The sequence below is a fragment of the Curtobacterium sp. MMLR14_010 genome (genome assembly GCF_001865015.1).
GTDB lineage: Bacteria > Actinomycetota > Actinomycetes > Actinomycetales > Microbacteriaceae > Curtobacterium.
The window spans coordinates 1-56,739 of the sequence record NZ_MJGV01000026.1 but is presented as its reverse complement, the minus strand read 5'-3'; the positions used below and the strand labels follow the sequence as shown (position 1 = coordinate 56,739).

Below are 56,739 nucleotides of genomic sequence, written 5' to 3'. Positions count from 1 at the left end.
CGGGCTTCCTGGTGTTCGCGACGCTGTTCCTCTGGAGCTTCAAGCGGTGAACCCGGTGTGGGGGCTGCTCGCAGTCGGCCTGCTGTTCGCGTTCCTCGGGCTGGCGCTCGCGGCTGAGCCAGGGGAAGGGCGCGATTTCATGTCCCGAGCACACCGGCAGGTCTTCGGGGAGGGCGTCAGGAACCGCTTCGACGACCTACCCGACGTCGTGTTCCGGGCGCTGGGCGTGCTCTTCATGTTCGGCGGCGCGCTGATGTCGATCGCCTCGCTCGGGTTCCTCTGAAGCGGACGGGCAGCATGACGGCCACGATCGCGGATCGTCATCCCCGCGACGGAGGTGGCAGCACCACGACCTCCGCTAGCGTCGGCCCATGCGACAGCGGGTGGGCGTGAACGTGGCGGGTGTGGCCGTGGTGGCGGTGTACTCGGGGCTGATGGCGTTGCAGGCGCTCGTGCTCGATCCGTTGGCCGCGGTCCCCGGGCGCTCGCTGGCTGCGATCCTCGGGCACCTCGAGCGTCAGGGCTTCGATGTCGCGGCTGACGTCTGGACCGTGCTCGTCACCGCGGCCGTCGGGGTCGTCCTCGCCGTGGGCGTCGCCGTGTGGGGCATCGTCGACCGGCTCGACCCCGTCATCTCGGCGGTGCTGTTCCTCGCGCTGCTGGCGTTCGGAGCTCCGGTGACGTTCGGAACCGGCTTCGCGCTCGGGATGGACGTGGCCGACGGCTTCGGGACGAGCGGGGCAGCGCACACGATCTGGGCGGGCGTGCTCTACGGGACGAGCCTGCTGGCGCTCATCGGCATCCCGGTCGTGGGCGGTGCGACGTGGCTGCGCCGGAACGGCCGACGGGGGCGTGCCGTGGTCGTCTGACCACTGCACACCCCCGTCGGGCTCTGATCTGGTGCGATCAGCGGCGCGAGCCCTTGCCCGCGAAGCGGGTGTAGAGGAACAGCACGATGATCGCGCCGATGATCGAGCCGATGATGCCGGCCGGCTGGAAGAAGCCGTCCATCGGGTCGTGCTGGAAGATCAGGAACCCGAGGAACCCGCCGACGAAGGAACCGACGATGCCGAGGACGATCGTCATGAGGATCGACAGGTTCTGCTTGCCGGGGATGATCAGGCGCGCGAGCGCACCGGCGATCAGTCCGACGATGATCAAGCTGATGATGAGACCGAGCACGGTGTCCTCCTGGTGGAACGAACGAATCGGCACTGACGGGTTCGTCAGTGCCGAGGTCAACCCCAGAGTCAACACGGCGGACCACATCCACGCCGGTTTTCGCGTCTTCTGGCTGTTTGGCCCCGGCGAGCGTCAGTTGAGCGGGCGTCAGCCGGGCGTCCGTCAGTCGAGCGACCGTCGGAGCCAGCGCTCCACGCCCTCCACGTGCGACACGACGAGCGCCTGCACGAGCTGCGGGTCCCGCCGCCGCATCGCGTCGACGATCGCGGCGTGCTCGTCGAGCGTGCGCTGCACCGACCCGTTCTGCGTGAGGCCGCGCCACACCCGCACGCGGACCGTCTTGCTCGACAGCGCGTCGAGGAGCCCCGACAGGTACTGGTTGCCGCCGATGCCGGCGATGGTCGAGTGGAAGTGCAGGTCGTGGGCGACGAGGTCCTCGACTCCGGTGGTGTCGTCGACGGCCTCCATGAGCGTGGCCAGCTCGTCGATCTGCTGCTCGGAGGCTCGGGCCGTCGCGAGCACGGCGGACGCGGGTTCGAGGATGCGCCGGACCTCGAGCAGGTCCACGAGCGACCGGTCGTGGTGCATGTCGACGACGAAGGACACGGCCTCGAGCAGCACGGACGGCTCGAGCGACGTGACGTAGGTGCCGTCACCGCGACGGACGTCGAGCACACGGATGAGCTCGAGGGCCTTCACCGCTTCGCGCAGGCTGTTCCGCGACAGCCCGAGGGACTCGCTCAGCTCCTTCTCCGGCGGCAGGCGCTGCCCGGGCAGGAGCTCGCCGGTGACGATCATCTGCTGGATGCGCGCGATCGCGTCGTCGGTCAGCGACGCCATGGGGTGCTCTCTTCCTGAGCCAGCTGGGACGGAACGCTCCGACGATACCGGCACCGAGCCTCCCGTCCGGTGCCGGACCCGGCCATCAGGCGGGCCGGAGCCGGAGTGCCTGCATGCCGCCGTCGACCGCCAGGTCGACGCCCGTCGTGGACCGGGCGAGGGGGCTGGTGAGGTAGGCGACGGCCTCGGCGACCTCCTCCGGGGCGACGAGTCGTCCGTGCGGCTGGCGCGCTTCGAGTGCCGAGCGTTCCGCCGCCGGGTCGTCGGCGCTGGAGAGCAGGCGTGCGACCCAGGGAGTGTCGGCGGTGCCGGGGTTGACCGCGTTGACGCGGATGCCCTCACGGATGTGATCGGCGGCCATCGCCCGGGTGAGTGCGGCGATCGCACCCTTCGTCGCGGAGTAGAGCGCCCGCTGGGGCAGCCCGGCGGTGGCCGCGATGGAGCAGGTGTTGACGATGCTCGCGGCGTCGGAGCGGCGGAGGTGGGGGAGCGCTGCGCGGGAGAGCCGGACGGCGCCGAGGACGTTGACCTCGTACACACGGCGCCACTCGTCGTCGGGGTTGTCCTCGACGGTGCCCTGCGCGCCGATGCCCGCGTTGTTGACGAGGACGTCGAGCCCGCCGAGGGCCTCGACGGCGGTGGCGACCGCTGCGCGGACGGAGTCGTCGTCGCCGACGTCACAGGTGACGGCGATGGTGCCGTCCGGCACGCCGGCCGTCTGCAGGTCGAGGACGGCGACGGTCGCGCCGCGGGCCTGCAGGGCGGCCGTGATGGCCGCTCCGATGCCGGAGGCACCACCGGTGACGACGGCTCGGAGGTCCGTGTGCGTCCGCAGGTCGGCCGGCGTCGTCGGGGTGGCTGGGTTGGTCGGGGTGGCTGGTTCAGTCGGGACGGCCGGCTCGGCCGGCGTTGCGTCGGTCATCAGGCTGCTCCGACCGTCTGGCGCTGCGAGCCGAGGCCCTCGGCGGTGAGCTCGACCACGTCGCCGGGTTGCAGGTACGGCGCGTTGCCGGCGAGTGCGACGCCCGCCGGGGTCCCGGTGCTGATCACGTCGCCCGGGTAGAGGACCATGAACTGCGAGAGGTAGCGCACCACTTCGGCCGGTCGGAAGATCATGTCCGCGGTCGTGCCGTCCTGGCGCACCTCGCCGTTGACGGTCAGGCGGAGTCGGAGCGCGGTCGGGTCGAGTCCGGCGTCGGCGAGGGACTCCGGCGTCACGAGCCATGGGCCGAGCGGGTTGAACGTCTCGCAGGACTTCCCCTTGTCCCAGGTGCCGCCGCGTTCGAGCTGGAACTCCCGCTCGGAGACGTCGTTGGCGATGGCGTACCCGGCGATGTGGGTGGCGGCGTCGTCCTCGGACTCGCAGTAGCGGGCGGTGGTGCCGATCACGACGGCGAGCTCGATCTCCCAGTCGGTCTTCGTGCTCCCGCGGGGGATGAGGACCTCGTCGTCGGGGCCGATCACCGTCATCGGGTCCTTCATGAAGACGATCGGCTCGGTGGGGATCTCCGCGCCGGTCTCGGCAGCGTGGTCGCGGTAGTTCAGGCCGATGCAGACGACCTTGCCGGGGCGGGCGACCGGGGCGCCGCGGCGGAGCCCCTCGGCGTCCTCGACCAGGCGCAGGTCGCCGGCGTCGCGGGCATGGCGGACACGGCCGACTGGGTCGGACGCCAGGAACGCACCGCTGACGTCGGTCGTGATGGGCCGGAGGTCGTACACCTGGCCGTCGTGGTCGATGGCCACCGGGATCTCCTGATCGACCGGGCCGAGTCGTGCGAACTGCATCGTTCCTCGCTCTCCTGCTGCACCGCTGCAGCGCCGTGCGGACGTGGTGCCGCATCGCAGACATCCTATGTCTGGGTCGGGGTGCCAGCAAGGTAGACGCGGTCGGCGGTGCCGCGGAAGACGGCATCGCGGTCGTCGTCCGACAGGTCTCCGAGGGCGTCGGACGCGAGGTCGAACACGGTGCGCCAGTCAGCGGCGAGCGTGGAGACCGGCCAGTCGGAGCCCCACATGGACCGGTCCGAGCCGAAGGCCTCGACGGCTTCGTGGACGTAGCGGGCGACGGGGCGGTCGCGCCAGTCCGGTCCGGCCTCGGTGAGCAGCCCGGACACCTTGCACGTCGTGTTGGGCCGCGCTGCCAGGTCCTGCATCCGGGCCCGCCAGGCGATCGCCACGTCGGTGTCGTCGTGCGCGATGTCGGGCTTGCCGGCGTGGTCGAGGACGAACGTGGCCTCGGGGACGGCGTCGACCAGCGTGACCGCTGCGACGTGCTCCCGGGCGCGGACGAGCAGGTCGAAGGGCAGGCCGGCCGCGGCGAGCGCGCGGACGCCGGCGACGACGTCGGCTCGGGCGAGCCAGTCCGGGTCGGGCTCGTCGTGCGCCTGGTGCCGGATGCCGACGAGTCGGGGGCCGTCCTCGCGCTCGTGTGTCCGCAGCGCGGCGAGCTGGTCGGCGACGTCCGGGGCTGTCAGGTCGACCCAGCCGACGACCCCGACGACCGGCGCGGGCTGGGCGAGGAGCCACGGCGTCTCGGAGGGGTCGTGCACGGCCTGCACGACGATCGTCGCCGTGTCGGCGGGCATGGCCGTTGCACGGAGGTCGTCCGTGTCAAAACGCCGACGGATGGGGGCGACCGAGTCGTCCATCCAGGGGTGGTCGCGGTCAGCGGGGTCCCAGAGGTGGTGGTGAGCGTCGATGATCACGCGGCCATCATGCTCCACACGTCGGACGTTCGGTCGCGCGGCCGCTGCGCCGTCACGCAGCGCGGCCGCGTGGCGGCCGCGCTGTCACCGAGCGGCGGGCGGACTCAGACCACGCCGGAGGCCTCGAGCTCCGCCTGCAGCTCAGCGTCCGACGGCTCGACGAAGTGCTTGCCGTTCGGCAGCACCACGACGGGGATGCTCTTGCGGCCGCTGATCTCCTCGGCGCGGGCGGCGGCGGACAGGTCGGCCTCGACGTCCACGTACGTGTACTCCACGCCGAGCGTGTCGAGCAGCGCCTTCGAGCGGCGGCAGTCGCGGCACCAGTCCGCGCCGAACATGGTCACCTGGTCGTACGTCACATCGGTCATGTCCGCGAGAACCACAACCGTGGACCCACGTATTCCCGGGTCGGCGCACATCCCGGCAGCAGCCCGACCACCCGCGGAGCACGATGGGCGCATGGCCATGACCCCAGCCGTCCCCGTGGACCACCCGCACCACCGCCGAGGCTGGTGGTGGAAGACCCTGCTCGTCGGCTTCCTGCTCTGGGCGGTGACGATCGTCGTCACGGTGTACACGAGCAACACGAACCTGGTCCCGACGATCATCCTGCTCGGCAGCTTCCTGGTGCCCTTCACCGTGGTGCTCTTCGTCATCGAACGAGTCACGGGCACGGTCAGCACGATGCAGCTCGTCACGGCGTTCTTCGTCGGCGGGATCCTCGGTGTGCTCGGGGCGTCGCTGCTCGAGTCGGACCTGCGGCAGGGCGCGCTCGTCTACGTCGTGGTCGGCTTCGTGGAGGAGTTCGTCAAGGGCGTGCTGCTCGTCGTGGTGGGGTGGCGCGTCCGCCCGAAGACCGCCAGGCAGGGGGCGCTGCTCGGGGCGACCGTCGGCGCGGGCTTCGCGGCGTTCGAGTCCGCCGGGTACGCCTTCAACGCGGCGATCACCGCCCGCGGCATCGACCTGGTGTCCCTGCTGCAGACCGAGGTCATCCGCGCGATCCTGTCCCCGGTCGGCCACGTGCTCTGGACGGCGATCCTCGGCGCCGTGCTGTTCGGCGCGTCGCACGGTCGACCCCGGTTCCGCTGGACCTGGACGGTCCTGGTGACCTACGTCGTGGTGTCGCTGCTGCACGGGCTGTACGACTCGAACGGGACGATCTCGACGCTGCTGGCCTTCGTCGTCACCGGCACACCGCTGTCCGCCGCGCAGAACGGCACGGTCCCCACCGCCATCGCCGGGCTCGCGACGACGCTGTACGTGGTGGGGCTCGCGCTCGTCTCGGCGATCGGCGTCGCGGTGCTCATCGGCGTGCAGGTGCACTTCCGGAACCGGGCCCGCCGCCAGGACGCAGCAGCGGGCGTCGGGCACGGGGGCTGGTACGACGCACCTCACCCGCGCCCGCTCGACTGAACGAGACGAGAACGACGACGACAGGCCGTCCCCACCCCGCCCTACGATTGACCCATGCCGCCAGGACCCGACCTCCCGACGCGCTCCTGGGCCTCGGCGGCCGTCCGGCGCTTCGCCGCCGCCACGAACCTGCTCGTCGCCGCCCGCCGCTTCCGCCTGGTCGGCGGTGACCCCCGCGACCGCCAGGCCCTCCACGAGCTCCTGACCGCCCTCGGCGCCCGCCCGTCCGCGGACCACGAACCCGTCGACCAGCTCTGGTGCCTCGGCACCCCCGAGGAGAGCACCGCCGCCGTCGAGCGCGAGGCCGACCGCCCCCGCGGCGCCACCCTCGTCGTGGTCGACGCCGGACGGCACCTCCCCGCGGTCGACGAGGACGCCTTCGGTCCCGTCGCCCCCGCCCGACCCGGCGTGCTCGCCGTGCCGATGCTCTCCGACGACGTGTTCCTCGTCTCGACGGGCCGTGACCCCGAGGACGACCCCGCCGCCGACGCCCGTCTGCGCTGGGCACGACGGTCGATGCCGGTCTCCCGCGCGGTCGCGGCAGAACTCCGCGACGGCGGCCTGCTCCGTGGCACCCGCATCGGCGTCGCCATGGTCCTGGAACCGAAGACCGCCGTGCTGAGCCTGCTCCTCCGCGACGCCGGCGCCGAGGTCGTCGTCTACGCCCACGCCGACGAGACCGACGACGCCGTGGCCGACGCACTCCGACGAGCCGGGCTGCCCGTCTTCGCCGAGTCCACCGCGACGATCCCCAGGCAGAAGGCCCTCGCGCTCGCGATGCTCGACACCCGGCCGCACATCCTGCTCGACGACGGCGCGCACCTGATCCGCCTGGCCCACCAGGAGCGCCAGGACCTGCTGCCGACGATGCTCGGCGCGGCCGAGGAGACCACGAGTGGCCTCCGCCCCCTGCGCGTGATGGCCTCCCGCGGTGACCTCGGCATCCCCGTCGTCGCCGTCAACGACGCCCGCACCAAGACCTTCTTCGACAACCGGTACGGCACCGGGCAGTCGACGGTCTTCGCGGTCCTCGACCTGGTCGACGGGCTCACGTCCGGCGCACGTCCACAACGGTTGGGAGGCTCGGCGGTCGTCGCCGGGTTCGGTCACGTCGGCGAGGGGGTCGCCCTGGTGCTCCGCGCACTCGGCTTCACGGTGACGGTCGCCGAGACGGACCCCGTCCGCGCCCTGCAGGCACTGTTCGCCGGGTACGCCGTCGCCCCGCTCGTCGACGCCGTGCGGCAGGCCGACCTGGTGATGAGCGCGACCGGGGTCACCGACACGATCAGCCTCGACGTCCTGCGGGCCTGCGCTCCCGACGCGGTGGTCGCGGTCGCCGGCGGGGTCGACCAGGAGGTCGCGCTCGACGCCGCCCTCGCCACTGGAGCCACGATGAACACCGTCGGGCGCAAGGCAGAGCGCCTGACCTTCCCCGGGGCCGCGTCCGGGCCGGTCGTGCTCGACCGCGGCGGGTGCATCAACATCACCGCGGCCGAGGGCAACCCGGTCGAGATCATGGACCTCTCCTTCGCGGCGCAGCTCGGTGCCGTGCGGATGCTCCTCGAGCACGGCGACGAACTCGAGCGTGCCGTCGTGCCGATCGACCCCGCGGTGGACGAGGCGACCGCCCGCGCGGCGCTCGCCGCCTTCGGCAGCCGAGCCGAGCCTCTCCCCACCGGCACGGCCGGCCTGCCGCTGGCGCGTCAGCCCGGAACCGGCGGCGTGGGCCCAGTCCGGTTCGCCAGCCAACCCGCCGACCGCGAGCCGGACGTCCGGACCAGCCGCTTCGGGGACCCCGCATGAGCGAGGTCACGGCCGCCACCACGGTGCACTCGGCCCGCATCGTCGTGCCGATGACCGCGCCGCCCATCGCCGACGGTGCCGTCGCGGTCCGTGACGGCCGGATCCTGCACGTCGGCGAGCGGTCCTGGGTCGTCGACCAGCTCGACGGCTGCGCGTTCACCGAGCGGCGCTGGCGCGGGGCCCTGCTGCCCGGGCTCGTCAACGCGCACTCGCACCTGCAGTACACCGGCATGGCCAGTGTCGGCTCCGGCCAGTACGAGGGGTTCGAGGACTGGGCATCCGCGTTCAACCAGGACTACGCCGAACCGCACGACTGGCGGGCAGAAGCCGCGGAGGGCGCGCGCCGCTCGATCGTGGCGGGGGTGACAAGCATCGCCGACGTCGTGACGGACATCGAGGCCGCGACCGCGCTCGAGGACGCCGGACTCGGCGGGATCGCCTACTGGGAGGTGATGGACTGGGAGAACGCGGCCTGGCAGCAGCACGGCCGTGACCAGGTCCTCGACGAGCTCGCGCGCATCCCGACCATGCCAGGGGCCGGCCTCTCCCCGCACGCGCCGTACTCGCTCGACGTCGCACCCCTGCTGGAGCTGCCCGACATCGTGCGGCAGCGCGGGCTGCGGCTGCACCTGCACCTCGGCGAGGCCGCCTTCGAGGGGGAGCGGCTCGCGGGGGTCGACGGGACCGACCTGCACGGCACGGACTGGCACCTGGCCAACGTGCCGTCGTTCCGGGCCATGCGCGCGCTCGGGTTCGGCGCGAGCGCGACCGCCTTCGTGGACCGGCTCGGGGTGCTCGGGCCGGACTGCCACATCGCGCACGGCGTGTACATGACGGCCGCGGACCGGGCGCTGCTCCGTGCGCGCGGGACCGCCGTGGCCCTGTGCCCGCGGTCGAACGCGGTCATCGGCCTCGACCCGCCGCCCGTCGCCGACTACCTCCGCGAGGGCAGCCCGATCGCGATCGGCACCGACTCGCTGTCCTCGTCCCCGTCGCTCGACCTGATGGCCGACGTCACCGCACTGCACCGCATCGCCCGCGCCCAGGGGTACGGCGACCGCGACCTGCACGAGCGGCTGCTCGCCGCGGCCACGCTCGGCGGCGCGCACGCGATGGGGCTCGCCGTCGGGCAGGACCGCATCGGGCACCTCGCCGTCGGGGCGCGCGCGGACCTGGCCGTGTTCGACGTCGACAGCCGGACGGTGCCCGACGCGCTCGCCGAACTCGTGGAGGACGGTGCCGGCCGCGCGGTCGCCACGGTCATCCGCGGGGTGGTGCGTGCCGACGGTGGTCCGGACCGTCACGTGGAGGTTCCCCGGGGCGGGAAGATGGTGGCATGACGAACCAGATGGCACGACGCACCGTCGACGGCGAGGTCATCGAGTGGCTCGACGTGCCGCAGCGCGCCGCCGCCCTCGGGATGGAACCGCACCCGGAGGGCGGCTGGTACGTCCGCACGTGGACCTCCCCGGCGACCGTGACGACGTCCGCGGGTGACCGGCCCGCCGCGACCCTCATCCACTTCCTGCTGCCGCCGGGGGAGTCCTCCGCGTGGCACCGGGTCACGAGCGACGAGATCTGGATGTGGCACGGACCGGACTCGGTCGTGCTCGAGCTCGGCGGGTCCGGCGACCAGCCCGAACCCGGGGCGCAGATCACCCTCGGGCCGGACGCCGGCCGTGACCGCGTGAACGACGCCCAGGCGTTCGTCCGCGGCGGCGTGTGGCAGCGGACCCTGCCCGGCGACGGCGAGGTCCTGGTGAGCTGCCTCGTCTCCCCGGGCTTCTCGTTCGAGGACTTCACGCTCTCGTCCTGACGCCCCGTGACGCCGCCGGTCGCGGTGGTGTACCAGTTCCCCGTACGATTCTCCCTGCCCCCCGACGCCCCCCGCACGAAGGCCCGACCGTGACTCGTACCCTCCGCCTGTCCCTCGCCGTCGCGACCGCCGCCGTCGCCGCGCTCGCCCTGTCCTCGTGCAGCGCCGGCAGTTCGGGCGGTGCTGACGGCACCGTGTCCGACGGCAAGCTCACGATCGCGACCGGGCAGCCCGCGTACTCCCCGTGGGTGGAGGACAACAAGCCGCAGTCCGGCAAGGGCTTCGAGTCGGCCGTGGCCTACGCCGTCGCGAAGGAGATGGGCTACGCGAAGTCCGACGTCGTGTGGAAGCGCTCGACCTTCGACAGCGCGGTCGCCCCCGGCCCGAAGGACTGGGACCTCAACGTGCAGCAGTTCTCGATCTCGTCGCAGCGCAAGAAGGCCGTCGACATGTCGTCGCCGTACTACACGACGACCCAGGCCGTCGTGACGACGCAGAAGTCGAAGGCCATCGACGACACCACGGTCGCCAAGCTCAAGCAGGACACGATCGGCGTCGCTGCCGGCTCGACGAGCATCACCAGCGTGAAGGACACCCTCGGCGTCACCCCGCAGGTGTTCAACTCGAACGACGATGCCGTGCTGGCGCTGAAGTCCGGCCAGATCGACGCCATCGTCACCGACCTGCCCACGGCGTTCTACATGTCCGCCGCGCAGCTCGACGACGGCACGGTCTCGGCGCAGTTCCCCTCGGACGGCAAGGGCGACCAGTTCGGGTTCGTGCTGCCGAAGGACTCGGAGCTGACCAGCAAGGTGGACTCGGCGCTCAAGAAGCTCGACGACGACGGCACGCTGCAGGACCTGCAGACGAAGTGGCTGTCGTCGGAGACGAACACCCCCGTCCTGAAGTAGCACGTGACCCTCCCAGCAGGAGCCGGCGCGGGCACCCCGGTCGCGGCACCGGCGCCGGCACCCAGCCAGATCGAGCTCGAACGACGGCTCTGGCGCCGCCAGCGCGGCCGCCGCTCCGTCGTCATGTCCGTCGTCTCGACGCTCGTCGTGCTGGCGATCGCGTACTTCGGCGTCGTCAACACCCCGGGCTGGGCCGCCGTCCAGCAGTCGTTCTTCGACCCGGGCGTCGCCGCCTCGACGTTCCCCGACATCCTGCTCGGCCTGTGGCTGAACGTGCGGATCCTGTTCTTCGCCTCGATCGGCGTCGCGGTGTTCGGCACCGTGCTCGCCGTCGTCCGAGGCCTGCGCAGCCCGGTGTTCTTCCCACTACGGATGCTCGCGACCGCCTACACCGACCTGTTCCGCGGTCTGCCGCTCATCATCGTGCTGTACCTGGTCGGCTTCGGCCTGCCCGGTCTCGGCGTCTTCCCCCGGCTGCCCCCGGAGTTCTGGGGCACGATCGCGATCGTGCTGACGTACTCGTCCTACGTCGCCGAGGTGCTCCGCGCCGGCATGGAGGCCGTGCACCCGTCCCAGCGCCTGGCCGCGCGGTCGCTCGGCCTGTCCCACACCCAGACGCTGCGGCTGGTCGTGCTGCCGCAGGCGATCCGCAAGGTCACCCCCGCGCTGATGAACGACTTCGTCTCGATGCAGAAGGACGTCGGCCTGGTGTCGATCCTCGGCGCGGTCGACGCCGTCCGCTCGGCGCAGATCGCCCAGGCGGAGACCTACAACTTCACGCCGTACCTGGTCGCCGGCCTGCTCTTCGTCGTGATCAGCCTGCCGCTCATCCGGGTCACGGACGCGATCGCCCGTCGGCAGCAGCGGCGTGAACAGATCGGTGGCACCGTATGACCGACGCACCCGTCCTCGAGCTCCGTGGGCTCCGGAAGGCGTTCGGCGACCAAGAGGTCCTGCGCGGCATCGACCTGACCGTCGACCGGCACGAGGTCATCTGTGTCATCGGGGCGTCCGGCTCGGGCAAGTCGACGCTGCTCAAGACCGTGAACCTGCTCGAGGGCATCGACGACGGACAGGTCCTGCTGCAGGGCACGGACATCTCCGACCCGCGCGTGGACGTCGACGCCACCCGGGCGCGCATCGGCGTGGTCTTCCAGCAGTTCAACCTGTTCCCGCACATCACCGTGCTCGACAACGTGACCCTGGCGTCGCGGAAGGTCCACGGCGTCGACCGAGCGACGGCGGAGCAGACCGCCCGTCGGCTCCTCGACCGGATCGGCCTTGCCGACTTCGCGGGCTCCTACCCGGACCGGCTCTCCGGCGGGCAGCAGCAGCGCGTCGCGATCGTCCGGGCGATCGCGTCCGACCCCGAGCTCCTGCTCCTCGACGAGGTCACGAGCGCCCTCGACCCGATGCTCGTCGGGGAGGTGCTCGACCTGGTCACCGAGCTCAAGCTGCAGGGCTCCACGATCCTGATGACCACGCACGAGATGCACTTCGCGCGGAACGTCGCCGACCGCATCGTGTTCCTGCACCGCGGCGAGGTCGTCGAGCAGGGCACTCCCGCCGAGGTCCTCGACGCCCCGCAGCACCCCGCGCTCGTCGAGTTCCTCGCCCGCGTCGGCGCCTGACGCGCCGCGGTTCCGTCTGCATTCGCACAACGGAAGCGGGCTCGCGCCGCGTCCGTGCGTGGTTCGAGCGGGCACCGGTTATGCGGCGCCGCTTCGCGCCCCGGTGCGCGCTTCGCGCCCCGTCGTGCCGGGGCGCGACGTCCGCGGGCGGGCGCGACTCCCGGCCTGGAGGCCCGGCGCCAGCCCGCCGGGCGCGCGCCGGGCCTCCAGGCGGTTCCGTTCGCGTCCGCACAACGGAAGTGGGCTCGCGCCGCCTTCGTGCGTGGTGCGGGCCGGTACCGGTGGTGCGGCGCCGGTTCGCGCCCCGGTGCGCGCTTCGCGCCCCGTCGTGCCGGGGCGCGACGTCCGCGGGCGGGCGCGATCCGTCGGCCTGGAGGCCCGGCGCCAGCCCGCCGGGCGCGCGCCGGGCCTCCAGGCGGTGCCGTCCGGATCCGCACAACGGAAGCGGGCTCGCACCGCGTCCGTGCGTGGTGCGGGCCGGCACCGGTGGTGCGGCGCCGGTTCGCGCCCCGGTGCGCGCTTCGCGCCCCGTCGTGCCGGGGCGGAATGTCCGCGGTCCTCGGCGCCCCGCAACACTCCATGCTCGTCGAGTTCCTCGCCCGCGTCGGCGCCTGACGACCCTGTCCACCGGCGCACACAGCCCCGCCGGCTCCTCGGCGCAACGCACGTCGAGCGGCGGCCTGAGCGCAACCGGAGGTGTCGGCGCCCCGTGCCAGAATGTCTGGCATGTGGAACATCAAACACGCTCGGTCTCGTGGCCTGACAGCTCTGGTGTGCCTGGTCGGCGGGCTCGTCACCCCGGTCGTCGCGGCCGATGCGGCGAACGCCACGGGCCAGACCCCGGGAAGCTACGTCAACGCGTCGTTCGACGCCCCGGTGGCCGGGTTCACGCAGACGCAGCGGCTCGACGTCTCACCCGGCGATGCCAACGTCTACTGGTCGACACAGTTCGGGCTGACCAAGAGCGCCGGCGGGTACATCGGGATGCAGCGCTGGAAGAACGGGTCGGGTCAGTTCCTCATGAGCATCTGGGACTCCACCGGCGGCAGGCCGGGGCCGGACGCCAAGTGCATCACGTTCGAGGAGGACGGCAGCGGTTCGAGCTGCCGGATCGAGGGGATACGACCCGAAGCCGGCCACACGTACCGGACGCGGCTGACCGTGGCGCCCGATGGCTGGATCACCGGCGGGATCGACGACCTGACCTCGGGCGAGCGACACCTGCTCGGCAGCGTGAAGACGCCCGCCGGTGGGCGCGTCTCGCAGGACATCGGCAGCTGGACCGAGTACTTCGACTGGAACTCCGACGAAGCACGCTGCGAGGACGAGGCCTTCTCGAGCATGACGGTCAGCACTCCGGTCGGCGCCGACGGGGTCCAGGCGACTCGCACCTCGACGTCGACCAGCACCACCTGTGCAGCGGGGACCCGCCTCGTCGAACGCGCGACGGACACCGTGCAGCAGAACGGTCTCGGGAACTCCGCCGGGGGCCACGTCGTCGCCTCGGACGGTGCCTGTCTGGATCTGCAGGGCGGTACCGGGAACGGCGCGCTGGTGGACGTCTGGACCAGCTGTCACCAGGGGACCAACCAGAACTGGGTGCACGCGGCGGACGGTTCGCTCCGCACGCAGTACCGATGCCTGGACGCGAACGGGTCGTCGGTCGGGTCCGCTGTCACGATCTGGTCCTGCACGGGCGGGACGAACCAGCAGTGGGAGACCACCGCGGACGGCAGGCTCCGGGGCGCACAGAGCGGGGCGTGCCTGTCGTCGTCGAGCGTCCCGGGCTCACCGACGGCTGCGGGCCTGACGCTGCAGCCGTGCGCGAGCGCAACACGCTGGACGCTCCCGGAGACGACTGAGCCCGCAGACCCGCCGGTGCTCACCGGGGCCCCCATCCGTGACGGTGGACGGTGCCTCGATCTGCTGGACCATGCGACCTGGGCGGGTGCCCCCGTCGGTTCGTGGTCGTGCACCGGCGGCGACAACCAGCGCTGGGGCAACGGACCGCGCGGCGAGTTGACCGCACTCGACCTCTGCCTCGACGCCAACGGGACGACCCCGGGGTCGCCGGTGAACGCATGGACGTGCAACGGCGGCGACAACCAGCACTGGTCGTGGGATGCGGACGGCCACCTGGTGAACGCGCGGAGCGGCCTCTGCTTGTCGTCGACCGAACGGCGTTCGACACTCGAACCGTGCGCCGGGGCGAGCACCTGGATCTGAGTCGTCGTCACGAGCCGGTGATCGGTCCGCTGCGGAGCGGCGGTTGCGTGCACCGCAGCGGACCGACGGGCGCGTGCGGCGGACGCCGGCGCCCTACGGCGTGAGCAGCAGCTTCCCGATGACGTCGCCGGACGCGATGCGGCGGTGCGCCTCGGCGGCCTCGGCGAGCGGCAGCACGGCGTCGACGACCGGGCGCACCCGACCGTCCACGACGAACGGCCAGACGTCGGCGCGGACGGCCTCGACGATCGCGGCCTTCTCGGCGAGGGGCCGGGCGCGCAGGGTCGTGCCGCTGATCGTCGCGCGCTTGCGCATGAGCAGACCGAACGGCAGCGGGGCCTCGGTGCCACTGCCCGACGCGATCACGGCGATGTGCCCGTTCGGCGCGAGCACGTCGAGGTTCCGCTCCAGGTAGTCCGGACCGACGACGTCGAGCACGACGTCCACGCCGACGCCGTCCGTGAACTCCTTCGCGCGGGCGACGAAGTCCTCGGTGCGGTGGTCGATGACCAGGTCGGCTCCGAGCTCGCGGGCGGCTGCGACCTTCCGCTCCCCACCCGAGGTCGCGATCACCCGCGCGCCCAGGGCCTTCGCCCAGAGGACGGCGTGAGACCCCATCCCGCCCGTGCCGCCGTGCACCAGGAGCGTCTGCCCCGGGCGGAGCCCGGCGAGCATGCCGAGGTTCGAGTACACCGTGCAGGCGGCCTCGGGCAGCGCGGCCGCCTCGACGAGGTCCAGCCCGTCCGGCACGGGGAGGAGCTGCGACGCGGGGACCACCGCGAGCGAGGCGTAGCCACCGCCGGCGAGCAGGGCGCACACGCGGTCGCCGACGGCCCACCCGGTGACGTCGGCACCGAGGGCGCGGATCGTGCCGGAGACCTCGAGGCCGAGCACGTCCGAGGCGCCGGGCGGCGGCGGGTAGTTCCCCTGGCGCTGCTGGAGGTCGGCGTTGTTGACCCCGGCGGCGGCGACCTCGACGAGGACCTCGCCGGCAGCCGGCGTCGGGTCGGGGAGTTCGGAGAGGGTGAGGACGTGCTCGTCGCCCGGGGCGTCGAAGGTGATGGCCTGCATGTCCTCGACGGTACGCGTCCGTCCGCGTGGACCGTGTGTACGCTCGGCGTCGTTCCGAGGGCCGCCCTGGCCCGCGACGACCTGGGGGGACCACCACCATGAAGAAGACCGCCGCACTCACCACCGCCGTCGTCACGGCCCTGCTGCTCGCGGGCTGTGCCTCGGGCGGGTCCGGCGCCGACGCGACGCCCACACCGAAGGCGCAGTCGAAGGCGGCGGCGTGCAAGTCGCTCGAGGGCGACATGAAGTCGGTGTCGAGCGAGCTGCAGGAGCAGACCACGAACCTGCAGAGCAACCCGAAGAAAGCCGTCTCCGAGCTGCAGGAGTTCGACGCGAAGCTCAAGGCCGCGACCGACGACGTCTCGAACGAGCAGGTCCACGCTGCGGCGTCCGAGTTCGAGCAGTCGTTCTCGAAGCTCGTCGGCCAGCTCGAGACGTACGCGAAGGACCCGGCCTCGGCCGACGCCACGAAGCTCCAGTCCGCCATCACGGACGCGCAGTCCTCGACGAAGTCGCTCAGCAAGGTCTGCGGCTGAGCCGAACCAGGCCGAGCCGAGCACAGCCAGGCTGAGCCGAGCACAGCCCGGCCGAGCCGACCGCGCTCAGCCACCGGCTGACCGCAGCCCGCACGCCGGACGCGCCCCGAGCCTCCCGTCAGGAGGGTCGGGGCGCGTCGTCGTCTGCTGCGGACTAGGCGGTCGCCAGCGACCGGTCGAGCCGGTCGATGTCCTCCGGACGGAGGCGGATGGTGGCCGCGGTCACGGAGTCGAGGATCGACTGCGGGCGCGACGCACCGGGGATCGGGATGACGACGTCGCTCTTCGCCAGCTCCCACGCGAGCGCGATGACCTGCGGCGTGACCCCACGGTCCCGCGCCACGGTGGCGAAGTCCTGGTAGGTCGTGCCGAGGTCGGACGCGCCGGCGATGCCGCCGAGCGGGCTCCACGGCAGGAAGGCGATGCTCATCTCGTCGCAGAGCTCGAGTTCGGCCTCGCTCGTCCGGAACGCCGGCGAGTACTGGTTCTGCACGGAGACGAGGCGCCCGTCGAGGACCTCGTTCGCCTGCCGGATCTGGTCGACGTCGGCGTTGGAGATGCCCGCCATCCGGATGACGCCCTCGTCGAGGAGCTCCGCGAGCGCCCCGATCGAGTCCGCGTACGGCACGGCCGGGTCCGGACGATGGAACTGGTACAGGTCGATCGTCTCGACGCCGAGGCGCTTCGCCGACGCCTTCGCCGCCTCCTTGAGGTAGGCGGGGTCGCCGTTCTGCGTCCAGTTGCCGGCCTCGGGACGGAGGTGCCCGCCCTTCGTGGCGATGAGCACGCTGCCGGCGTCGCCGTGGAACTCACGGACCGCGCGGCCGATCAGCTCCTCGTTGTGGCCGACCTCGTCGTGGCCGCCCAGGTGGTAGGCGTCCGCGGTGTCGATGAGGGTCACGCCCGCTTCGAGCGCGGCGTGGATGGTGGCGATGGAACGCCGTTCGTCGGGTCGTCCCTCGATGGACATCGGCATGCCGCCGAGTCCGATCGCGCTGACGTCGGTGTCACCGATGGTTCGCTGCTTCATGGGCCCAGCATGCGCTGTGCCGCGCGACGGGGTTCAGGAACGGGGCGGCGTGCGCGCGGTGCGTGGTCCCCACCCACCGGCCTGGAGGCTCGTGGCGGCCTGGCACCGAGCCTCCCGTCCTGTGGGTGGCTGGGTCCAGGGCCCGCGGCCTGCGTCCGCATCGTGCGACGTGGCACGTGTCGTTCGACGTCCGTCGTGTCGGATCATGTCGACGGATGCAGTGCGTGCGCATGGGTCGACGTCGCAGGAGTCGTTCGACGCATGCGATGTCGGCGCGTGCGTGCGCATGGTGCGACGACGTCGAGGTCATACGACAGCGGCGTTGTCGTTCCGAGTCGGAGGGGGCGACCCCGCCCGCTCACGCGACCGTGCTGCTCGACCCCGCCGCCGCGCCGTCGGACGCCTGCACGAACACGACCCCGCCGATCGTGATGCACACGATCGCGAGCACGAAGCCGACCGCGGCGATCCACCACGACGTCCGCCGCCGCACCCACGCGCCGATCGCGAGCACGACCGTCGCGACACCGATCACGAACGCCCCACCGACCGCGATCGCGGCGCCGCCGAACCAGCCGCCGGGTGTGCAGCCCGCAGCCGCGTCACACGACGCCGTGGCCGAGGCGATCGCGACGACGGCGACGATCGTCGTGACGACCGTCAGCACCGCCCCGAACACCAGGAGCAGCACGGTGGAGATCCGGTCGGCGAGCTTGCCGGGCGGGAAGAGCGTCGAGCCTCCCCGTGCCCAGGCATCGGCTGCCGCATCGGGGCGGCGGGCGGGGTCGGGAGCTGACCAGGTCATCGTGTCCTCAGCGTGCTTCCACGCCGAAGGCCTCGGCGAGTCGTTGGATCTTCTGGGCGCGCCCGAGTCTGGGCAGGTCGGAGCCGTCGCGGATGACGCGCCCGCGGGCCTCGAAGTCGTCGAGGAAGTCCTGCGCCCAGGCCACGTCGGTCGGGGTGGGGGAGATGACCTCGTTGATGACGGGCAGCTGCTCGGTGTCCAGGCAGAGCTTGCCGGTCAGGCCGAGCGACACCGCCACCTGCGACTGCTCGCGGAGGATCGGGTGCGACGAGCCGACCGTGGGGCCGTCGATCGGGCCGGGCAGGTCGCCCACGCGGGACGCGACCACGAGCCGGGACCGCGGGTACGCCATCGCCAGCGTGTCGGACGAGGTGCCGGTGTCGCGGCGGTAGTCACCGCTGCCGAACGCCAGGCGGAACGCACCCTGCGCCTTGGCGATCGACACGGACTCCTCGATGCCCAGGGCGGACTCGACGAGGGCGATCACGGGGGTGTGGCCGCCGAGCCGGTGCCACGTGTCGGTGACCTGCGCCGGGCTCTCGGTCTTCGCGAGCATGACGCCCTGCAGCCCGGGCAGCCCGCGGAGCTCCTCGACGTCGTCCTCCCAGAAGTCCGTCGTGACGTCGTTGATCCGCACCCAGGCGTCACCGCCGCCGGTGAGCCACTCGGCCACGGTGGACCGAGCCGCGGGCTTCGCGGCGGGGTCGACGGCGTCCTCGATGTCGAGGATGACCTGGTCGGCACGGGACCGGACGGCGCCGTCGAAGCGCTCGGACGCGGTGCCGGAGACGAGCAGCCACGAGCGCGAGATCTCGGCGGGGACCGATCGACGCCGGGACGGAGCGGTGGTGGGCGGGGCGGGTCGGTCGTCGATGGCCATGCCACGTTGGTACCACAGACCGCGCCGCCGGAACCTGTCCAGGACCCCGCCGATCTTGCCGAAACCACGGTTCATTGCCGGAGTGGTGCCGCGGTTCCGCTTACAGTGGGCGTTGTGTGGCGTGCGGACAGGGTGACCGACGGCGAGGACGACGTGAACGACGTCCCCGCCACGGGTTCCGACGCGCCCGGGGGCCAGGCGAACGACGACCACCGCGACGATCAGGACGACACGACGAGCACTCCGGACGCCACCACCGGCGCAGACACCGAGCACGACGGCGACGACCTGGGCCGGTCCCTCCAGCCCGAACTCCAGGTGACGAGCCCGCACGCCATCTCCCTCGGCGACCCGCGGCTCACAGCGACGAACGCCGCCGAGCCGGTCTGGGACGCCTGGCGTGAGCAGCTCGCGGGCGTCGGCGGCACCAGCCCCCTCGTGCACTTCGCGGACCACCCCCGCGCCAGGATCGAGCTCTCGACCACCCACCCCGGTGGCCTCGCGCAGTTCATCACCGGCAAGACCACCCTGCTCTCGAGCCTGATCCGCGACGAGGTCGCCCTCCGCGCAGCCCGCATCGCCGCCGGGCACGTCGAGGCCAAGGGCACCGAGCTCGCCACCGTCCGCGGCATCGACGCCGTGAACCTCGGCATCGGCATGGCCGACTGGAAGCACGGCGACGAGCAGTTCCGCGGCCCGGTGCTCCTGCGTCCGCTGGCCATCCGCCGCCACGGCCGCGACTTCGAGGTCCGCCTGCTCGGCGAACCCGTGCTGAACCCGGCGCTCGCCGACGCCCTCCGCGAGCAGTTCGGCGTGACGCTCGACGCCCAGTCGTTCGTCGCGCTCGCGCAGCAGGACGGCTCCTTCACCCCGAACCCCGTGATCGACCGCCTCCGCGGGCTCACGGCGCACATCCCCGGCTTCTCCGTCCACGCCCGGCTCGTCGTGTCGACGTTCGCCGAGGTCGCGGTCGGCCTGGTCGAGGACACCGAGGACCTGTCCCACCCGGTGCTCGACGCCCTCGCCGGCAACCCGAGCGCCAAGTGGCAGGTCGAGCAGTCGTACCACCCGGTCGAGCAGACCCCGTCGGACGAGCGCAGCCCCGACACGGACACGCTCCTCCTCGACGCCGACGACGAGCAGGAGAACGTGATCGCGCAGATCACGGCCGGCAACTCCATCGTCGTGAAGACCCTGCCCGGCACCGGCGGCACGCAGACCATCGTGAACGCGCTCGGCGGCCTCGTCGCCGCGAACAAGCGCGTCCTCGTGGTCAGCCCGCGCCGCGCGACCCTCCGCGGGATCGCCGCCCGCTTCGGCGAGGTCCAGCTGCCCGGCGTCGCGGTCACCCCCGCGACCCTGCGCCGTGACGTCGTCCGCGCGATCGCCCGCAACGAGAAGGCCACCAGGCCGAACCTCCGCGAGGTCGACGACGCCCTCGTCCGGCTCCGCAAGGTCCTCACCGACTACCGCGGCGCACTCTCCCGCACCGATGTCGACTTCGGCGTCAGCGTGCTCGACTGCCTCGTCGAGCTGTCGCGGCTCTCGCTCCTGCCCGTGCCGCCGTCGACGACCGCCCGGCTCTCGAAGCAGTCCGTCAGCGCCATGGTCACCGGCCGGTCCCGCGTCGCGGAGACGATGGTCAGCGCCGCGAACCTCGGCGAGTTCCGCTACGGCCCGGACGATTCGCCCTGGTACGGCGCGAAGTTCTCCTCGAGCGACGGCGCCCAGCGTGCGCACCGGATCGCCAAGGAGCTGCACGGCGGGTCCCTGCCGACCCTGCTCCAGCGGGCGCACGAGCTCATCGCGACGACGCGGATGCGCCAGTTCACGACGATCAACGAGCTCGGCATCTACCTCCGCCTGCTCACCGAGATCCGCGACACGCTCGACCGCTTCCTGCCCGTCGTGTTCGACCGCTCCGTGTCCGAGCTCGTGGCCGCCACCGCCCCGCGCGGCGAGGGCGCCCCGATGTCGAGCACCAACCGTCGTCGCCTCAAGAAGCTCGCGCGCGAGTACGTCCGACCGGGCGTCCACGTGTCCGACCTGCACGAGGCCCTGACCCGCGTGCAGCAGCAGCGCGTCCTCTGGCAGCGCTACGTCGCCGCCGGTGTGGCCCCCGAGGTGCCCACGGGCATCGCCGACGTGCAGGTGCTCTACTCGAACGTCACCGAGGACCTCGCGCGCCTGGACGAGCCCCTCGGCCGCACCAGCCGCGACGAGCAGCTCGCGAACGTGCCCGTCGACCAGCTCCTGCCGTACATCGGGACCCTCGCCGAGGAGTCCGACGTCCTGCACAACCTGCAGGAGCGCACCGAGCTCATGCAGACCCTGCGCGACCTGCAGCTCGAGCCCCTCATCACCGACCTCGCGAACCGCCACGTGCCGGACACCCAGGTGCCCGCTGAGCTCGAGCTCGCGTGGTGGCAGTCCGCCCTCGAGACCATGCTCGAGTCCGACCGGGCACTGCTCGGCGCGAACACCGACATGCTCGACCGCGTCGAGGCCGACTTCCGCCTCGTCGACGACGCGCACGCCGCCGGTGTCTCACAGGGCCTCGCGTGGCAGCTCGCCGAGAACTGGAAGGTCGGTCTCGTCGACTGGCCGGAGGAAGCGGCAGCGCTGAAGTCCCAGCTCAAGGACGGCGCGATCACCTCGCGGCTCCTGCAGGACTCGGCCCCGCACCTGTCCCGGTCGATCGCGCCGGTTTGGCTCGCGTCCCCGTACGAGGTCCCGCAGATCGCCGACACGATGCCGTTCGACACGGTGATCCTGGTCGACGCCGGTGCCGTGACCATCGCCGAGACGGTCGACGCCGTCCGCCGCGCCCGCCAGACCGTCGTCTTCGGCGACCCGGTCACGCAGACGCCGTCGCCGTTCCGCATCGCCGTGGACCCAGCGCACCGCGCACTCCAGGTGGACGAGGCCACGCTCGACGCCCTGCACGCGGACTCCGCGCTCGCGAAGCTCTCGACGCTCCTGCCCACCCTCTCGCTCACGCGGTCGTACCGCGCCGGCGGCGAGGACCTGGCCGAGCTCGTCAACCGTCGCTTCTACGGCGGCCGGATCGAGTCGCTGCCCTGGGCTGGCTCGTTCCTCGGGCACGGGTCCATCGCGCTCGACTACGTCAGCGACGGCAAGGCCGTACCCGACCCCGAGTCCGGTGCCGTGGAAAGCGTCGACGCCGAGGTGGACCGCGTGGTCCGGCTCGTCATCGACCACGCCCGCACCCGTCCGACCGAGTCGCTCATGGTCATCACCGCGTCGGCGAAGCACGCCGTGCGCGTCGAGCAGGCCGTGCTCACCGCGGCACAGGGACACAAGGACCTGACCGAGTTCGTCATCGGCGACCGCGCCGAGCCGTTCATCGTCGCCACGCTCGAGCAGTCCGTGGCCCAGAGCCGCGACCGCGTCGTGTTCTCCATCGGCTACGGCCGCACGCCGCACGGCCGGGTCCTCCGCGACTTCGGTCCGCTCGGCAAGCCCGGCGGCGAGCGTCTGCTCGCGGTCGCGATGACCCGTGCCCGCCGTTCCATGGTGATCGTCACGTGCTTCCAGCCGTCCGACATCGAGGCCGAGCGCATGGGCCACGGCACCGTCGCCCTCGCCGAGATCCTGGCCGAGGTCCGCGCCCGCACCACCGCCGAGTACGTGCCGGACGACTCCGACCCGCTGCTCGTCGACCTGGCACGCCGACTCGAGATGCGCGGCATCCCGGTCGCCCTCGGACACCGCGGCAAGCTCGGCCTGGTCGCCGCGCACGGCGGGGTCTGCGTCACGATCGAGACCGACGCCTCGCTGGTCAAGGGGTCCCTCCGCGAGTCGCTGCGGCTCCGGCCCGAGGTGCTCCGCCGACTCGGCTGGCACTACGTGCGCGTGCACGCGTTCCAGCTGTTCTCCGACCCGGACCGCGTGGCGAACACCGTCGCGGCCGTGCTCGGCGTCGACCGCGGCGCGACACAGGAGATCTCCATCCCCCCGATCCCCGCCCGCCGATGAGCACGCAGGACTCCAATCCCCGCGTGCCCACGACGGGCCCCGCCCGCCGATGAGCAGGCGGGCCTCCCGGCCCACCGGTCCGGTCACGCCCGACACGGACCACCTGGTCGGGTCGTGGACGCGAGCCGACGACGCGACGGTGGTCGAGCCTCCCGTGCGCCCTGTGGTCACCACCGACCAGCCGGGAGGCTCGGCTCGGCCGAGCAGACGCGTCACCACCCAGCCGGTGCCGGGTTCCGACCCGGCTCCCGCACCGGAGCCGGAGCGGTACGACGCCGGGGAGAACGACGCCCGGCTGCTGGGGGACCGGCCTCCCCACTGGTGATGGGTACGCTGGAGATCTCAGAACCCGATCGAAAGCACCCGATGACCGACGCCGCACAGCGGACCCGCCCCGACTGGCAGACCTGGCCGAACCTCATCACGCTCCTGCGGTTCCTGCTCATCCCCGTCTTCGTGACCCTGGTCGTCCAGGACCACCCCGGGTGGGCGCTCGTCTCCCTGGTGGTGCTCGGCGTCTCCGACTGGGCCGACGGCTTCATCGCGCGGAAGTTCGACCAGACGTCGAAGCTCGGCAAGGCCCTCGACCCCGTCGCGGATCGGTTGGCCATCATCGCGATCGTGCTGTCGCTCGTGCTCGTCGGGCTGCTGCCGTGGATCGTCGTCGTGGTGATCGTGGTCGTCGACGCCGTGCTCGCACTGCTGTCGAGCGTGTGGTTCAACGGGGACCCCGACCTCGACGTGTCCTGGACGGGCAAGATCCGGTCCGCGCTGCTCTTCGTGGGGCTGCCCGTGCTGCTGTTCTCGTCGACGTCGTGGGCGTCCGAGCACTCCTGGATCCGCATCACGGCGCTCGTCTTCGTGTGGCTCGGCACCGCCGGGCACGTCATCGCCGGTACCCAGTACGTCATGGCCCTGGTCGCGAAGCGCCGCCGGACCCGCTCGCTCGCCGCGTAGCTCGTCGCCGGCTGCCGGGTGCCGTGTGCCGGGCGCGCGGCGCCGGGTGCCCGGCCCCGCGCTCGCGCCCCGCCGTGGTTCGCGTCGTCGCCGCACAACGGAAACCGGCTCGCACCACGGAATCCGTGGCGCGGGCCGGTCTCGGTTGTGCGATGTCGATCGGCGCCGGGGACCCAGCGCCAGCCGCCGGGCTACAGCTTCGTGGAGCCGCCGATGCCGGGGCCCTGGGGTGCGGTGCTCGGGGCGACGTGGGCGCCCGAACCCGTGGCCGTCGGCTCGCCGTTCTGGGAGCGGAGCAGGTCGCGGATCTCGAGCAGCACCTCGACGTCGGTCGGCGGGACGTCCTGCGGCGTCTGCTCGGTGTCGTTCTTGACCCGCTCGAACGCGACCTTCTTGAGGTGGTTCACGGGGACGACGAGGGCGAAGTAGACGACCCCCGCCACGATGAGGAAGTTGATCACGGCGCCGATGATCGCGCCGAAGAGGATCTTCGCGTCACCGCCGGAGACGGTCGGGATCGTCCACACGAGGGCCTTGTCCAGGCTCGAGGCGTTGAACACCGCACCGATCAGCGGGTTGATCAGGGCGTTGACGATGGTGGTGACGATGGCGGTGAACGCGGCACCGATCACGACGGCGACGGCCAGGTCGATCACGTTTCCGCGGAGCAGGAACTCCTTGAAGCCCTTCACGTGGGTCTCCTTCCGGGTCGAGGACGGCCGCCGGTCGGCGACACCCCAACCTATCGGCGAGGAGCAACGCGGGTCAGGACCCGGACGACCCGGACGACGACGAGGACGATCCGGACGAGGACGACGACCCGGACGACGACGAACCGGACGACGACGACGACCCCGACGAGCCAGAGCCGGACCCCGACGACGACTTCGTGTCGGACTTCGCGGCGGCCGGCTTGGCGTCGGACGACCCCGACGAGCCCGACCCCGACGGCCCCTCGCCCTTCGGCGTCGGCCGCGAGTCGGTCCGGTAGAAGCCGCCACCGTTGAACGTCACACCCACGGGGGAGAACACCTTGCGGAGCACACCGCCGCACGTGGGGCACTCGGTGAGCGTGGCGTCGGAGAAGGACTGCTTGATGTCGAACGCGGTGCCGCACTCGGTGCAGCGGTACGAGTAGGTGGGCACGTCTAACTCCGGAACGTGATGATGCGTGACGGCGTGATGATGCCGTCGACGGGTTCGTCGTGGGGTTCGCGCGGGACCTCGTCGAGGTACTCCGCGTCGAAGATCACAGCATAGACGGGCGGGCGGTTCGCCATGGACCCGAGGGTCTTGTCGTAGTAGCCGCGGCCCCACCCCATCCGGACGCCGTCGTGCCCGACCGCCGCGGCCGGCGTGAGGATGGCGTCGACGTCGTTGATCGCGAGCGGGGAGAGCACCTCGCCGACGACCTCCGGCATGCCGAACAGCCCCTCGGTCTCGGAGGACCCGTCGCCGACCGCCCAGTCGAGCAGGCCGTCCTCGCGGGTGACGGGGAGGAGCACCCGGATGTCGTGCTCGAACGCCCAGTTCAGGAACGGCCGGACGTTCGGTTCGTCCGACGCCGACAGGTAGAGCGCGACGGACCGGACCTGCCGCTCCTCGGCGAACCGCTGCAGGATCGCGGTGAGTGCTGCGGTGTCGGTCTCCCGCTCGGTGGTGGTCCTGGTGCGTCGCCGCTGCCGGAGCTCGGCCCGCAACGCGCGCTTCTCGTTGCCGAGATCGGGGATCATGCGCAGGAGTCTAACGACCGCGATGCGAGCGGGCCGGTGCGGGAACCCGCCAGACCTCCGCGCAAAGCCCGTGTCCTCCGTTCCGGCGACATGACCCCGCAACCCCCATCGGATACGGTCAGGGACATGGGCTTCCAGATTTCCAAGGCGGTGATCCCAGCTGCAGGGCTGGGCACTCGCTTCCTCCCCGCGACCAAGGCGATGCCGAAGGAGATGCTCCCCGTCGTCGACAAGCCAGCCATCCAGTACGTGGTGGAAGAGGCAGTCGACGCCGGTCTCACCGACGTGCTGATGATCACCGGGCGCAACAAGAACGCGCTCGAGAACCACTTCGACCACGTGTCGGAGCTCGAGGAGACCCTCCGCAAGAAGGGCGACCACGAGAAGCTCCAGAAGGTGAACCAGTCGACGGACCTCGCCGACATGCACTACGTCCGACAGGGCGACCCGCTCGGCCTCGGCCACGCGGTGCTCCGCGCCAAGATGCACGTCGGTCGCGAACCCTTCGCCGTCCTCCTCGGCGACGACATCATCGACGCCCGTGACCCGCTGCTCAAGCGCATGATCGAGGTCCAGGGCCAGAAGAACGCCACCGTCGTGGCACTCCTCGAGGTCCCGGAGTCGCAGACGCACCTCTACGGCATCGCCACGGTCGAGCCGACCGACACCGAGGACGTCGTGAAGATCACCGGCCTCGTCGAGAAGCCGGCGCAGGGCGAGGCGCCCTCGAACCTGGCCATCATCGGCCGCTACGTCATCCGTCCCGAGGTCTTCGACGTCCTCGAGAAGCAGGAGCCGGGCAAGGGCGGCGAGATCCAGCTCACCGACGCGCTCATGAAGATGGCGAGCGCCGAGGAGTGGACCGGCGGCGTGTACGGCGTCGTGTTCCGTGGACGCCGGTACGACACGGGTGACAAACTCGACTACATCAAGGCGATCGTGCAGCTCGCCTCGGACCGCGCGGACCTCGGCCCCGACCTCAAGTCGTGGCTCAAGGAGTTCAACGCGGGCGAATGAGTCGACCCATCCCGAGCGGGTCCGGTGCACCCGGACCCGCTCGGGACACCCGTCCCGGTGACCGCCGGGGCACCGGAGGAACCGCCCGATGACGACCATCCCGACCCTGTCCCACGGACGGGTCACCATCCGCCCCCTCCGGCTCCGCGACTCGCGTGACCTCGACGTGGCCCTCGCGACGAACCGCTCCTGGCTCAGCACCTGGGAGGCGACCAACCCGTCCGGCCACGTCTCCACCGACGTCCGCGGCAGCATCCGTGCGCTCCAGGCCAACGCCCGCGCGGGGCTGGGACTGCCCTTCGCGATGGAGCTCGACGGCCGCTTCGTCGGCCAGCTGAACGTCTCAGGCGTCAGCTACGGCTCACTCGCCAGTGCGTCCATCGGCTACTGGGTCGTCGAGGGCGCAGCCGGCCACAACGTCACGCCGATCGCCGTCGCGCTGGCCACCGACCACTGCTTCCGCAACGTCGGCATCCACCGCCTCGAGATCTGCATCCGCCCGGAGAACGCCCCGTCGCTCCGCGTCGTCGAGAAGCTCGGGTTCCGGTACGAGGGACTCCGTCGCCGTTACATCCACATCAACGGGGACTGGCGCGACCACTTCTGCTTCGCCCTGGTCGCGGAAGAGGTCCGCGAGGGCGTCCTCGAGCGCTGGGTCGGCGGTCGTGTCCCGCCCGGCGTCGGCAGCGTCCCGCTCGCCGCCCGCGACGAGGCCGCGGCCCCGATCGACACGGGACGCCGGTACCACTGACGTCCGCCCCGTGGCGCGTGGGTCCAGCCGGGAGGCTCGCCCCGCCTCCCGTGGATCTGCTCGCGACTCGCGCAACACACGTCCCCCAATCACGGGTGCAGTGAACGGCCACCCCTAGCCTTCCCCCATGGGATTCGGGTCATGGGGCGGCGGCATCGTCCTGCTGGTCGCGGCGGTGCTGTGGCTCGTGTACCTGATGCCGTCCTGGGCCGCTCGGCGTGAGTACCTCGCCACCGAGCGGAACGCCATCCGACTGCAGCAGACCCTCCGCATCCTGGCGCAGACCGCCGAGCTGCCGGACGAGGTGCGCATCGAGATGAACGCGAAGTCCCTGGCCGAGGCGCAGAAGGTCGCCAGGTCCGAAGAGGCCAAGCGTTCCGCGATCGTCCGCGCGCACGAGGCCGCACGGCAGCGTGAGATCACCCGTCGACTGGCCGAACAGGCCCCTGCGCTCGAGAAGGCGTCCTCCGTGCCAGCACTCACCGCCATGCGCATGCGTCGCTCCCGACTCGGTGCGACCCTGCTCGGCACCCTCGGCCTCGTCGTGGCGCTCGTCGTCCTCGTCGCGGTCCCCTCGGCCTGGCTCGTCGCCGTCGCCGGCATCGTCGCCGCCGGTGGCTCCGCAGCCGTCCTCGCCCAGCTGCACCAGGTGGCCCAGGCGCGGAAGACCCGTGCCGCGGCGTCGACGCCGGACGCCACCCGAGCCTCCAGGCCGGCCAGCGCGTGGACGGACCCGGCACCGCCGCTCCGGACGGAGACCGTCGCCGAGCCCTCCGAGGCCGACCGCAGCTGGACGCCCGCGCGCGTGCCGAAGCCCCTCTACGTGGAGCGGCCTGCCGCTCCCGCCGCTGCGCCCGAGTCGTCGGCCGAGCTCGCTGCCCGGTTGAAGGAGCGCGTCGCTGCCGCCAAGGCCGAGGCGGACGCCGAGTCCGCGGCGATCCGCGCCGGGCAGGCGGACCCGTCGCTCGCCACCGTGTCGCGGATGCGGCCCGACGTCGACGAGGCAGCCACGGCGCTGTCCGCGCACGACCAGGGCACGCTCGCGGAGCGGCTCGGGCTGCGGGCGACCTCCGACCCGGCCGAACCCGCCGCTCCGACCCCGCCGAGCCGGTGGGCCGGCATGGGGGTCATCGGGGACGACGCCTACGAACAGGCCGACCTCGACGCGATCATGCGGCGCCGTCGCGCGGTCTGACGGACGGCACGCCCGACCACCGCTGACCGATTTCGGTTCCGCTCCGGGACGGTGCTAGTGTGGTCGAGCACTTGGGGCTATGGCGCAGTTGGTAGCGCGTCTCGTTCGCAATGAGAAGGTCAGGGGTTCGAATCCCCTTAGCTCCACCACGTGACAGGACGGCCCGGAACCCCACGGTTCCGGGCCGTTCTGCTGTCCGGGCCGGTTTTCCACAACCCGTTCCTGGTCCTGTGCCTGGGCGGGCCGGTCTCCTAGACTCCTGGGGCGCCCACCGGGTGCGCTCGACCCGCACCGGGGTCCTGTCCAAGGGGAGAACATGATCCGTCTCAGTCGTCTCGTCGCCACCGTCGCGGCCGCCGTCGTCGTCTCGGCGGGGATCGTCGTCGCCGGTCCGAGCGGAGCGGCCTCGGCCGCCGTGACCCCGACCGGGGTGGACGTCTCCTGGCCGCAGTGCGGCAAGTCGGTGCCCACGGGCCAGGCCTTCGCGATCGTCGGCGTCAACGGCTCGCTCGGCAACACGACGAACCCGTGCCTGGCCGAGCAACTGGGCTGGGCGGCGTCGTCCGTCGGCGGCTCGGCGCAGCCCAAGACGCAGCTCTACGTGCTCTTCGCCAACCCGGGGCTGCAGGCCTCGGTCTGGCCGAAGTCGAACACCTACAAGGGCACGGCGCCCGCCAACCGGTTCGGTCGCTGCTCCACGAAGGGCGGGGCGAAGCAGCTCACCCTGGCGTGCTCGTTCATGTACGGGTACGCCCGCGGGTACGACGACGTGACGGCCCGCGGGATCGCACGGCCGTCCGCCTACCGGTGGTGGCTCGACGTCGAGACCGGGCTGTCGTACCAGAGCGCCACCTCGCAGAACCGCGCCGCGATGGAGGGCATGATCGCCGGGCTCAAGGCCGGTGGCGTGCGGACCATCGGCATCTACTCGAACCAGTCGCAGTGGAAGACGATCGCGGGGACGGTGTCGTCGAGCAGCACGCTGTACGGCCGGTCGAACTGGATCGCCCTCGGCAAGAGCACGATCACGAAGGCGCGACAGGCCTGCTCCGGCACGCCCCTGTCCGGCGGCACGATCGCGATGACCCAGATCGAGGCCCCCTACGGCTCGACGACGATCGACCGCGACGTCTCCTGCTCCTGAACGCCGGTCGTGTCGCAGCGGAACCATCGTTGCGCACGACGTCCGCCGGTGCCACGATGGCGCTGAGCACCGGGCAGCGTCGCCCGGGCGGACACAGGAGTCCCACCATGACCTCGCACCTGACCCCGTACCTGGGTTTCCGTGACGACGCCCGCCAGGCGATGGAGTTCTACCAGTCGGTGTTCGGTGGCGAACTCACCCTCGGGACCTTCGGCGAGATGCACGCGTCCGACGACCCGGACGAGGCCGACAAGATCATGCACGCCCAGCTCGTGGCGCCGAACGGGTTCCTCCTCATGGGGTCCGACACCCCGAACGGCATGGAGCGCTCGTCGACGAGCAACATCTCGCTGTCGGTCTCCGGGGACGACGCCGAGGACCTGCGCCGGTTCTTCGCCGCGCTGTCCGAGGGCGGCACGGTCATCGAGCCGCTGACCGTCGCACCGTGGGGCGACGAGTTCGGCATGCTGACCGACCGGTTCGGCGTGACCTGGATGGTGAACGTCACCGGCGACGTGGCCCGGTCCGGTGCCGACGAGGGCGTGCACGCCTGAGCTCCGCGCGTCCCGGCGTGTGTCGGAGGGCGTCCCGTACGCTGACGGGGTCATGACTTCCTCGTTCACGCGCCGCTCCCTCCTGTCCCTCGTGGGCGTCGCCGGCGTCGGCTTCGTCGCTGCGGCCTGCTCGTCGGACGGCCCGAAGGGCTCCGGCGCGTCGTCGTCCGCGGCCGGTGGGTCGAGTGCGGCGGCGGGTTCCAGTGCGGCTCCGGGCTCCGGCTCGACTGCTGGCTCCAGCTCCGCGGGGAGCTCCGACACAGCCACCGCGAAGGCCCTCACGCCCGCGCAGGTCCCGCTCGCCGGCGGCGTCACGGTCACGGTGACCGGCGCCGGTCTCGCCGCGGTCCGCGGGGTCACCGTCGGCGGTGTCCCTGCCCGCGACGTCAAGGCCACCGCCACGAAGGTCACGTTCACGGCCCCGCACCAGGCGATGTACACGGCCGGGGACGCCGACGTCGCGCTCTTCGCCGACGCGATCGCCCCGGTGCCCTCGGCGAACCAGAGCTCCGACGGAAACGGCAGCGCCGCGAACGACGGGCAGAGCGGCGCGACCCAGAGCGACGCCGCCGCGACCACAGCCCCCGCCCCGGCACTGCCCGCCGCGTCCGCCGCCCTCGCGACGACGACCCTGGCGTACGCGACGCTCACGGCGGTCGACCGGCAGCTCGAGTACGCGATGCGGCACTGGAAGGACTACAACCTCGCCGAGTACGGCACCATGAACCCGATCGGTGGCGACTGCGCGAACTACGTCAACCAGACGCTGATCGCCCGGGGCTGGAAGCAGCGCGACGACTGGTACAACCGCTCGGGTGGCGCCGCGCACTCGGCCACGTGGACCTACTGCCCGACGATGGACCCGTGGCTCGACGCCAACGCGGCGACCTTCGGCCTCACCCGGCGCTCCCTCGACGAACGGGACAAGGTCAAAGTCGGCGACATCGTCTTCTTCGACTGGAACCACAACGACTCCCCGGACCACACCACCATCGTGTCCGAGGTCTTCACCGAGCCCGACGGCACGATCCGCATCAAGTCGGCCAGCCACAACCAGGACGGCCCCTACCGCGACCTCGACGAGATGATCACGGTGCAGCACCCGGGCGGTACCGCCTGGTTCCACACGTTCGACGCCTAGCACCGGCGGCGCCGCGCGACGCGGATCGCACTCCGCCGCTCAGGGGTACCCGAGGAACCAGAGCAGCACGACGGCCACCGGCTGCAGCCCCACCCCGATGAGCAACCACGTCACCGCCCGCCGCCGCGTCCGCACGAACACGTCCGACCCGAACAGCGGCGCCATCGGCATGAGCAACCGCGGCAGGCTCTGCTGCGGCAGGAACACCGCGACGAGGTAGAGCGCGTACGCGGCGGTGAACCCGACGACCTCCGGCCCGAGTGCCCGGACGTCCCGGCGCCGGGAGAACCAGAGCGCCCCGGCTAGCACCGCCACGACGAGCACGATGCCGAGCGGCCCGAGCCACCGTCCCGCCATCACGAACCACGGCGTCAGCGGCGCGAAGTGCTGCCGCCCGACGAACCCCACCCACCACGACAGCTCCGTCGCCAGGTAGGCGTCCGGCCGGCCGGTCACCGCCCCGGCGACCACCGGCCACGCGAGTCCGGCGGCAGCGACGACGAGTCCCGCGACGACGATCGCCACCCGGTCACGCCAGGGGAAGCCCCCGGGCTCCCGACCGGAGCGCGCCCAGCCGATCCACCGCACGACGAGGTGCACCGCGAGCGCGACCGCCAGCGCGAGGACCCCGGGCTTCGTGAACGCCGCCACCGTCCCGAGCACCGCGACGAGCCAGTACCGCCGGCGTACCAGCGCGAGCAGCCCGCCGAACAGCAGGAGCAGGACCGTGCTCTCCGCGTAGGCGACCTGCAGCAGGAACCCCGTCGGCCCGAACGCGAACAGCGCCGTCGCCCAGCGGGCCTGGTGCGAGCTCCCGACGGCGAGCACCAGGCGGTACAGCAGCACGCAGGCCCCCGCTCCGGCGAGGCTCGCGACGACGACACCGGCGACCCAGAACGACCCACCGGTCACCGTCATCACCGCGCGGACGAGGGCCGGGAACACCGGCAGGAACGCCCACGGGTTCGGCAGGACGTGGCCGCCTCCGTCCGTCGGCAGCGTCCGCGGGTACCCGTGCTCGGCGATGGTCCGGTAGAAGGACGCATCCCACGAGCCGGAGAACGTGAAGAAGGACGGGTCGCGGCGGTACGACGCGAAGTCCCAGCCGTTCGCGGTCGCGACGACGAACATCGTCACGAGCAGCGCGGTGCTGACGACCCGGGAGCCGAGCCAGATCACGAGCGGCGCGGTCCACCGGCTGTGCCGGCCCGTCAGCAGGGTCCGGACGCCAGGACGGGAGGCTCGGCTCGTCTCCGCCACGCTCGTCACCCGGACGATCCTCGCAGACCAGGGCCGTTGTCCGGTCCGCGAACACGACCAGCGGACGTCGAGCGGGCGGGCGTTGCCTCGGACGCACCCTGGAACACCACCTCCGAGAGGAACACCCATGCCGTTCATCACCGTCGGCGCCGAGAACGGGCACGACATCGACCTCCACTACGACGACTTCGGGTCGGGCGACCCCGTCGTGCTCATCCACGGCTGGCCGCTGTCCGGTCGCTCGTGGGAGGGGCAGGTCCCGGCGCTCGTCGAGGCCGGCCACCGCGTCATCGCCTACGACCGCCGTGGCTTCGGCCAGTCGTCGCAGCCCTGGAACGGGTACGACTACGACACCTTCGCCGCCGACCTGAACACGCTCATCGACCAGCTCGGGCTGCAGAACGTGACGCTGATCGGCTTCTCGATGGGCGGCGGTGAGCTCGCGCGCTACGTCTCGACGTACGGCACGGGCAAGGTCGCCAAGCTCGTCTTCGCCAGCGCCGTCCCGCCGTACCTCTGGAAGTCGGACGAGAACCCGGACGGCGGCGTCGACCAGGACCTCGCCGACTGGTTCGCGAACGGCATCACCGGCGACCGCCCGGCGTTCCTGCACGAGTTCATCGACATGTTCTACACGGCCGGCGGCAAGCCATCGCTCGTGAAGAAGCCCCTCGTCAGCGAGGACCAGCGGGCCTACGACCTGGCGATCGCCGAACTGGCCTCGCCGAAGGGCACGCTCGACTGCACGGCCGCGTTCGCGACGACGGACTTCCGGGACGACCTGACCAAGGTCGACGTCCCGACGCTCGTCATCCACGGCGACTCCGACGGCATCGTGCCGTTCGAGGTCTCCGGACAGCGCACCGCCGCCGCGATCCCGAACGCCCAGACCCACGTCATCGAGGGCGGCCCGCACGGCGTCCTCGCGTCGCACCGCGACGAGTGGAACCAGGTCGTCCTGCGCTTCCTCGCGTCCTGACGCGCACGTCCTGACGCGCGCTGACCCGCGCGTCGAGGGAGCAGCAATGGTCGGGTCCATCTCGTGGACCCGACCATTCCTGCTCCCTGGGGACGAGCCTCCCGGCTAGTGCCCGGTGACCGCGCGCCGGATCTGTTCGATCGGGACCTTCGGGGTGCGGTCGGCGTTCAGCAGGCCGTTGGTCTCCTGCATGGTGTCGGTGAGCTGCGTGTAGCAGGACCCGGCGAGGAACGAGCTCGCGCGGATCGCGTCGTAGAGCGCGGTGATCCGCGTGATCCAGTCGTCGCCGTCGGAGGCCGAGGTGTAGCCCCAGCCGTCCTCACGCTGGGAGCCGGGCTGGTAGTTGACGCCACCGAACTCGGTCAGCATCACCGGCTGGCCGAGGTCCTCCGCCCCGCCGACGAGCACCCAGCGGTCGGCCGGCCCCATGCCGTGGAAGAGCTCGGTGCGCGCGGCGTCGTCGGCGTAGGTCGCCGCGAGTCGGGGGCCGTCGCCCTCGTAGTCGTGGACCGTGATGATGTCCGAGTCGGGGTGCTCCCACCCGTCGTTGGAGATGACCGGCCGCGTCGGGTCGATGGCGCGCGTGACGTCGGCGAGCGACCGGGCGTAGGCCTGCTGCGCCGGGTCCGTGGCGATGTGCTGCACGCCCCAGCTCTCGTTCGCGGGGACCCAGGTGACGATGGAGGGGTGTGAGGCGTCGCGCTCGACGGCGTCCATCCACTCCCGCATCAGCCGCTGGACGGCACGCGGGGAGAACTCGTAGGCGCCGGGAGCCTCGCCCCAGACGAACAGCCCGAGGCGGTCCGCCCAGTACAGGAACCGGGGGTCCTCGATCTTCTGGTGGTTCCTGGCCGCGTTGAAGCCCAGCTCCTTGATGAGCTCGACCTCGCGACGCAGGGCCGCGCGCGACGGTGCCGCGAGGTGCGAGTCCGGCCAGTAGCCCTGGTTGAGGACGCTGCGGACGTCGTGGCTCCTGCCGTTGAGCAGGAACGCGCCGCCGTCGACCCCCACCGTGCGGACGCCGAAGTACGACGCCACGGTGTCGATCGCGTCGCCGGCGCTCGAGACCAGGGTGACGGTGGCGTCGACCAGCCGTGGGTGCTCCGGAGACCAGTGCAGTTCGTCCTCGGCCTGGCCGTTCGCCTGGCGGGAGAGGGGCACGAGCACGTCGAACTCGGTGACGGTGTCGCCGACGGTTGACTCGATCGTCGCGAGGTGCTCGTCGCGCTCCTCCCACCGGGCCTCGACGCGCAGCCGTTCCCCGCCGGCACGGACCCCGGCGAAGCGGACCGTCAGCCGGAGTGTGGCGTGGTCGACGTTCGTCCAGCGGAGGTACGCGATCGACGCGGTCGGGACGGCCTCGAGCCAGACGGTCTGCCAGATGCCGGTCGTTCGGCGGTACCAGATGGTGTGCGGGTCCTCGTGCCAGTCCTGCTTGCCGCGAGGCTGTGTCAGGTCGTGCGGGTCGTCCTCGGCCCGGACGACCAGGGTGTGCTCGGCGTCGGGGTCCGTGCCGAGGGCGTCGGTGACGTCGAAGGCGAAGGGCGTGTGGCCGCCCTCGTGCTCGCCGATGAAGTGGCCGTCGATCCAGACCCGGGCGCGGTGGTCGACGGCACCGAAGTGCAGCACGAGCCGCGGTGCCGCGTCGCCGAGGCCGGCAGCGTCGAGGTCGCTGCGGGTGATCGTTCGGGCGTACCAGACGACCGGGTGGAAGCCGGGCTCGTCGATGCCCGACGCCACGGACTCGGGCGGGAACGGCACGGTGATGTCCCGGGCGTCGGGGAAGCCCGATCGCCAGGCGCTGTCGTCGCCCTCGTTCCGGAACGACCACGTCCCGTCGAGGTCGGCCCAGTGCTCGCGGAGCATCTGGGGGCGGGGGTACGACCCGTCCTGCTGAGAGGCGAGGGGGAGGCCTGCTGATGCGCTGGGGGATGCGGCGACGGTGCCGTCGAACGTGCTCATGCCTCCATGCTGGCCCATCGGTACATCGTTGTAAACCGTGTTCGGCAACCGCACACGGGCCCGACCACCGCCCGGATCCGCGTCGAGTCGTGGCAGGGTCGTGGCAGGGCCGTGTCAGCCGATCGCAGCGTCGCGCGTCAGGACCATGACGTCCATGCGCCCCTGCTGGACGACCTCGTCGTGCTGGTTCCGGAGCGTGACCAGGCGCTCGACGATGCCGGTCGTGCCGGAGCTGGTCAGACGCGTCGACAGGATCTCGACCTGGCACCTGACGGTGTCCCCGATGAAGACCGGGGCGGTGAAGCGCCACTGGTCGATCCCGAGCAGCGCGACCGCGGAGCCCTCGAACACGCCGGTCCTGGCGATGAGCCCCACGCAGAGCGAGGCGCCGAGCATCCCGTGCACGATCCGCTGGCCGTACCGGGTGCGCGCGGCGAACTCGACGTCCGTGTGCACCTGGTTGTTGTCGTTCGTCCACGAGGCGAACGACACCACGTCGGCCTCGGTGATCGTGCGACCAGGGGTCGTGAAGGTCTGTCCGGCGGCGAGGTCCTCGAGGTAGTGCGGCACGCCCTCATCCTCGCAGAGCGGCACCTCATCGCAGAGCGGCGCCTCATCGCAGAGCGGCGCCTCATCGCAGAGCAGCACCGAGCCCGGTGAGCAGACGTCGACCCTCGGTGACCTGCCGCTCGACGATGATGCGCTCGGTCGTCGCCAACACCCCGAGGACGAACGCACTCGGATCCGAGCCCGACCCCACGGCTGCGCGGTACGCCTCGGCGGCGTGGGCGGCATCGAGCGCGTCCCCGACTGTGTCCTGCACCCGCCGCAGCCGCCCGAGTCGCCGCTTCCCGACGTCGGCCGTGTCCCCGGCGGCCTGCAGTGCGTACCGCAAGCGGCGCGCTCCCTTCCGTTGTCGGTGCAGCGCCTCGAGGTCCTCGCTGCCGACACCGGAGCCCGCCGCCGGGTCCTCGAGCAGCGCCAGGACCCGCCGTCGCTCGCGCCGGATGCGCTTCGCCACGAAGGTCGCCGCGGGGTCGGTGGCGTGCGAGCCCGGGGGAGTGCCCTCGACCAGTTCGTCGAGGGCGTCGAGGGCCTCGAACCACGCGGCCGAACCCATGACCCGCCGCAGCTCGGCCGTCGTCGTCGTGCGGTGGTCCTCGAACCGCGCCCCGAGCCGGTCGAGCGTGTCGGCGTCGACGAAGCCCTCCGGCGCCCGGGACGCCGAGCGGAGCAGCCGGTCGCGGAGCACCTCGGCGTCCCGCGCGGCCCCGGCCACCCCGCTGACCTCGGCCAACCGACCGCGCAGCTGCTCGGTGGCGTCCCGGTCGAGCGCCCCGCGGAACACCGCCAGCACGCTCCGGAGACGGCGCAGCACCTTCCGCAGGTCGTGGACGGACTTCCGCTCGTCCGCCCGCACCCGCGGGTCGATCGCGACCAGCTCCGCACGGAGGCCCACCACGACGTCGCGGACGAACGCCGCCGCCGTGCCCGGTCGGGGTCGAGGGCTGGAGTCCGCTGCCGGTCGACGGACCGGTGCCAGGCGCGGCACGGGGTCGTCCGGTCCGCGGCCGGGGTCCTCGGCCGCGTCGAGGAGTGCCCGCTCGACCGACCGGGAGACGGAGCCCGGGTCACCGTCGTCCGTCAGCGCCCACCACCGCGCGCTGCGGAGGAGCGCCGTGTCCGGGTCGCCCTCGTCCACCCGCACGTCGGCGACCTCGGCTCGGACACGGCCGTCCTTGCCGCGCAGCACCACGAGGGTCGTCGAGGTGTCCCGGACCCGGACGACCTGCATCGGCCGCCCGCGCAGGAACACCTCGACGGCATCCCGAGGCGGACGCTGGTCGTCGACACCCGGGGGCAGCGGCACGGGTCCGTCACCGCGGTCGATCGACCACGCGCCAGCCTCGGACACGTCGGCGTCCCCGCCCGCGGCGCCCTCCGCCCGCAGCACCTCGATGCCCGCGAAGGCCAGGGTCCGTCCCGCCGTGTCCCACAGGGTCTCGCGGACCGTGAGCGCCGGCGTCCGCTCGACGGTGTGGGCGAAGGGCTCGAGCGCCGGGAGCCGTCGGTCGTCCGGGATGCGCCAGGACCGCCGCGGCTCGGCGAGTGCTCCGGCGGTGGTGTCGCTGGGTGCGTTCGAGGTGTCCATGGCGACAGTGTCGTCCGCCGCAGCCCGGACGGCACCGGGGGCGTCGCGCCCTGTGGAGAGCGGAGGAACGGGCACGCCTTGTGGAGGACCTGTGACCACCGGTGCCGCCGTCGCGTAGCGTCCTGAGGCATGACCGACGTCGCACAGTGGATGGCTCAGCAGCGCTGGTACGCGGCGAAGGGCGGTGTCCCCGTCCTCCGCACGATCGCCGAGATCGACGAGACCACCGACGAGGCCCGGGTGACCACCCGCTTCGTCATCGACGACGCCGCCACCGGAGCCGTCCTCTACCAGGTGCCCGTCACCGAGCACCACGAACCCGTCCCCGACCTCGAGGCCGCCCGCATCGACCCCGACGGCACGCAGTACGACGGCCCCCACGACCCGGCCTACGCGCGCTGGCTCCTCGGGCGCATCGACGCCGGCGAGGAGTCCCTGCGTCCGATCGGCCGCGTCACGAGCGCCCGCGTGCTGCGCGGCGAGCAGTCCAACACCTCGATCATCTGCGAGACCGAGGACAACGGCACCGTCATCGTCAAGGTGTTCCGTGTCCTGCACCACGGCGACAACCCGGACGTCACGACCCAGCAGGCGCTCTCGGCAGCCGGGTCCGCCCGGGTCCCGAAGGTCTTCGGCGCGCTGCACGGCGAGTGGCCGGACACCGGCCGCGAGGACGGCATCGCGAGCGGACACCTCGCCTTCGCGCAGGAGTTCCTGCCCGGCCTCGACGACGCCTGGCGCGTCGCCCTCGACGACGCCCGCCGGGGCGAGTCCTTCGCGGACGGCGCCGACCGGCTCGGTGCCGCGCTCGCCGAGATCCACGTGACCCTCGCCGGGGTGATGCCGACCGTGCCCGCCACCCCGGACCGCGTCGCCGCCGCGATCGAGACCATGCGCAGCCGGCTCGACACCGCCGCCGCCGAGGTCCCCGCGATCGCTGAACACGCCGACGCCGTCCGCGCCGTGTACGAGCGCGCCGCTGCCGTCGAGTGGCCCGCGCTGCAGCGCATCCACGGTGACCTGCACCTCGGCCAGGTGCTCTCCGCACCGGAACCCCGCGGTTGGGTCTTCCTCGACTTCGAGGGTGAGCCCCTGCGCCCGCTCGACGAACGCTCCCTGCCCGACGTGCCCCTCCGCGACGTCGCCGGCATGCTCCGCTCGTTCGACTACGTCGCCGGCGCACTCGCACACGACGACGACCCGGTGGACGCAGCCGACTGGGCGCGCGAGGCCCGCGCTGCCTTCCTCTCCGGCTACGAGCGCGGGATCGGCGCCGACCTCACCGCGCACCACGCGGTCCTCGACGCGTTCGAGGTCGACAAGGCCGTCTACGAAGTGGTCTACGAAGCGCGCAACCGGCCGACCTGGGTCGGCATCCCGGTGGCAGCGGTCGAGCGCCTCGTCGCGTCCTGAGGGCGCTGGTCGCGACACCGTGACGGACGGGAGGCTCGGTGCCAGCTGGCACCGAGCCTCCCGTCCGTCATCTGGTGACGTCCCGACCCGTCAGTTGACGGGACCGGTGTACTTCTCCCCAGGGCCGGCGCCCGGCGCGTCGGGGATGGCGGACGCCTCGCGGAACGCGAGCTGGACCGAACGCAGACCGTCGCGCAGCGGACGGGCGTGCTGGTCGCCGATCTCGGTCGCGGCCGCGGTGACCAGGCCGGCCAGGGCGGTGATGAGCTTGCGCGCCTCGTCCAGGTCGGTCTGCTGCTGCGGGTCGTCCGCGAGCCCGACCTTCACGGCCGCGGCGCTCAGCAGGTGCACGGCCACGGTGTTGATGAGCTCGACCGCGGGGACCTCGGAGATGTCGCGCGCGGCGTCGGTGTCGTCGATGGGGGCCTCGGTGGCGAGGTCGTTGGGCGGGGTGTCGGTCACGGTGCTCCTCTGCTAGACTCTCCGCGGCAGATGCTGTCCGCATGCCCGGTGTGTTCTCGAATGAACCGGACCTGCAGATCGCATCACGAAGAGGAGTCACTCCCACCCGCGGCCACGAACCACCAGGCTACCGGGTCACCACCGCTCCACCGGAGTCCATGCAGTCACTGCACGGGCGCCGGCAGTCCGGATCACTGATCCGGAGTCGGGCGGCTGCCGAACGGGTCGTGTACCCGTGCGTCAGATCTCCTCTCTCGTGCCGTCGTCCAGGCGAATGCCTCGGACGGCCACCACCAGATTGAAGGAGCTCCGCATCACCGATCCCCGTACCAACGACCGAATCCGCGTCCCCGAAGTCCGTCTCGTCGGACCCCAGGGCGAGCAGGTCGGCGTTGTCCCCATCGCCGTTGCACTGCGCCTCGCGCAGGAAGCCGAGCTGGATCTGGTCGAGGTCGCGCCGAACTCGAAGCCGCCCGTGGCCAAGATCATGGACTACGGCAAGTTCAAGTACGAAGCCGCTCAGAAGGCCAAGGAAGCCCGCCGCAACCAGGTCAACACCGACCTGAAAGAGGTCCGCTTCCGCCTGAAGATCGACGTGCACGACTACGAGACGAAGCGCAAGCGCGCCGAGGGCTTCCTCCTCGGTGGCGACAAGGTGAAGGCGATGATCCTCTTCCGTGGCCGCGAGCAGTCGCGTCCGGAGCAGGGTGTCCGACTGCTGCACAAGTTCGCCGAGGAGATCGCCGAGTTCGGCGTCGTCGAGTCGCGGCCCACGCAGGACGGCCGCAACATGACGATGATCATCGCGCCCCTCAAGAACAAGTCCGACGTCAAGGGCGAGCAGAACGCCAAGCGTGCAGCCGAGAAGGCCGAGCGCCGCGCGACGGAGCACGCCACGAAGACCAAGTCGGACGACGAAGCCCCGGCTGCGTCGCAGGAGACGGCCCAGGCCGAGTCCACGACTGAATAGGTCCCCCCAGACCGACCCCGCAATGACGCGGTCCCCCATCCATCCCACGGAAAGGCACCACCATGCCCAAGCAGAAGACCCACTCCGGGTCGAAGAAGCGCTTCAAGGTCACCGGTACCGGCAAGATCATGAAGCAGCAGGCCGGTATGCGTCACAACCTCGAGGTCAAGTCCTCCAAGCGCAAGGCGCGCCTGAACGAGGACCAGGTCCTCTCGAAGGCCGACGCCAAGAACGTCAAGAAGCTCCTCGGCCACTGAGCCGCCCCGGATCGTAAAGGAACAGACCAATGGCAAGAGTCAAGAGAGCGGTCAACGCCGCCAAGAAGCGCCGCGTCATCCTCGAACGCGCCGAGGGCTACCGCGGCCAGCGTTCGCGCCTGTACCGCAAGGCCAAGGAGCAGGTCACCCACTCCCTCGTCTACGCGTACCGTGACCGTCACGCGAAGAAGGGCGAGTTCCGTCGCCTCTGGATCCAGCGCATCAACGCAGCCTCCCGCGCGAACGGCCTGACCTACAACCGCCTCATCCAGGGCCTCGCCCTGGCCGGCATCGAGGTCGACCGTCGCATCCTCGCGGACCTCGCCGTGAACAACCCGGACACCTTCGCCGCACTCGTCGAGTCGGCCAAGAAGGCCCTCCCGGCCGACACCTCGGCTCCCAAGGCCGCAGCGTAGTCAGCAGCTCCCGTGCCCGTCAGGGCCGATGACGCCCCCGTTCCGTCCGCGGAACGGGGGCGTCGTGCATCCCCCGGCCGGTGGCCTGCGAGACTGTGTCCGTGACTGATCTCCTGGAGAACCCCCGTGCCGGACGCGTCAAGGCCGTCGCCGCGCTGACGAGGAAGGACGTGCGCGCCGAGACCGGGCTGTTCCTGCTGGAGGGCCCGCAGGCCGTCCGCGAAGCCCTCGAGTACCGGCCGGAGCTCCTCCGCGAGCTCTACGTGACGCCGACCGCTGCCGAGCGGTACGGGCTCGCCGACACCCAGGTCGACACCTGGTTCGTGACCGAGCAGGTCCTCGACGCGATGGCCGACACGGTCACCCCACAGGGCGTCGTCGCGGTCTGTGAGCAGTTCCCGACGTCGGTGCGGCAGGTCTTCCCCGACCGGGTCAGCCAGGAGGCCGCCGACACGTCCGCCTCGGAGGGCGGGCTCCCGGGACTGGTCGCGATCCTCGAGGAGGTGCGTGACCCGGGCAACGCCGGCACCATCATCCGCGCGGCCGACTCGGCCGGTGCCGACGCAGTGGTCCTCACCGGGCGCAGCGTCGACCCGTACAACCCCAAGGTCGTCCGGTCGACCACCGGCTCGCTGTTCCACGTCCCGGTGTCGGTCGGCGTCGGGCTGGCGGACACGATCGAGCGCGCGAAGTCGCTCGGGTACACGGTGCTCGCGGCGGACGTGTCCGGCGACGACCTGCCCGACGTCCGCGCCGAGGGGCTGCTCGACGGTCCGACCGTATGGGTCTTCGGGAACGAGGCCCGCGGGCTCACCTCCGAGGACCTCGCCATGGTCGACCGTGCCGTGAAGGTACCGATCTACGGCCGTGCCGAGTCGATGAACCTGGCGACCGCTGCGTCGGTGTGCCTGTACGAGTCCGCGTTCGCACAGCGTTCCGTCTGACTCCTCCCTCCACAGGCGGCGCTTGTCCGGACTCCTCCACAGTCCGTCCGGTACAGAACGGCGGTATCCCAGGGGCCGGTAGGCTCTGGTGCTGTGTCAGAACCTCTCGAGATCAGCGAATCGGCCGTCGCCGACGCGGTCGACGCGGCCCTCGCCGCAGTCCGTGCCGCCACGACGGTCGCCGAGCTCAAGCAGGCCAGGGCGGAGCACACCGGCGAGCAGTCGACGCTCGCGCGGATGAACGCGTCGATGCGCAGTGTCCCGCCGGAGCAGAAGGCCCAGGCGGGCAAGCTCGTCGGGCAGGCGCGCGGTCGGGTCAACGGTGCGGTCGCCGAGCAGGAGTCGGTCCTCGCCGAGGCTGAGGAGCGCGCGCGGCTCGACGCCGAGCGTGTCGACGTCACCGCGCTGCCGTCCACCCGTGTCCCCGGCTCCCGGCACCCGCTCTCGCTGCTGAACGAGACCGTGGCCGACATCTTCGTCGGCATGGGGTGGGAAGTGGCAGAGGGCCCCGAGCTCGAGCACGAGTGGTTCAACTTCGACGCCCTGAACTTCGACCAGGACCACCCCGCCCGCGCGATGGCGGACACCGTCTTCGTCGAGCCGGTCGAGCGGCACCTGGTCATGCGCACGCACACGTCGCCGGTGCAGATCCGGTCGCTGCTCTCGCGGGACCTCCCCCTCTACGTCATCGCGCCCGGCCGGGTCTACCGCGCGGACGAGCTCGACGCCACGCACCTGCCGGTCTTCACGCAGGTCGAGGGCATCGCGATCGACAAGGGCCTGACGATGGCGCACCTGCGCGGCACGCTCGAGCACTTCGCACGGCAGATGTTCGGCGACGAAGCCCAGATCCGGCTGCGCCCGAACTACTTCCCGTTCACCGAGCCCTCCGCCGAGATGGACGTCTGGCAGCCGAACGCCAAGGGCGGCGCGCGCTGGGTCGAGTGGGGCGGGTGCGGCATGGTCAACCAGAACGTCCTGCGGTCGGCCGGCATCGACCCCGACGAGTACCAGGGCTTCGCCTTCGGCATGGGCATCGAGCGGACGCTCCAGTTCCGCAACGGCCTGAACGACATGCGTGACTTCCTCGAGGGCGACATCCGCTTCTCGCAGCAGTTCGGAACGGTGGTCTGATGCGCGTCCCACTCCGCTGGCTCGGTGAGTCGGTCGACCTCCCCGAGGACGCCACCCTCGAGCACGTCCACGCGGCGCTCGTGTCGGTCGGGTTCGAGGAAGAAGCCGTTCACACCTACGACCTCACCGGCCCCGTCGTGGTCGGCCGGGTGCTCGAGCGCGTCCCGGAGCCGCAGAAGAACGGCAAGACGATCAACTGGTGCCAGGTGGACGTCGGCGAGGCCGAGCCCCGCGGCATCGTCTGCGGCGCGCACAACTTCGACGTCGGCGACCTCGTCGTGGTGACGCTGCCGGGCGCCGTGCTGCCCGGGCCGTTCCCCATCGCCGCCCGCAAGACCTACGGCCACGTGTCGGACGGCATGATCGCCTCCGCACGGGAACTCGGGCTCGGGGACGAGCACGACGGCATCCTCCGGTTCGCCGACCTGGGCATGGAGCCCACCGTCGGCCAGGACGCCATCGCGCTCCTCGGCCTCGACGACGCCGCGGTGGAGATCAACGTCACCCCGGACCGCGGCTACGCGCTGAGCATGCGCGGCGTCGCCCGCGAGTACGCCCACGCCACCGGCGCCTCGTTCCACGACCCGGTCGACCGCGTCGCGCACCGGACCGCCGACGGGTTCTCCGTGACCATCGACGACCAGGCGCCGATCCGCGGCCGCGTCGGTTCCTCGACCTTCGTGACCCGGGTCGTCCGCGGCATCGATGCAGCGCGCCCGACACCGGCCTGGATGGTGTCGCGACTCTCGCTCGTCGGTGTCCGCTCCATCTCGCTGCCCGTCGACATCACGAACTACGTCATGTTCGAGCTCGGACAGCCCCTGCACGGGTACGACCTCGCGACCGTGCGGGGCGGACTCGGCGTCCGTCGTGCGGCACCGGGGGAGACCCTGACGACGCTCGACGACGTCACCCGGCAGCTCCACCCCGAGGACCTCGTCATCACCGACGACGACGGCCCCGTCGGACTCGCCGGCGTGATGGGCGGCGCCCGCACCGAGATCTCCGCGAGCACGTCAGACGTCCTCATCGAGGCCGCCGGCTTCGACCAGGTCTCCGTCGCCCGCACCGCCCGTCGCCACAAGCTCCCGAGCGAGGCCTCCCGTCGCTTCGAGCGCGGCGTCGACCCGCTGGTGGCCGAGGCGGCCGCGGACCGCGCGGTGGAGCTCCTCGTCGAGCTCGCCGGTGGCACAGCCGACGCACTCGGCTCCACGCTGGTCGACACCACCCCGCGGCCCGTCGTGACCATGCGCCTGTCCCGCCCGTCCGAACTGATCGGCGTGGAGTACTCCGACGCCGAGGTGACCGACACCCTGCGCGCCCTCGGTGCGACGGTGGAGGTCGACGGCGAGCAGCTCCTCGTCACGCCGCCCACCTGGCGCCCCGACCTGACCGACGACACCACCCTGGTCGAGGAAGTGGCCCGCATCGTCGGCTACGACCGCATCCCGAGTGTCCTGCCCGTCGCGCCGCCCGGACGGGGCCTGACCGCGCACCAGCGGGCACTCCGCCGCGTGGCAGCAGCCCTGGCGGCCGACGGCCTGACCGAGGTCGTCACCGCGCCGTTCCTGTCGGCAGCGACGGCGGCGGCGTACCCGGGCATCGACGCCGAGGGCGGCCCGAGCGTCGTGCTCGCGAACGCCCTCGACAGCGCGCAGGACCTGCTCCGTCGCAGCGGCCTGCCCGCGCTCGTGGACGTCGCCCGGCGCAACGTCTCCCGTGGCCTGGTCGACCTGGCCGTGTACGAGACCTCGCGGGTGTTCCTCCCCGTGGCCGACGCCGAACTCGGCACCACCGAGGTCCCCGTCGGCGCGGAGCACCCGGGTGCCGAGACCCTCCTCGCGCTCGACGCCGCCCTGCCCGCGCAGCCGTTCCACGTGTCGGCGCTCCTGACGGGCAACCGCCTCGTCAAGCAGCCCGGCGTGCTCCCGCAGCCGTTCGGCATCGCGGACGCGCTCGACGTCGCCCGCACCGTCGCCTGGGCGGCCGGGGTCCAGCTCACCGTGGTGCAGACGAGCCACCCGTCGCTGCACCCGGGCCGCGCGGCCGCGCTCCTGGTCGGGGAGTCCGTCGTCGGCGTCGCTGGCGAACTGCTGCCCGAGCTGACGGACGCGGCGGACCTGCCGCGGGTCGTCGCCGTCGTGGAGATCGACCTCGACGCGGTGGTCGCCGCGGTCCCGGATGCCGTGCACGTGGCGCCGATCGTGTCCTACCCGGCCGCGACCCAGGACCTCTCCCTGGTGGTCGGCGTCGACGTCCCCGCGGGCGAGGTGCTCCACGCGGTGCGCTCTGGCGCCGGAGAGCTGTTGGAGTATGCTCGCCTCGTGGATGACTACCGGGGCTCCGGCGTGGACGAGGGACAGAAGTCCCTGACGTTCGCGCTGCGCTTCCGCGCCACGGACCGCACCCTGACCGCTGCCGAGGCCTCCGTGGCCCGTGACGGCGCTGTCCGACGTGCCGGCGAGCGATTCGGGGCGACCCTGCGCGACTGATCCCACTGGGACCAGCACCGCCCGGGGCCGCCGCCTCAGATCCTCGACGAACAGTCCGACCGAAGGTGGAATCCCATGTCCGTATCCGTCGCCGTGGCGGGAGCCAGTGGCTACGCGGGTGGTGAGCTGCTGCGCATCCTCTCCGCCCATCCCGAGTTCGACGTCAGGACGGTCACCGCGTTCTCGAACGCCGGGCAGCCGCTCGTCGCGACGCAGCCGCACCTCCGTTCGCTGTCGCACCTGACCCTGGTCGAGACGACGGCGGAGACGCTTCGTGGGCACGACGTGGTCTTCCTGGCGCTGCCGCACGGGCAGTCCGGAGCGATCACCGCGGAGCTCGACGACGACACCCTCGTGGTGGACTGCGGCGCCGACCACCGACTGACCGACCCGGCAGCATGGGACGCCTTCTACGGCGGCGAGTACCACGGCGCGTGGACCTACGGCTTGCCCGAGCTCCTGCACGCGGCACCGACCCCCGGTTCGGCGGACGAGTGGCGCGACGTCGACGACATCGTCGCGCAGAGCCGACAGCGCACCGAACTCGCCTCGACCAAGCGCATCGCGGTGCCCGGGTGCAACGTGACCGCGATCACGCTCGGCATCCAGCCGGGGATCCAGGCCGGACTCGTGCAGGGCGACGACATCGTCGCGGTGCTCAGCGTCGGGCCGTCCGGTGCGGGCAAGAAGCTCGAGCCGACCTACCTCGCGGCCGAGATCATGGGCTCCGCCAGCGCGTACGCCGTCGGCGGGAAGCACCGGCACGTCCCGGAGATCCAGCAGAACCTGCGGGTGGCCGGCGCCTCGGACGTCACGATCTCGTTCACCCCGGTCCTCGTGCCGATGTCCCGCGGAATCCTCGCGACGACCACCGCCAAGCTGGCGCCGGGCGTCAGCGCGCGGGACGTCCGCCTCGCCTGGGAGCAGGCCTACGCGGACGAGCCCTTCGTGCACCTGCTGCCAGAGGGCCAGTTCCCCCGGGTCGCGGACACCATCGGCGCGAACACGGCACTCATCGGCGTGACCGTCGACGAGGCAGCCGGACGCGTCGTCGCGGTGACCGCCCTCGACAACCTCGCCAAGGGCACCGGCGGTGCAGCCGTCCAGTCGGCCAACATCGCACTCGGTCTGCCGGAGACCCTCGGCCTCAGCGTGGACGGAGTCGCACCGTGACCGACACGAACCAGCAGGACCAGGCCGCACCGAGCCTCCAGGCCCCGACCGACGGCCAGGGCGTCACCGCAGCAGCGGGCTTCCGCGCCGCCGGGGTGACCGCCGGGCTCAAGCAGAGCGGCACCCCCGACGCGGCGCTCGTCGTGAACGACGGCCCGGAATCGGCGGTCGCCGCCGTCTTCACCAGCAACCGCGCGCAGGCGCACCCGGTGATCTGGTCCCGCCAGGTCGTCGGCGACGGCGTGGCACGGGCCGTCTTCCTGAACTCCGGCGGCGCGAACTGCTTCACCGGCGCGTTCGGCTTCCAGACCACGCACATGACGGCCGAGGCCGTGGCCGACGCGCTCGGCATCGGTGCCGGCGACGTCGTCGTCTGCTCCACCGGGCTCATCGGCGTCGGTGACCAGACCTTCCGCGACCACGTCCTGCACGGGGTGGCACTGGCGAACGACTTGCTCACCGAGACCGGCGGACCGGACGCGGCCCGGGCGATCATGACGACCGACACGAAGCCGAAGCAGTCCGTCGTGACCGAGGACGGCTGGACCGTCGGCGGCATGGCCAAGGGCGCCGGCATGCTCGCGCCAGGGCTCGCGACGATGCTCGTCGTGATCACGACCGACGCGCTCCTCACCTCCGACGAGCTCGACCAGGCCCTGCGAGCAGCGACCCGCGTCACGTTCGACCGGGTCGACTCCGACGGCTGCATGTCGACGAACGACACGGTCGTGCTGATGTCCTCCGGTGCCTCCGGCGTCACGCCAGAGGTCGGCGACTTCCAGGAGGCCCTGACCGTCGTCTGCGCCGACCTGGCCCGGCAGCTGCAGCAGGACGCCGAGGGCGCGAGCCACGACATCGCGATCCACGTCGTGAACGCCGCGACCGAGGACGACGCCGTCACGGTCGGCCGCAGCGTCGCCAGGAACAACCTCTTCAAGGCGGCCGTGTTCGGCAACGACCCCAACTGGGGGCGGGTGCTCGCGGCGATCGGCACCACCGACGCCGAGTTCGACCCCTACGCGGTGGACGTCTCGATGAACGGCGTGCGGGTGTGCCACGCGGGTGCGCCCGACCGCCCCAGCGACGAGGTCGACCTCACCCCGCGCGACACCGACGTGCTCATCGACCTCGGGGTGGGGCCGTACTCGGCGACCATCCTGACGAACGACCTGACGCACGACTACGTCCACGAGAACAGCGCGTACTCCAGCTGATGGCCGACGACACACGCACCAAGCAGCACGACCACGAGCTTGCCGCCGTCAAGGCCGCGACGCTCATCGAGTCCCTGCCCTGGCTCAAGCGGTTCTCCGGCAAGATCGTCGTCGTCAAGTTCGGCGGGAACGCCATGGTGAACGACGACCTCAAGCGCGCCTTCGCCGAGGACATGGTCTACCTCCGCTACGCCGGCCTGCACCCGGTCGTCGTGCACGGCGGCGGCCCGCAGATCTCCGCAGCGCTGAAGGAACAGGGCATCGAGTCCGAGTTCCGCGGCGGCTACCGCGTCACCACGACCGAGGCGATCACCGTCGTCCGCGACGTCCTCGCCGGCGAGGTCAACCGCGAGATCGTCGACCTGATGAACGAACACGGCGACGGCATCGGTGTCGGTGTCTTCGGTGACGGCGGCTCGTTGTTCACCGGCGAACAGAAGGGCGTCGTCGTCGACGGCGAGCACTTCGACCTCGGTCACGTCGGTGACATCACCCATGTCGACCCCTCCGGTGTCCTCGCGGCGATCCGGGCGAACCAGATCCCGGTCGTGTCGAGCATCGCGATCGACGACGCCGACCCCGACCAAGCGCTCAACGTGAACGCCGACGCCGCGGCGGCCGCCCTCGCGATCGCGCTGGGTGCGTCGAAGCTGCTGATGCTGACCGACGTCCCCGGGCTCTACCGCAACTGGCCCGACCGCGACTCGATCATCGACCTCATCGCGGTCGAGGAACTGCGGGAGCTCCTGCCGTCGCTCGAGTCCGGGATGATCCCGAAGATGACCGCCTGCCTCGACGCCGTGGTCGGCGGGGTCGGCGGCGCGACGATCATCGACGGCCGCATCCCGCACTCGATCCTGCTCGAGGTCTTCACGCTCCGCGGCGCCGGCACCGAGGTGATCCCGGACCCGAGCAGGCGGACCGAGAACCAGAACACCCACGCCGAGATCGGCCGACGCGGTCCGGCAGTGACCCACGACACCACGCAGACGAAGGGAACCGCACGGTGAGCACCGAGACGCAGACCGAGACCTGGAACGACCGGTTCGGGGCGTCGCTCATGCGATCCCTCACGCCCCCGAAGATCATGCTCGAGCGCGGCCAGGGCTGCCGTGTCTGGGACGTGGACGGCAACGAGTACCTCGACTTCCTCGCCGGCATCGCCGTGAACTCCCTCGGGCACGCCCACCCCGCCCTGGTCGAGGCCATCAGCGACCAGGCGGCCAAGCTGGTGCACGTCTCGAACTACTTCGCGACCCCGCCCCAGCTCGAGCTCGCCGAACGCCTCAAGCGGATCTCCGGCGCCGGGGACGCCGGCCGCGTGTACTTCGGCAACTCCGGAGCCGAAGCGAACGAGGCCGCCTTCAAGCTCGCGCGGCTGAACCGCGGTGCCGACGGCCGGAAGACCCGCATCCTGGCGCTCAAGCAGGCCTTCCACGGGCGCACGATGGGCGCCCTCGCACTCACCGGCAAGCCCGCGCTGCAGGAGGACTTCCTGCCGATGATCCCGGGCGTCGAGCACATCGACACCTCGATCGAAGCCTTGGAACACGCGATCGACGACACCGTCGCGGCGCTGTTCATCGAGCCGATCAAGGGCGAGGCCGGCGTGGTCGACCTGCCCGAGGGCTTCCTCGCGGCCGCCCGGCGCCTGACCGAGCAGCACGGCGCGCTCCTCGTCCTCGACGAGATCCAGACCGGGGTCGGTCGCACCGGTTCGTGGTTCGCGTTCCAGCAGTACGACGTCGTCCCGGACGCCATCACGGTCGCGAAGGGCATCGCCGGCGGCTTCCCGATCGGCGCGCTCGTGACCTTCGGCTGGGCGTCCGACCTGTTCTCCGCGGGCCAGCACGGCTCGACCTTCGGCGGCAACCCGCTCGGCACCCGCGTCGCGAACGCCGTGCTGACCGAGATCGAGTCCGCCGGGCTCGTCGAGGGCGCCGTCACGAAGGGCGAGCGCATCCGCAGCGGCATCAGCGCGTTCGGCTCGCCGCTCGTGCAGGAGGTCCGGGGGACCGGGCTCCTGATCGGCGTCGGGCTGCACCTGCCCGTCGCGGCCGCGATCGCCGCAGCCGCCCTCGAGCGCGGCCTTATCGTCAACGCCCCGAACGAGTCGAGCCTGCGCATCGCGCCGCCGCTCATCGTCACCGACGCCGAGATCGACGAGTTCCTCGCGATCCTCGCCCAGAGCATGGCGTCCGTCGAGGGCGCTCACCAGGAGACCCCCGCATGACCCGCCACTTCCTCCGTGACGACGACCTGACCCAGGCCGAGCAGTCCGCGATCCTCGACCTCGCCGTCGAGATGAAGCGCGACCGCTGGGGTGCCAAGCCCCTCGCCGGCCCGCAGAGCGTCGCCGTGATCTTCGACAAGTCGTCCACCCGCACCCGGGTGTCCTTCCACGTCGGCATCAGTGACCTCGGCGGCAGCCCGCTCATCATCTCGACCGCCAACAGCCAGCTCGGCGGCAAGGAGACCCCGTCGGACACCGCCCGCGTGCTCGAGCGCATGGTCTCGGCGATCGTCTGGCGCACCTACGGCCAGGCCGGACTCGAGGAGATGGCCGCGAGCACGTCCGTGCCCGTCGTGAACGCGCTCTCCGACGACTTCCACCCCTGCCAGCTCCTCGCGGACCTGCTCACCATCCGCGAGCACCGCGGCGCCCTCGCCGGACAGACCATCGCGTTCGTCGGTGACGGGGCGAGCAACATGGCGCACTCGTACCTGCTGGCCTGCGCGACCGCCGGCATGCACGTCCGCGTCGGCTCCCCGAGCGCGTTCTCACCCACCCCGCAGGTGGTCACGGACGCCGAGCAGCGCGCCGCCGAGACCGGTGGATCGGTGCTCGTGGTGACTGACCCGGTCGCCGCGGTCGCCGGAGCCGACGTCGTCGTGACCGACACGTGGGTCTCGATGGGCAAGGAGGACGAGAAGCAGCAGCGACTCGACACCTTCAACGGCTACCGCGTCGACGACGCGATGATGGCCCACGCGGCCGACGACGCCGTGTTCATGCACTGCCTGCCGGCCGACCGGGGCTACGAGGTGACCGCCGACGTGATCGACGGCCCGCGCAGCATCATCTGGGACGAGGCGGAGAACCGTCTCCACGCCCAGAAGGCCCTGCTCGCCTGGCTCCTCGCAGCGAACACCGCGACCGCGAACACCGCGACCGCGGCCCCGGCCGCGACCAACTGACCCCAACACCCCTAGGAGACATCACATGGCAGACCGCGTCGTACTGGCGTACTCCGGAGGACTCGACACCTCCGTCGGCATCGGCTGGCTCAAGGACGCCACCGGCAAAGAGGTCGTCGCGCTGGCGGTGGACGTCGGCCAGGGTGGCGAGGACATGGAGGCCATCCGGCAGCGCGCGCTCGACTGCGGCGCCGTGGAGTCGGTGGTCATCGACGCGAAGGACGAGTTCGCCGACGACTACCTCGTGCCGGCCCTCAAGGCGAACGCGCTCTACCAGAAGCGCTACCCGCTGGTCTCCGCGCTGAGCCGCCCGCTCATCGCGAAGCACCTCGCCCTGACCGCCAAGCAGCTCGGCGCCGACAGCGTCGCCCACGGCTGCACCGGCAAGGGCAACGACCAGGTCCGCTTCGAGGCCGCCGTCGCCGCGATCGCACCCGACCTGACGAGCGTCGCTCCGGTCCGCGACCTCGCGCTCACCCGCGACAAGGCGATCATCTACGCGCAGGAGCACGACCTGCCGATCCTCCAGAGCAAGAAGTCGCCGTACTCGATCGACCAGAACGTCTGGGGCCGCGCGGTGGAGACCGGGTTCCTCGAGGACCCGTGGAACGCCCCGATCGAGGACCTCTACGCCTACACGCAGGACCCGGCGATCGCGCGCGACGCCGACGAGGTCACGATCACGTTCGAGCAGGGCATCCCGGTCGCCCTCGACGGCCAGCGCTTCAGCGTCCTGCGCATCGTGCAGGAGCTCAACGCCCTCGCCGGCAAGCACGGCGTCGGCCGCATCGACGTCGTCGAGGACCGTCTCGTCGGCATCAAGTCGCGCGAGGTCTACGAGGCCCCGGCCGCGATGGCGCTCATCGCCGCGCACGAAGAGCTCGAGAGCCTGACCCTCGAGCGCGACGTGAACCGCTACAAGCGCGGTGTCGAGTCCGAGTGGGCCGACCTGGTCTACGACGGGCTCTGGTTCGGCGGGCTCAAGCGCTCGCTCGACGCCTTCATCAACGACACCCAGCAGTACGTCTCGGGCGACATCCGCATGCAGCTGCACGGCGGTCGCGCGACGGTCACGGGTCGCCGCAGCGAGCAGTCGCTGTACGACTTCGACCTCGCGACCTACGACACCGGCGACACGTTCGACCAGTCGCTGTCGAAGGGCTTCATCGAGATCTGGTCGCTCCCGTCCAAGATCTCCGCTCGCCGCGATCTGGCGAACTGACCCGTCGCGGACGGCGCGACCAGTCGGTCGCGCCGTCCGCACCGCACTGGAGGCCCGACCCACCTCCGCCCCGCTCGTCACGACCAAGACCGACCCAGACCGACCCACGACACGACGCAGGACGACATGACGGACGCAAGCGGAGCCTCCCGGCCGGAGACGCACGCCACCAAGACCGACGGCACCAACGCCGGCGCCCTGTGGGGCGCCCGGTTCGCGGACGGGCCGAGCGCCGAACTCGCCGCTCTGTCGAAGTCGACGCACTTCGACTGGCAGCTCGCGCCGTACGACCTCGCCGGTTCCCGGGCGCACGCCAGGGCCCTGCACTCGGCGGGGTACCTGACGGCGGACGAGCTCGAGGCCATGACCGCCGGGCTCGACCGCCTCGACGCCGCCCACGCCGACGGCTCCCTGCAGCCGGACGAGTCGGACGAGGACGTCCACGGCGCCCTCGAACGCCTGCTCATCGCGGACCTCGGCCCGGCCCTCGGCGGCAAGCTCCGCGCCGGCCGCAGTCGCAACGACCAGATCGCCACGCTCGGCCGCATGCACATGCTCGACCACGGCCGGCGCATCGGCCGGATGGTCATCGACCTCGTCGACGCGATCAGCCAGCAGGCGAGCGAGCACCAGGGCGCGATCATGCCCGGGCGCACGCACCTGCAACACGCGCAGCCGGTCCTCCTCGCGCACCACCTCCTCGCGCACGCGTGGCCCCTGGTGCGGGACCTCGAACGCCTCCGCGACTGGTCCGGCCGCGCCAGCGTGAGCCCGTACGGCGCCGGGGCACTCGCCGGCAGCTCCCTCGGACTCGACCCGACGGCGATCGCCCTCGAGCTCGGCTTCGACCGCCCCGCGGAGAACTCGATCGACGCCACCGCCGCGCGGGACACGGTCGCCGAGTTCGCCTACGTCCTCGCGCAGATCGGCATCGACGTCTCGCGCCTGGCGGAAGAGGTCATCCTGTGGAACACGAAGGAGTTCGGCTTCGTCCGGCTCCACGACGCGTTCTCCACCGGGTCGAGCATCATGCCGCAGAAGAAGAACCCTGACATCGCCGAGCTCGCTCGCGGCAAGTCCGGCCGGCTCCTCGGCAACCTCACCGGGCTGCTCGCGACCTTCAAGGGCCTCCCGTTGGCGTACAACCGCGACCTCCAGGAGGACAAGGAGCCCGTCTTCGACTCCGTCACGACGCTCGAGGTCCTGCTGCCGGCCTTCACGGGCATGGTCGCGACCCTGTCCTTCGACACCGACCGGATGGCCGAGCTCGCGCCGCAGGGCTTCTCGCTCGCCACCGACGTGGCCGAGTGGCTCGTCCGACAGGGCGTGCCGTTCCGCGACGCCCACGAGGTCTCGGGTGCACTCGTCCGGTACTGCGAGGAGCGCGGCATCGAGCTCGACGACCCGACCGACGAGGAGTACGCCGCCGTCTCGGAGCACCTCACGCCCGACGTCCGCGCCGTGCTCACCATCGAGGGGAGCGTCGCCTCGCGCTCGGGTGTCGGCGGCACCGCGCCTGACCGCGTGGTCGAACAGCTCGCGACGCTCACGCAGCGTGTCCGTGACCTCGCCGCGGGAGCGCCCTTCACGCGATGACGAGTGCTGCGCTCGCGGTCCTCGCGGCGCCGGCTCCGCTGTCGGCGCCAGCCCTGCTCGGCGCCACGCTGACCGGCAAGGGCGTCACGATCCGCATCACCGAGGTCGAGGCCTACTTCGGCCCCACCGATCCCGGATCCCACGGGCACCGCGGGATGACGGACCGGAACCGCAACCTGTTCGGGCCGGCCGGGACGCTCTACGCCTACCGCTCGTACGGCATCCACACCTGCGTCAATGTGGTGAGCGGCGACACCGGGACGTCCTCCGGGTCCCTGCTCCGTGGCGCCGAGGTGGTCGACGGCGTCGACATCGCCCGCGGGCGTCGGGGCGCTGCCGTCTCGGACGTCCAGCTCGCGCGGGGCCCCGGCAACCTCGGTGCGGCCATCGGCGCGGTGCTCGGCACGGACGACGGCACGTCGGTCCTCGACGGCTCCGGTCCGTACGTGCTCGCCCTGGCTCCCGGTCTGGAGGCCCGGATCGCCACCCACGGTCCGGCTGCGGTCCTCGCCGAGCTCGCCTCCGACCCCGGCATCCACCGTGGGCCGCGGACCGGCGTCGCCGGCCGCGCCGGTGGCGGGACCTTCCCGTGGCGGTTCTGGCTGCCGGGGGAGCCGACGGTCTCGACGTACCGGCGGCACAAGGGCGCGGTCGACTGACCAGGCCGAGCCGAGCCTCCCGGCCGCTCTCCCTGCCGACCCGATGGCGTCGGCGTCCGCCGCTACGATGGACCGGTGTCCAGTGATCCCGCTCCCGACGTCCTGACGCGCCAACAGAACGACCCCACATTCGACTCGGTGTGGGACGAACTCCGGTGGCGCGGTCTGGTGCAGGTCTCGACCGACGAGACCGCCCTGCAGAAGGCCCTCGACGGCGACCCGATCACCTACTACTGCGGGTTCGACCCCACGGCGCCGTCGCTGCACTGCGGCAACCTCCTGCAGCTCCTGACCATGCGTCGGTTGCAGCTCGCGGGGCATCGACCACTCGCGCTCGTCGGGGGATCGACCGGCCTGATCGGGGACCCGCGGCCCACGGCCGAACGAACGTTGAACACCCGCGAGACGGTGTCGAACTGGGTGAGCCGCCTGCAGGAGCAGGTGTCGCGGTTCCTCAGTCCGGACGGGGACAACGGCGTGCGGCTCGTGAACAACCTCGACTGGACGTCGCCGCTGTCCGCGATCGACTTCCTCCGCGACATCGGCAAGTACTTCCGCGTCAACTCGATGCTCAAGAAGGACGCCGTCGCGGCACGGCTGAACTCGGACGCGGGGATCAGCTACACGGAGTTCAGCTACCAGATCCTGCAGGGGCTGGACTACCGGGAGCTCTTCCTGCAGTACGGGTGCACGCTGCAGACCGGTGGCTCCGACCAGTGGGGCAACCTGACCTCGGGGACGGAGCTGATCCGCCGTGCCGAGGGGGCGACGGTGCACGCGCTCGGGACCCCGCTGATCACGAACTCCGACGGCACCAAGTTCGGCAAGAGCGAGGGCAACGCCATCTGGCTCGACGCCGAGATGACCTCGCCGTACGCGCTGTACCAGTTCTGGCTCAACACAGCGGACGCCGACGTCATCGCCCGGCTGCGGGAGTTCACGTTCCTGCCCAGGGCGGAGATCGAACGACTCGAGCGGGCGGTCGCCGACGAGCCCTTCCGACGAGAGGCCCAGCGGACCCTGGCGTTCGAGGTCACCTCGCTCGTGCACGGGGTCGAAGCCACGCAGGCGGCGATCGATGCGTCGGCTGCGCTGTTCGGCAACGGGGACCTCGAGGCCCTCGATGCCCAGACCCTGCAGTCCGCGATCGCCGAGCTCCCGGGGTCGGTGTCGCTCGACCCGGGCGACGACCTCGCGAAGGCCCTCGTCGAGACCGAGCTGGTGAAGTCCCTCGGGGAAGCCCGGCGCGCGATCGACCAGGGCGGGGTCTACGTGAACAACGCCCGGGCCGACGACCCGACCGCGGTGCTGGCCGACCTCGCGTTGCCCGGGGGCGTGCTCGTCGTCCGGCGTGGCAAGAAGACCCTCGCCGGCGTGACCCTCACCGCCTGACCACCGCCCGCCCGAAGCCCGGTTCTCCCTTGCGAGGACCGGGCTTCGTCGTGTTCCGGCGCCGGTGTTGCACGATGCGACACGCCCGGGATCTGGCCTGGCTTGGCGCTCTGGCCGATCCGCCCGTAATGTTTCCTCTCGTCACCCCAAAGGTGCGGCGGAGCGGCTGGAGCGAAAGCCCAGAGCACGTCGGCCCTCAAGCGGGACCATCCTCCACAGGAGTTCGGAACTGGCCTTGCGCCAACCGGCTCCGACGCCTAGGATGACTACTCCACCGGTTCTCTCCTACGCGATGAGCCACAGAGCACGTCGGTACGACAAGTACCTCAGTGTTCGACGTCACCGGTGGTCACACCAAGAACGAATGCCTCTCTGGCGGAATCCTTCACGGGTCGAGCGGAGAGTGCGTCTGGTCCTTGAGAACTCAACAGCGTGCACATTGTCAATGCCAATTTATTGACCTCGTCGCTCATCACTTGTGGTGAGTGTCGGAGACAATTCCTT

At 71.6% G+C, this 56,739-nt stretch carries 53 protein-coding genes, 1 tRNA gene and 1 pseudogene; 37 read left to right on the top strand and 18 right to left on the bottom strand.

Going from position 1 to position 56,739, the window contains the following annotated elements; translation table 11 throughout:
* The first annotated feature begins 46 nt into the window (after window positions 1-46).
* Both BIU98_RS05995 and BIU98_RS05990 read left to right on the top strand, forming a co-directional pair.
* A complete protein-coding gene (locus BIU98_RS05995; RefSeq protein ID WP_071273226.1) occupies window positions 47-283 on the top strand; it encodes a hypothetical protein in 237 nt (78 codons plus the stop codon).
* An 88-nt stretch (window positions 284-371) separates the two neighbouring features.
* Window positions 372-869: a hypothetical protein gene (locus tag BIU98_RS05990; RefSeq protein ID WP_139200585.1), complete on the top strand. Its 498-nt coding sequence runs from the start codon at window positions 372-374 to the stop codon at window positions 867-869.
* Between the two features lie 37 nt (window positions 870-906).
* Here BIU98_RS05990 and BIU98_RS05985 read toward each other — a convergent pair whose 3' ends face one another.
* The 6 genes from BIU98_RS05985 to BIU98_RS05960 form a co-directional block, all read right to left on the bottom strand.
* Window positions 907-1,182, bottom strand: a complete 276-nt coding sequence (locus BIU98_RS05985) for a GlsB/YeaQ/YmgE family stress response membrane protein (RefSeq protein ID WP_071273536.1) — start codon at window positions 1,180-1,182, stop codon at window positions 907-909.
* 162 nt (window positions 1,183-1,344) lie between these two features.
* On the bottom strand, window positions 1,345-2,022 hold the full coding sequence (locus tag BIU98_RS05980; RefSeq protein WP_071273220.1) for a FadR/GntR family transcriptional regulator: 678 nt from the start codon (window positions 2,020-2,022) through the stop codon (window positions 1,345-1,347).
* Between the two features lie 85 nt (window positions 2,023-2,107).
* Window positions 2,108-2,944, bottom strand: coding sequence for an SDR family NAD(P)-dependent oxidoreductase (locus BIU98_RS05975; protein WP_083393017.1), 837 nt, complete (start codon window positions 2,942-2,944; stop codon window positions 2,108-2,110).
* Window positions 2,944-3,807, bottom strand: a complete 864-nt coding sequence (locus tag BIU98_RS05970; protein WP_071273217.1) for a fumarylacetoacetate hydrolase family protein — start codon at window positions 3,805-3,807, stop codon at window positions 2,944-2,946. Before BIU98_RS05970 ends, BIU98_RS05975 begins: the two co-directional genes overlap by 1 nt.
* Before the next feature lie 65 nt (window positions 3,808-3,872).
* Entirely contained in the window at window positions 3,873-4,727 is an 855-nt protein-coding gene (locus BIU98_RS05965; RefSeq protein ID WP_217635668.1) for an amidohydrolase, read from the bottom strand.
* 104 nt (window positions 4,728-4,831) lie between these two features.
* Window positions 4,832-5,095 (bottom strand): glutaredoxin family protein, encoded by a 264-nt coding sequence (locus BIU98_RS05960; protein ID WP_071273214.1) that lies wholly within the window; start codon window positions 5,093-5,095, stop codon window positions 4,832-4,834.
* A gap of 91 nt (window positions 5,096-5,186) precedes the next feature.
* Between BIU98_RS05960 and BIU98_RS05955 the strand changes: the two genes are divergently transcribed.
* The 8 genes from BIU98_RS05955 (at window position 5,187) to BIU98_RS05920 (ending at window position 14,527) form a co-directional block, all read left to right on the top strand.
* Entirely contained in the window at window positions 5,187-6,140 is a 954-nt protein-coding gene (locus BIU98_RS05955; RefSeq protein ID WP_071273211.1) for a PrsW family glutamic-type intramembrane protease, read from the top strand.
* Window positions 6,141-6,194: 54 nt separating this feature from the next.
* Window positions 6,195-7,943: an adenosylhomocysteinase gene (locus BIU98_RS05950; RefSeq protein ID WP_071273208.1), complete on the top strand. Its 1,749-nt coding sequence runs from the start codon at window positions 6,195-6,197 to the stop codon at window positions 7,941-7,943.
* Complete coding sequence (locus BIU98_RS05945; RefSeq protein ID WP_071273205.1) at window positions 7,940-9,283, top strand: amidohydrolase family protein; 1,344 nt, start codon at window positions 7,940-7,942, stop codon at window positions 9,281-9,283. Before BIU98_RS05950 ends, BIU98_RS05945 begins: the two co-directional genes overlap by 4 nt.
* A complete protein-coding gene (locus BIU98_RS05940) occupies window positions 9,280-9,759 on the top strand; it encodes a cupin domain-containing protein (protein ID WP_254787803.1) in 480 nt (159 codons plus the stop codon). Before BIU98_RS05945 ends, BIU98_RS05940 begins: the two co-directional genes overlap by 4 nt.
* A gap of 89 nt (window positions 9,760-9,848) precedes the next feature.
* Window positions 9,849-10,670: an ABC transporter substrate-binding protein gene (locus tag BIU98_RS05935; protein WP_071273202.1), complete on the top strand. Its 822-nt coding sequence runs from the start codon at window positions 9,849-9,851 to the stop codon at window positions 10,668-10,670.
* 3 nt (window positions 10,671-10,673) lie between these two features.
* Window positions 10,674-11,564 carry an amino acid ABC transporter permease gene (locus BIU98_RS05930; protein WP_071273199.1) on the top strand — a complete coding sequence of 297 codons (891 nt, stop codon included), beginning with the start codon at window positions 10,674-10,676 and terminating at the stop codon, window positions 11,562-11,564.
* The gene (locus BIU98_RS05925) at window positions 11,561-12,301 is read left to right on the top strand and encodes an amino acid ABC transporter ATP-binding protein (protein ID WP_071273196.1); all 741 of its coding nucleotides are present in this window, start codon (window positions 11,561-11,563) and stop codon (window positions 12,299-12,301) included. Before BIU98_RS05930 ends, BIU98_RS05925 begins: the two co-directional genes overlap by 4 nt.
* Window positions 12,302-13,027: 726 nt before the next feature.
* Window positions 13,028-14,527, top strand: coding sequence for a ricin-type beta-trefoil lectin domain protein (locus BIU98_RS05920; protein ID WP_175481299.1), 1,500 nt, complete (start codon window positions 13,028-13,030; stop codon window positions 14,525-14,527).
* A 93-nt stretch (window positions 14,528-14,620) separates the two neighbouring features.
* Here BIU98_RS05920 and BIU98_RS05915 read toward each other — a convergent pair whose 3' ends face one another.
* Window positions 14,621-15,598 carry an NAD(P)H-quinone oxidoreductase gene (locus tag BIU98_RS05915; protein ID WP_071273190.1) on the bottom strand — a complete coding sequence of 326 codons (978 nt, stop codon included), beginning with the start codon at window positions 15,596-15,598 and terminating at the stop codon, window positions 14,621-14,623.
* A 98-nt stretch (window positions 15,599-15,696) separates the two neighbouring features.
* Here BIU98_RS05915 and BIU98_RS05910 point away from each other — a divergent pair, with 98 nt between their 5' ends.
* Window positions 15,697-16,134 carry a hypothetical protein gene (locus tag BIU98_RS05910; RefSeq protein ID WP_071273187.1) on the top strand — a complete coding sequence of 146 codons (438 nt, stop codon included), beginning with the start codon at window positions 15,697-15,699 and terminating at the stop codon, window positions 16,132-16,134.
* A gap of 154 nt (window positions 16,135-16,288) precedes the next feature.
* Here the strand turns inward: BIU98_RS05910 and BIU98_RS05905 are convergent, their stop codons facing one another.
* The 3 genes and pseudogenes from BIU98_RS05905 to BIU98_RS05895 all read right to left on the bottom strand — a co-directional run bounded on the left by BIU98_RS05905 (window position 16,289) and on the right by BIU98_RS05895 (window position 18,849).
* Window positions 16,289-17,164, bottom strand: a complete 876-nt coding sequence (locus tag BIU98_RS05905) for an aldo/keto reductase (RefSeq protein WP_071273184.1) — start codon at window positions 17,162-17,164, stop codon at window positions 16,289-16,291.
* A gap of 358 nt (window positions 17,165-17,522) precedes the next feature.
* Window positions 17,523-17,972, bottom strand: a pseudogene (locus BIU98_RS05900) (DUF6264 family protein); the annotation flags it as partial.
* A gap of 4 nt (window positions 17,973-17,976) precedes the next feature.
* Window positions 17,977-18,849 (bottom strand): CoA ester lyase, encoded by an 873-nt coding sequence (locus BIU98_RS05895; RefSeq protein WP_071273524.1) that lies wholly within the window; start codon window positions 18,847-18,849, stop codon window positions 17,977-17,979.
* 114 nt (window positions 18,850-18,963) lie between these two features.
* On the opposite strand from BIU98_RS05895, the gene BIU98_RS05890 reads away from it, so the two are divergent.
* Both BIU98_RS05890 and BIU98_RS05880 read left to right on the top strand, forming a co-directional pair.
* A complete protein-coding gene (locus BIU98_RS05890) occupies window positions 18,964-22,848 on the top strand; it encodes an AAA family ATPase (protein ID WP_254787802.1) in 3,885 nt (1,294 codons plus the stop codon).
* 366 nt (window positions 22,849-23,214) lie between these two features.
* Window positions 23,215-23,805 carry a CDP-alcohol phosphatidyltransferase family protein gene (locus tag BIU98_RS05880; protein ID WP_071273173.1) on the top strand — a complete coding sequence of 197 codons (591 nt, stop codon included), beginning with the start codon at window positions 23,215-23,217 and terminating at the stop codon, window positions 23,803-23,805.
* Window positions 23,806-23,996: 191 nt separating this feature from the next.
* Here the strand turns inward: BIU98_RS05880 and mscL are convergent, their stop codons facing one another.
* The 3 genes from mscL to BIU98_RS05865 all read right to left on the bottom strand — a co-directional run bounded on the left by mscL (window position 23,997) and on the right by BIU98_RS05865 (window position 25,538).
* A complete protein-coding gene (mscL, locus tag BIU98_RS05875) occupies window positions 23,997-24,497 on the bottom strand; it encodes a large conductance mechanosensitive channel protein MscL (protein ID WP_071273170.1) in 501 nt (166 codons plus the stop codon).
* Between the two features lie 73 nt (window positions 24,498-24,570).
* Window positions 24,571-24,951, bottom strand: coding sequence for an FmdB family zinc ribbon protein (locus tag BIU98_RS05870; protein WP_071273167.1), 381 nt, complete (start codon window positions 24,949-24,951; stop codon window positions 24,571-24,573).
* Window positions 24,952-24,953: 2 nt separating this feature from the next.
* Complete coding sequence (locus BIU98_RS05865) at window positions 24,954-25,538, bottom strand: 5-formyltetrahydrofolate cyclo-ligase (protein WP_071273164.1); 585 nt, start codon at window positions 25,536-25,538, stop codon at window positions 24,954-24,956.
* A 126-nt stretch (window positions 25,539-25,664) separates the two neighbouring features.
* On the opposite strand from BIU98_RS05865, the gene galU reads away from it, so the two are divergent.
* The 7 genes from galU (at window position 25,665) to BIU98_RS05830 (ending at window position 31,340) form a co-directional block, all read left to right on the top strand.
* Window positions 25,665-26,555, top strand: coding sequence for a UTP--glucose-1-phosphate uridylyltransferase GalU (galU, locus tag BIU98_RS05860; protein WP_071273161.1), 891 nt, complete (start codon window positions 25,665-25,667; stop codon window positions 26,553-26,555).
* Window positions 26,556-26,643: 88 nt separating this feature from the next.
* Window positions 26,644-27,306 carry a GNAT family N-acetyltransferase gene (locus BIU98_RS05855; RefSeq protein ID WP_071273158.1) on the top strand — a complete coding sequence of 221 codons (663 nt, stop codon included), beginning with the start codon at window positions 26,644-26,646 and terminating at the stop codon, window positions 27,304-27,306.
* Window positions 27,307-27,433: 127 nt separating this feature from the next.
* A complete protein-coding gene (locus BIU98_RS05850; protein ID WP_071273155.1) occupies window positions 27,434-28,501 on the top strand; it encodes a hypothetical protein in 1,068 nt (355 codons plus the stop codon).
* A 73-nt stretch (window positions 28,502-28,574) separates the two neighbouring features.
* Window positions 28,575-28,650, top strand: a tRNA-Ala gene (locus BIU98_RS05845).
* Between the two features lie 167 nt (window positions 28,651-28,817).
* Entirely contained in the window at window positions 28,818-29,645 is an 828-nt protein-coding gene (locus BIU98_RS19305; protein ID WP_071273152.1) for a hypothetical protein, read from the top strand.
* A gap of 107 nt (window positions 29,646-29,752) precedes the next feature.
* Window positions 29,753-30,199, top strand: coding sequence for a VOC family protein (locus BIU98_RS05835; protein WP_071273149.1), 447 nt, complete (start codon window positions 29,753-29,755; stop codon window positions 30,197-30,199).
* 52 nt (window positions 30,200-30,251) lie between these two features.
* Entirely contained in the window at window positions 30,252-31,340 is a 1,089-nt protein-coding gene (locus tag BIU98_RS05830) for an amidase domain-containing protein (RefSeq protein ID WP_139200582.1), read from the top strand.
* 39 nt (window positions 31,341-31,379) lie between these two features.
* Here the strand turns inward: BIU98_RS05830 and BIU98_RS05825 are convergent, their stop codons facing one another.
* On the bottom strand, window positions 31,380-32,609 hold the full coding sequence (locus tag BIU98_RS05825; protein ID WP_175481298.1) for a hypothetical protein: 1,230 nt from the start codon (window positions 32,607-32,609) through the stop codon (window positions 31,380-31,382).
* 118 nt (window positions 32,610-32,727) lie between these two features.
* Between BIU98_RS05825 and BIU98_RS05820 the strand changes: the two genes are divergently transcribed.
* Window positions 32,728-33,579, top strand: coding sequence for an alpha/beta fold hydrolase (locus BIU98_RS05820; protein ID WP_071273143.1), 852 nt, complete (start codon window positions 32,728-32,730; stop codon window positions 33,577-33,579).
* 105 nt (window positions 33,580-33,684) lie between these two features.
* On the opposite strand, the gene BIU98_RS05815 is transcribed toward BIU98_RS05820, so the two are convergent.
* The 3 genes from BIU98_RS05815 to BIU98_RS19790 form a co-directional block, all read right to left on the bottom strand.
* Window positions 33,685-35,541, bottom strand: a complete 1,857-nt coding sequence (locus BIU98_RS05815) for a glycoside hydrolase family 2 (protein WP_071273140.1) — start codon at window positions 35,539-35,541, stop codon at window positions 33,685-33,687.
* A gap of 114 nt (window positions 35,542-35,655) precedes the next feature.
* The gene (locus BIU98_RS05810; protein ID WP_071273137.1) at window positions 35,656-36,111 is read right to left on the bottom strand and encodes a MaoC/PaaZ C-terminal domain-containing protein; all 456 of its coding nucleotides are present in this window, start codon (window positions 36,109-36,111) and stop codon (window positions 35,656-35,658) included.
* A 61-nt stretch (window positions 36,112-36,172) separates the two neighbouring features.
* Entirely contained in the window at window positions 36,173-37,693 is a 1,521-nt protein-coding gene (locus BIU98_RS19790; RefSeq protein ID WP_071273134.1) for a CHAD domain-containing protein, read from the bottom strand.
* A 129-nt stretch (window positions 37,694-37,822) separates the two neighbouring features.
* Here BIU98_RS19790 and BIU98_RS05800 point away from each other — a divergent pair, with 129 nt between their 5' ends.
* Window positions 37,823-39,106 (top strand): phosphotransferase, encoded by a 1,284-nt coding sequence (locus BIU98_RS05800; RefSeq protein WP_071273131.1) that lies wholly within the window; start codon window positions 37,823-37,825, stop codon window positions 39,104-39,106.
* A gap of 90 nt (window positions 39,107-39,196) precedes the next feature.
* Here the strand turns inward: BIU98_RS05800 and BIU98_RS05795 are convergent, their stop codons facing one another.
* Window positions 39,197-39,526 carry a DUF1844 domain-containing protein gene (locus BIU98_RS05795; RefSeq protein WP_139200596.1) on the bottom strand — a complete coding sequence of 110 codons (330 nt, stop codon included), beginning with the start codon at window positions 39,524-39,526 and terminating at the stop codon, window positions 39,197-39,199.
* A 316-nt stretch (window positions 39,527-39,842) separates the two neighbouring features.
* Here BIU98_RS05795 and infC point away from each other — a divergent pair, with 316 nt between their 5' ends.
* The 15 genes from infC (at window position 39,843) to tyrS (ending at window position 56,235) form a co-directional block, all read left to right on the top strand.
* Window positions 39,843-40,538: a translation initiation factor IF-3 gene (gene infC / locus BIU98_RS05790; protein WP_071273125.1), complete on the top strand. Its 696-nt coding sequence runs from the start codon at window positions 39,843-39,845 to the stop codon at window positions 40,536-40,538.
* A gap of 62 nt (window positions 40,539-40,600) precedes the next feature.
* The gene (gene rpmI, locus BIU98_RS05785) at window positions 40,601-40,795 is read left to right on the top strand and encodes a 50S ribosomal protein L35 (RefSeq protein WP_071273122.1); all 195 of its coding nucleotides are present in this window, start codon (window positions 40,601-40,603) and stop codon (window positions 40,793-40,795) included.
* A 29-nt stretch (window positions 40,796-40,824) separates the two neighbouring features.
* Complete coding sequence (gene rplT, locus BIU98_RS05780; RefSeq protein WP_071273119.1) at window positions 40,825-41,211, top strand: 50S ribosomal protein L20; 387 nt, start codon at window positions 40,825-40,827, stop codon at window positions 41,209-41,211.
* A 101-nt stretch (window positions 41,212-41,312) separates the two neighbouring features.
* Window positions 41,313-42,155 (top strand): RNA methyltransferase, encoded by an 843-nt coding sequence (locus BIU98_RS05775; RefSeq protein ID WP_071273518.1) that lies wholly within the window; start codon window positions 41,313-41,315, stop codon window positions 42,153-42,155.
* A gap of 93 nt (window positions 42,156-42,248) precedes the next feature.
* Window positions 42,249-43,289 (top strand): phenylalanine--tRNA ligase subunit alpha, encoded by a 1,041-nt coding sequence (pheS, locus tag BIU98_RS05770; RefSeq protein WP_071273116.1) that lies wholly within the window; start codon window positions 42,249-42,251, stop codon window positions 43,287-43,289.
* Window positions 43,289-45,781: a phenylalanine--tRNA ligase subunit beta gene (pheT, locus tag BIU98_RS05765; RefSeq protein WP_071273113.1), complete on the top strand. Its 2,493-nt coding sequence runs from the start codon at window positions 43,289-43,291 to the stop codon at window positions 45,779-45,781. Before pheS ends, pheT begins: the two co-directional genes overlap by 1 nt.
* A gap of 75 nt (window positions 45,782-45,856) precedes the next feature.
* Entirely contained in the window at window positions 45,857-46,954 is a 1,098-nt protein-coding gene (locus BIU98_RS05760; protein WP_071273110.1) for an N-acetyl-gamma-glutamyl-phosphate reductase, read from the top strand.
* Window positions 46,951-48,168, top strand: a complete 1,218-nt coding sequence (argJ, locus tag BIU98_RS05755) for a bifunctional glutamate N-acetyltransferase/amino-acid acetyltransferase ArgJ (protein WP_083393013.1) — start codon at window positions 46,951-46,953, stop codon at window positions 48,166-48,168. The genes BIU98_RS05760 and argJ overlap by 4 nt, the downstream gene beginning before the upstream one ends.
* Entirely contained in the window at window positions 48,168-49,178 is a 1,011-nt protein-coding gene (argB, locus tag BIU98_RS05750) for an acetylglutamate kinase (protein ID WP_071273107.1), read from the top strand. The genes argJ and argB overlap by 1 nt, the downstream gene beginning before the upstream one ends.
* The gene (locus BIU98_RS05745) at window positions 49,175-50,401 is read left to right on the top strand and encodes an acetylornithine transaminase (protein WP_071273104.1); all 1,227 of its coding nucleotides are present in this window, start codon (window positions 49,175-49,177) and stop codon (window positions 50,399-50,401) included. The genes argB and BIU98_RS05745 overlap by 4 nt, the downstream gene beginning before the upstream one ends.
* Window positions 50,398-51,366, top strand: coding sequence for an ornithine carbamoyltransferase (gene argF / locus BIU98_RS05740; protein ID WP_071273101.1), 969 nt, complete (start codon window positions 50,398-50,400; stop codon window positions 51,364-51,366). Before BIU98_RS05745 ends, argF begins: the two co-directional genes overlap by 4 nt.
* 25 nt (window positions 51,367-51,391) lie before the next feature.
* The gene (locus tag BIU98_RS05735; RefSeq protein ID WP_071273098.1) at window positions 51,392-52,588 is read left to right on the top strand and encodes an argininosuccinate synthase; all 1,197 of its coding nucleotides are present in this window, start codon (window positions 51,392-51,394) and stop codon (window positions 52,586-52,588) included.
* Between the two features lie 126 nt (window positions 52,589-52,714).
* Entirely contained in the window at window positions 52,715-54,184 is a 1,470-nt protein-coding gene (gene argH, locus BIU98_RS05730) for an argininosuccinate lyase (RefSeq protein WP_071273095.1), read from the top strand.
* Window positions 54,181-54,843, top strand: a complete 663-nt coding sequence (locus tag BIU98_RS05725; protein WP_071273092.1) for a DNA-3-methyladenine glycosylase — start codon at window positions 54,181-54,183, stop codon at window positions 54,841-54,843. The genes argH and BIU98_RS05725 overlap by 4 nt, the downstream gene beginning before the upstream one ends.
* 75 nt (window positions 54,844-54,918) lie before the next feature.
* On the top strand, window positions 54,919-56,235 hold the full coding sequence (gene tyrS, locus BIU98_RS05720) for a tyrosine--tRNA ligase (protein WP_071273089.1): 1,317 nt from the start codon (window positions 54,919-54,921) through the stop codon (window positions 56,233-56,235).
* Window positions 56,236-56,739 lie beyond the last annotated feature (504 nt).

What these genes read in the sequence shown, in the direction of transcription:
- BIU98_RS05830 (WP_139200582.1), top strand. Translation starts at nt 30,252, where the DNA reads ATGACTTCCTCGTTCACGCGCCGCTCCCTCCTGTCCCTCGTGGGCGTC.
- BIU98_RS05820 (WP_071273143.1), top strand. Translation starts at nt 32,728, where the DNA reads ATGCCGTTCATCACCGTCGGCGCCGAGAACGGGCACGACATCGACCTC.
- BIU98_RS05880 (WP_071273173.1), top strand. Translation starts at nt 23,215, where the DNA reads ATGACCGACGCCGCACAGCGGACCCGCCCCGACTGGCAGACCTGGCCG.
- BIU98_RS19305 (WP_071273152.1), top strand. Translation starts at nt 28,818, where the DNA reads ATGATCCGTCTCAGTCGTCTCGTCGCCACCGTCGCGGCCGCCGTCGTC.
- BIU98_RS05950 (WP_071273208.1), top strand. Translation starts at nt 6,195, where the DNA reads ATGCCGCCAGGACCCGACCTCCCGACGCGCTCCTGGGCCTCGGCGGCC.
- BIU98_RS05940 (WP_254787803.1), top strand. Translation starts at nt 9,280, where the DNA reads ATGACGAACCAGATGGCACGACGCACCGTCGACGGCGAGGTCATCGAG.
- BIU98_RS05960 (WP_071273214.1), bottom strand. Translation starts at nt 5,095, where the DNA reads ATGACCGATGTGACGTACGACCAGGTGACCATGTTCGGCGCGGACTGG.
- BIU98_RS05865 (WP_071273164.1), bottom strand. Translation starts at nt 25,538, where the DNA reads ATGATCCCCGATCTCGGCAACGAGAAGCGCGCGTTGCGGGCCGAGCTC.
- BIU98_RS05855 (WP_071273158.1), top strand. Translation starts at nt 26,644, where the DNA reads ATGACGACCATCCCGACCCTGTCCCACGGACGGGTCACCATCCGCCCC.
- galU (WP_071273161.1), top strand. Translation starts at nt 25,665, where the DNA reads ATGGGCTTCCAGATTTCCAAGGCGGTGATCCCAGCTGCAGGGCTGGGC.
- BIU98_RS05970 (WP_071273217.1), bottom strand. Translation starts at nt 3,807, where the DNA reads ATGCAGTTCGCACGACTCGGCCCGGTCGATCAGGAGATCCCGGTGGCC.
- argH (WP_071273095.1), top strand. Translation starts at nt 52,715, where the DNA reads ATGACGGACGCAAGCGGAGCCTCCCGGCCGGAGACGCACGCCACCAAG.
- BIU98_RS05815 (WP_071273140.1), bottom strand. Translation starts at nt 35,541, where the DNA reads ATGAGCACGTTCGACGGCACCGTCGCCGCATCCCCCAGCGCATCAGCA.
- BIU98_RS05800 (WP_071273131.1), top strand. Translation starts at nt 37,823, where the DNA reads ATGACCGACGTCGCACAGTGGATGGCTCAGCAGCGCTGGTACGCGGCG.
- BIU98_RS19790 (WP_071273134.1), bottom strand. Translation starts at nt 37,693, where the DNA reads ATGGACACCTCGAACGCACCCAGCGACACCACCGCCGGAGCACTCGCC.
- BIU98_RS05975 (WP_083393017.1), bottom strand. Translation starts at nt 2,944, where the DNA reads ATGACCGACGCAACGCCGGCCGAGCCGGCCGTCCCGACTGAACCAGCC.
- BIU98_RS05895 (WP_071273524.1), bottom strand. Translation starts at nt 18,849, where the DNA reads ATGGCCATCGACGACCGACCCGCCCCGCCCACCACCGCTCCGTCCCGG.
- BIU98_RS05760 (WP_071273110.1), top strand. Translation starts at nt 45,857, where the DNA reads ATGTCCGTATCCGTCGCCGTGGCGGGAGCCAGTGGCTACGCGGGTGGT.
- BIU98_RS05920 (WP_175481299.1), top strand. Translation starts at nt 13,028, where the DNA reads ATGTGGAACATCAAACACGCTCGGTCTCGTGGCCTGACAGCTCTGGTG.
- BIU98_RS05915 (WP_071273190.1), bottom strand. Translation starts at nt 15,598, where the DNA reads ATGCAGGCCATCACCTTCGACGCCCCGGGCGACGAGCACGTCCTCACC.
- BIU98_RS05735 (WP_071273098.1), top strand. Translation starts at nt 51,392, where the DNA reads ATGGCAGACCGCGTCGTACTGGCGTACTCCGGAGGACTCGACACCTCC.
- BIU98_RS05725 (WP_071273092.1), top strand. Translation starts at nt 54,181, where the DNA reads ATGACGAGTGCTGCGCTCGCGGTCCTCGCGGCGCCGGCTCCGCTGTCG.
- BIU98_RS05835 (WP_071273149.1), top strand. Translation starts at nt 29,753, where the DNA reads ATGACCTCGCACCTGACCCCGTACCTGGGTTTCCGTGACGACGCCCGC.
- BIU98_RS05850 (WP_071273155.1), top strand. Translation starts at nt 27,434, where the DNA reads ATGGGATTCGGGTCATGGGGCGGCGGCATCGTCCTGCTGGTCGCGGCG.
- rpmI (WP_071273122.1), top strand. Translation starts at nt 40,601, where the DNA reads ATGCCCAAGCAGAAGACCCACTCCGGGTCGAAGAAGCGCTTCAAGGTC.
- BIU98_RS05990 (WP_139200585.1), top strand. Translation starts at nt 372, where the DNA reads ATGCGACAGCGGGTGGGCGTGAACGTGGCGGGTGTGGCCGTGGTGGCG.
- BIU98_RS05955 (WP_071273211.1), top strand. Translation starts at nt 5,187, where the DNA reads ATGGCCATGACCCCAGCCGTCCCCGTGGACCACCCGCACCACCGCCGA.
- BIU98_RS05945 (WP_071273205.1), top strand. Translation starts at nt 7,940, where the DNA reads ATGAGCGAGGTCACGGCCGCCACCACGGTGCACTCGGCCCGCATCGTC.
- BIU98_RS05910 (WP_071273187.1), top strand. Translation starts at nt 15,697, where the DNA reads ATGAAGAAGACCGCCGCACTCACCACCGCCGTCGTCACGGCCCTGCTG.
- BIU98_RS05925 (WP_071273196.1), top strand. Translation starts at nt 11,561, where the DNA reads ATGACCGACGCACCCGTCCTCGAGCTCCGTGGGCTCCGGAAGGCGTTC.
- rplT (WP_071273119.1), top strand. Translation starts at nt 40,825, where the DNA reads ATGGCAAGAGTCAAGAGAGCGGTCAACGCCGCCAAGAAGCGCCGCGTC.
- argF (WP_071273101.1), top strand. Translation starts at nt 50,398, where the DNA reads ATGACCCGCCACTTCCTCCGTGACGACGACCTGACCCAGGCCGAGCAG.
- infC (WP_071273125.1), top strand. Translation starts at nt 39,843, where the DNA reads ATGCCTCGGACGGCCACCACCAGATTGAAGGAGCTCCGCATCACCGAT.
- pheT (WP_071273113.1), top strand. Translation starts at nt 43,289, where the DNA reads ATGCGCGTCCCACTCCGCTGGCTCGGTGAGTCGGTCGACCTCCCCGAG.
- BIU98_RS05980 (WP_071273220.1), bottom strand. Translation starts at nt 2,022, where the DNA reads ATGGCGTCGCTGACCGACGACGCGATCGCGCGCATCCAGCAGATGATC.
- argB (WP_071273107.1), top strand. Translation starts at nt 48,168, where the DNA reads ATGGCCGACGACACACGCACCAAGCAGCACGACCACGAGCTTGCCGCC.
- BIU98_RS05905 (WP_071273184.1), bottom strand. Translation starts at nt 17,164, where the DNA reads ATGAAGCAGCGAACCATCGGTGACACCGACGTCAGCGCGATCGGACTC.